We start from the raw sequence: 57,290 nt of genomic DNA on the forward strand, positions 1-57,290 counted from the left end.
AAGATGGACTCTTTCTTCTTGCTCGCCCCACGCAATTCGCCCAGGTAGGTGCGGCCTTCAAGCACCCGTTCATAGCCGATGTACACCGGCACGAACACGATCGGTGTGCGCGACGAACGCAGGAAACTGCGCAGGGTAATCGCCAGCATGCCGGTGCGTGGCTGCAGCATGCGCCCGGTGCGCGAGCGGCCGCCTTCGACGAAGTATTCGACCGGGAAGCCCTTGGTGAACAGGGTGTGCAGGTATTCGTTGAACACCGCCGTATACAGCGGGTTGCCCTTGAACGTACGGCGCATGAAGAACGCCCCGCCACGGCGCAGCAGGCTGCCGATGACCGGCATGTTAAGGTTGATGCCCGCGGCTACGTGCGGTGGCGTCAGGCCGTTGCGAAACAGCAGGTAGGACAGCAACAGATAGTCGATGTGGCTGCGGTGGCAGGGCACATAGATCACCTCGTGACCCGGAGCGATGCCCTGCACCTGCTCGATGTTGTTGACCTTGATGCCGTCGTAGATCTTGTTCCAGAACCAGCTCAGCACCACCTCAAGAAAGCGGATCGCGGTGTAGGTGTAGTCCGAGGCAATTTCATTGCCGTAGCGCAGCGCGCGTGCCTCGGCTTTCGCCAGCGGAATCTGCTCGCGTTCGGCCTCCTCGGCGATAGCCTGGCGCACCTGCTGGTCGTGGATCAGGCCTTTGACCAGGTTGCGCCGGTGGGAAATGTCCGGGCCGATGACCGCGCTCTTGAGGTTGCGAAAGTGCACGCGCATCAGGCGCTGGGCCATACGCACGGTACGCGCGTGGCCCTTGTTGTGCTCGACCAGTTCGCGCAGGTGGATCGGCGCCGAGAACTGCACGCGGGTCTTGCGCCCGAGCATGATGATGGTCAGCACGCGACGCAGGCGCCCGGTGACCGCCCAGCTGTCGGCAAACAGCAGCTTCCAGGGGCTCGATTCACTGGCCGGGGTCTGCCCCCAGAACACGCTGACCGGGATGATCTGTGCGTCTTCTTCGGCATGCTGGCTGACCGCTTCGACCAGCCGCTCCAGGGTCGGTGGCGCGCCGCTTTTATCATGGCGGCCAAGCCAGTCTGGCTCCGGCGTCAGGTAGAAAAACGCCGCAGGCTCGTGCAGCGGGCCAACCACCACGGGCAGCACTGGCCGTGGCAGCCCCGCTTTGGTGCATTCGCGGTCGAGCACCGCCAGGTCGGTCAGCGACGGCGAGGGCAGGGCATAGAACACCGGGCGGCTGCGGTCGAGCTTGAGGGTCAGCGATGACTGATTGATGGTCTCGGAGCGTACCCACAGGTAAAGCACGCGGCGCAGGGCGCCGAAGATCAGGCGGCGCAGGGGGGAACGGGTCATGTGATGTGTGGGCCCTGAGAAGAATTTCGGATCGATTTGCAGTCAGTGAGTCTGCCGTATCTGCGCAAGTTCAGCAAAAAACTGCATTCAACCGGCCTGTCATGAATTTTCTTTGTTCTCTGTCATATACTCGGTCCGCCCTTTGCAGGATATTTCGGCAAGCGGCGTCGGCACGGGGAAGCCCCAGTGCCTGCAAGGCGATCTTCACAATAAAAAAACTGGAGTAGTTCAGATGTCGTCTCGTGAGACTGGGAATGTAAAGTGGTTCAACGATGCCAAGGGTTATGGCTTCATTCAGCGCGAAGATGGGGCCGATGTATTCGTCCACTATCGGGCGATTCGTGGTGAAGGGCATCGCTCGCTGGTCGAAGGGCAGCAGGTTGAATACAACCTCACCCAAGGCCAGAAAGGTCTCCAGGCCGAGGATGTAGTGGGCCTGTAAGCGCTGGTTGGCAAGCCTCAAGCTGCAAGTTGACCGTGGAACTTGCAGCCTGATGCGATTGCTCGTGTTACATCCCTCTCGCAGTCTTACTGCGTGCGCCAGGTGATTTCCTCTTCACCGTCGGCGCTGATGCGGACCCAACGGTCGGCATCTTCTTCCCCGTGTTCTTCGCTCCAGCTGCCCGGTGCACAACGTACTTCGACGCTGAGTGCGGCAAAGGCTGCGCGTGCGCAGGCAATGTCGTCTTCCCACGGGGTCTGGTCGCTTTCCAGATAGAGGCTGTTCCATTTCCCTACAGCCTTCGGTAACCAGGTCACCGGGATGTTACCGGCCTGGCATTTCCAGGTCAGGCCTTTCTGGGTCCATTCGGTGCACGGCCCCAAGGCCTCGACCAACCACTGGGCGATCTGCTTGTGGTCGACGTCGGTGTCCTTCAGGTAGATCTCGATATCAGGTTGACGCATAAAGGGCTCCGGTGTGCTCAGGATTGGCGCAGGAAATAGTCATAACGCACGGAAACGGTCACCTCGAACGGCGCGGCCTGGTCGATCACCAGCGCGCGCTTTTCAGCACTTGCTCGCCAGCCGTGCGGGGTCATCGCCAGCAGGTCGGCGCGCGCCTTGGGTGCGGCCAGGCTGAGGCGAAACTCGAGGGTTTCGCTGTGAGCATGGACCATCCCTGCCGGCACCAGTGCCAGGTGCTTGTCGTCAGCATACGGACGCACTTCATCGTAAAGCACCTCGCGCAGCTCCATCAGGTGACCGCTGGTCGGGCCGACCCGCATCAGGCCGCCGCCGGGGCTGAGCAGGCGCAAGGCCTCCTGCCAGTCGAGCGGGCTGAACACGCTGGCGATGAACTGGCAGCTGGCATCTGCCAGCGGCACGCGGGCCATGCTGGCGACCATCCAGGTCACCTGCGGCGCGCGCTTGCAGGCGCGTTTGACCGCCTCGCGGGAAATATCCAGGGCGTAACCCTGGGCTGCCGGCAGGGCATTGGCGAGTTGCGCGGTGTAATAACCTTCGCCGCAGCCAATATCCAGCCAGGCGCCGGGCTGGCGCTCGGCGGCGAGTTGCGCCAGGCGCTCGGCGACCGGGGCATAGTGGCCACCGTCGAGAAAGTCGCGGCGGGCCTCGACCATGGCCTGATTGTCACCTGGATCACGGCTGTTCTTGTGCTGCACCGGCAACAGGTTCAGATACCCCTGGCGAGCACGGTCGAAGCGATGCCCGGCGCTGCACGCGACACCGTTGTCCAGCGGCGCCAGGGCCGCCTGGCAAAGAGGGCAGATGAGCATCAGGCGAGCAACCGCACCAGGGTCTGGTAGTAGATCTCGGTCAGCAGGTCTAGATCGCTGGCCAGGATGCGTTCGTCGACCTGGTGAATAGTGGCGTTGACCGGGCCGAGCTCGACGACCTGAGTACCCATGGTGGCGATGAAGCGGCCGTCGGAGGTGCCGCCGCTGGTGGATGGCTGGGTGTCGCGGTCGGTGACGGCCTTGATGCTGGCCGCGACCGCGTCGAGCAGTTCACCCGGCTCGGTGAGGAATGGCAGGCCCGACAGCGCCCAATCGATCGACCAGTCCAGCTGATGCTTGTCGAGAATCGCCGCAACCCGCGCCTGCAGGCCTTCGACGGTCGACTCGGTGGAGAAGCGGAAGTTGAACAGCGCAGTCAGGTCGCCAGGCACGACGTTGGTCGCGCCGGTGCCGGAATTGAGGTTGGAGATCTGGAAGCTGGTCGGCGGGAAGAACGCATTGCCTTCGTCCCAATGCTCTGCTGCCAGTTCGGCCAGTGCTGGCGTCGCCAGGTGGATCGGGTTGCGCGCCAGGTGCGGATAGGCAACGTGGCCCTGTTTGCCGCGTACGGTCAGCTTGGCGCCGAGCGAGCCGCGGCGGCCGTTCTTGACCACGTCTCCGAGCAGGTTGGTGCTCGACGGCTCGCCGACGATGCACCAGTCAAGGCGCTCGTTGCGTGCGACCAGGCGCTCGACGACGGCTTTGGTGCCGTGATGAGCCGGGCCTTCTTCGTCGCTGGTGATAAGGAAGGCGACCTTGCCGCGGTGATTGGGGTAGTCGTGCACAAAGCGCTCGCTGGCCACCACCATCGACGCCAGGCTGCCCTTCATGTCGGCTGCGCCGCGGCCGCAGAGCATGCCATCGGCATCGATCAGTGCCTGGAACGGCTCATGCTGCCATTGCTGCACCGGGCCGGTCGGGACCACGTCGGTGTGGCCGGCAAAACACAACACCGGGCCGTCCTGGCTGCCATGGGTGGCCCAGAAGTTGTCGACGTCTTCAATGCGCATCGGTTCAAGCTGGAAGCCGACAGCGCCCAGGCGGTTCATCATCTGGGTCTGGCAGTCGGCATCGACCGGGGTCACCGAAGGGCGACGGATCAGGTCGCAGGCCAGTTGAAGGGTAGGCGAGAGCTCGGCGGGGGCCGTCATGGGGAACTCCGGGGCAAGGCAAGGACGAAAAAACAGGCGCGTTATCTTATATCAAATGCGCCCGCCGGGCACCTTCAGGGTGCCGGCGGGGTGGCGTTTGGGTCAGGCGGTGGTTGCTTGCGTGGCAGCGCTGGCCGGTTTGGGCAGCGACGACAGGAAGGCCATGATCAGCGCAGCCAGGTACGGCAGCGACTGCACCAGCAGCATGGCCACCCAGAAGCGCATGTCCGAGCTCGGCAAGCCCTGCACCAGGTAGATGCCGCCGGCAGCGCCCCACAGCAAGAGCATGATGAACAGCTCTTCGCGCGCCTCGGAAATCGCCACCAGCAAACCGTGGCTGTCGGCGTTCTTCGGCGTGCGGAAGAACGGCATGCTGCTGGTGAAGAAGCCGTACAGCACGGCCTTGGCAATCGTATGCGAAAGCGCCAGCCCGGCCAGGGCGGCAGCGAAGGCGTCCTTGAGATTGACGCCGACCGCACGCCGGTAGAGGAACAGGATCTTGCCGACCTTGAAGAAGAACAGCGCCAACGGCGGGATGGCAAAGATCATCAGCGGCGGATCGACCCGGTGCGGGACGATGATCATCGCTGCCGACCACAGCAGCGCGCCGACGGTGAAGAATATGTTCATGCCATCGGCGACCCACGGCAACCAGCCGGCGAGGAAGTGATAGCGCTGGCCGCGGGTCAGTTCACTGCCCTTGCCCTGGAGCAGCTCGCGGGCGTGGTGCTTGATGATCTGGATCGCGCCGTAGGCCCAGCGGAAGCGCTGCTTCTTGAAGTCGATGAACGTGTCGGGCATCAGGCCCTTGCCGTAGCTGTTGTGCGCGTAGGCGGCAGACAAGCCTTTTTCGAACACGCGCAGGCCCAGCTCGGCGTCTTCACAGATGCACCAGTCGGCCCAGCCGAGTTCTTCCAGTACCGAGCGCCGGGTCATGGTCATGGTGCCGTGCTGGATGATCGCGTCACGGTCGTTGCGGGTGACCATGCCGATGTGGAAGAAGCCTTTGTATTCGCTGTAGCAGAGCTTCTTGAAGGCGCTTTCGTGCTGGTCGCGGTAGTCCTGCGGCGACTGCACCACGGCGATTTTCGGGTCGGCGAAGTGCGGCACCATGTGCTTGAGCCAGTTGCGGTCGACGCAGTAGTCCGAGTCGATCACGGCAATCACTTCGGCGTCCTTGGCCGTGTGCGGCAACAGGTAGTTGAGTGCGCCACCCTTGAAGCCGGCCAGCGGCGCGACGTGGAAGAACTTGAAGCGCTCGCCGAGCAGCTCGCAGTGGGCCTTGAGCGGCTCCCACACGGCCGGGTCCTTGGTGTTGTTGTCGATCACCAACACTTCGTAGTCGGGGTAGTCGAGCGCGGCGAGGGCATCGAGGGTCTGTTTGACCATCTCCGGCGGCTCGTTGTAGCAAGGCACGTGCACCGATACTTTCGGCCGGTAGGCGCTGTCGCCTTGCACCGGCAGGAATTCGCGGCGGCGCTTGGCCGTCCACACCGTTTCGGCCAGTTCATGGGCTTCGGTCATCAACACGATGAACACACCAATCGCCCCCAGCGCCAGCAGGAAACCGACGATCAGGCTGAACCAGGTGCTGTATTGCTGGCTGTAGTCGTAGGCGATCCACACCAGCACCGAGCCGCAGAGGAAGGTGATGAAGGTGAGGAAGGTACGCCCGCGCTGGCGTAGCGCCGAGCCATCGATCAGTAGAATGGTCAGGGCGAGCATCGCCAGCACCACCGAAGCAACCGCCAGGGCGCGCCACTGCGGGATAGCTACCACCGGCCCTTCGAAGTTGAATTTCTGCTGGCGCTCGGCGTTGAAAACGCCCCAGTAGGCACCCACCGAGCCTTCATCGCTGGCCTTCCACGGTTGGTCATAGGCTTCGATGACGAAGTAGTTGTAGCCGCGTCTGTTCAGCGTATTGACCAGCGTGCGCAGGTAGATTGCCTGGTCGGCCTGGGTGGCATCGGCGCCGCCGCGCATACGGCCGTTGCTCGGCCAGCCAACCTCCGACAGCAGCAGCGGCTTGCGCGGGAACTGCTGCTTGAGCTCACGGGCGCGATCGAGCACGAACTCGACCGAATCCTGCATCGGCACAAACTCCCAGTACGGCAGGATGTGCGCGGCGATCAGGTCGACGTGGGGTGCAAGTTCCGGGGTTTCTTTCCAGATATGCCATTGTTCACTGGTGGTGACCGGCACTTTGACAGCAGCACGTACGCGATCCAGGTACTGGATCAGCGCCTCGGGCGTTACTTCCTTGCGGAACAACGCTTCGTTGCCCACCACCACCCGCACTACGCTGCGGGAGCTGTTGGCCAGCTCGATGGCCTTGCTGATCTCGCGCTCGTTGCGCTCAAGGTCCGGGCTGATCCAGATACCCAGGGTGACGCGCAGGCCGAATTCCTCAGCCAGCCGCGGGACTTCGGCCTGGGTGCCCTCGACGGTATAGATACGGATACTGTCGGTCAGCTTGCTCAGCTGCTCGAGGTCCTGGCGCATCTCCGCCTCGCTTGGGTACTGGCCCTTTTGCGGGCTTTCACCCAGCCGGAACGGCGAGTAGGAGAAACCGGAAATCTGCTCCGGCCAGGCCGGCGCGGACACCGGGCGGTTGATCAGCGCCCAGAACCCGGTGAACAGCGCGGCGATGACCAGCACCACTACCAGGTTGAGGCCGAATTTGCGTGATGACATAAGCGATTGTAGGTTCCGAAGAGGGGAGTGGGCGGGTGCCAGTTGGGGCTGCGTCCTACGCTAGGACAAGAACGCAGCAGTGCCAGTCAGCGCAGAGGGTGTAGCTCTGGTCCCACTCGGTTGTCGTCCAAGTCTGACTCTCTGATCGGACATTAAAGCAGGATTGGCAGGTTTTTTACCAACTAACAGCGCCGTGCGGCCCGGCAACCCGCCAGCTGGCATATAATACGCGCCGGTTTTTTTGCGGATAGCGAGCATGAGCACAGAAGATCCACGCTTCGCCGGCGTTGCCCGTTTGTATGGCGACCAAGGCCTGCAACGTCTGCGCGACGCCCATGTAGCGGTAGTCGGCATCGGCGGGGTCGGCTCATGGGTGGCCGAGGCGTTGGCCCGTAGCGGTGTGGGCGAAATCAGCCTGTTTGACCTCGATGATGTCTGCGTGAGCAACACCAACCGCCAGGCACATGCGCTGGAAGGCCAGGTCGGGCGGGCCAAGGTCGAGGTCATGGCCGAGCGTCTGCGGGCGATCAACCCGGCCTGCACCGTCCATGCAGTGGCAGACTACGTCACCCGTGACAGCATGGCCGAGCACATCACCGAGCAGCTGGACTGCGTCATCGACTGCATCGACAGCGTAATGGCCAAGGCGGCGCTGATTGCCTGGTGCCGGCGGCGCAAGATCGCGGTGGTCACTACCGGTGGCGCCGGCGGCCAGATCGACCCCACGCAGATCCAGATCGGCGACCTGAACAAGACCTTCAACGACCCGCTGGCCTCGCGCGTGCGCTCGACCCTGCGCCGCGACTACAACTTCTCGCGCAACACTTCGCGCAATTACGGCGTGCCGTGTGTGTTCTCCAGCGAGCAGCTGCGTTATCCCAAGGGCGACGGCAGCGTTTGCCTGCAAAAGAGCTTTGTCGGTGAGGGCGTGCGCCTGGATTGCTCCGGCGGCTTTGGCGCGGTGATGATGGTCACCGCCACGTTCGGCATGGTGGCGGCGAGCAAAGCCATCGAAAAACTGGTAGCCGGTGCGCGCCGACCGTCGGAGCGGGTGATCGCGCCGACGGCTGATCTGTAACCAGCGCTCAGCGCTCAGCGCGTCAGGCTTCGCTGGCGAGCTGCGCCATACGCTGCAGTACCGCATGCAGACCATTACTGCGCGACGGCGACAACTGGCGCTCAAGCCCCAGCTCGCTGAACCAGCCGCGCAGGTCGAGCTGGGCCAGCTCGGCGCTGGCCAGCCCTTGGACTCGCACCAGCAGCAGCGCCAGCAAACCACGTAACAGTCGCGCATCGCTGGTGGCCTTGAAACGCCATTGGCCGTCTTCGACCACGCCCACCAGCCACACCAGGCTTTCACAGCCGTGGACACGATTGCTTTCGGTTTTCTCGGCGTCATCCAGTGGAGTCAGGCGCTCACCCCACTGCATCAGCAAACGTGCGCGCTGCTCCCAACCACGCGCCTCGGTGAAACACGCCAATGCCTCGCGGGCTTGTTCGGGCAGGCTCATCGCAGCAGCTCCAGGCCTTGATCCAGCGCGTCGAACAGGCGCGCCAGATCGTCACTGTCGTTGTACAACCCCAGCGACACGCGGATCGCACCCTCAAGGCCGAGGCCTTTGAGCAGGGGCATTGCACAGTGATGACCGGCGCGCACGGCGATGCCTTGCTCGGTCAGTACATGGGCAATGTCGGCGTTATGTACGCCGTCGACGACAAAGCTGACCAGCGCGGTCTGTGGTGCGCCCAATACGCGAATACCCTCGCGATCGGCCAGGCCGCGCAGCAGGTGCTGGTGCAGGCTGGCTTCATGGCGTTCGACCGCGTTGCCGTCGAGGCTGGCCAGATAATCCAGCGTGGCGCCCAGGCCAATCACGCCGGCAATCGGCGGCGTGCCGGCTTCATAGCCGAGCGGCGCAGGACGGAAACTGGCACTGTGGTAATCCGCCAACTGGACCATCTCGCCGCCAAACTGCCAATAGCGCAACTGCTGCAGCGCGCGATGGCGGCCGTAGAGCACGCCGACGCCTTCCGGGCCGTACAGCTTGTGGCTGGAGAACACGTAGAAGTCGCAGCCCAGTTGTTGCACGTCGTGGCGGCCATGGACCACGCCCTGGGCACCATCGACCACGGTCAATGCACCCTGAGCGCGGGCATGGGCGAGCAGTGCCGGCAGCGGTTGCCAGGTGCCGAGCACATTCGACAGCTGGCTGACCGCAAGCAAGCGCGTGCGCGGACCGATCAGCTGCAGCGCTTGATCAAGATCGATCTGGCCTTGTGCATTCACCGGCAATATCACCAGACGCAGATTGCGCCGCTGCGCCAGTTGCTGCCAGGGCAGCAGGTTGGCGTGGTGCTCCAGCGCACTGATGGCGATCTCGTCGCCGGCATTGAAGCCGTGCTCAAGACCATAGGCGAGCAGATTCAGCGCTGAAGTTGCGCCGTGGGTGAAGATGATCTGTTGCGCATCAGCTGCATTCAGCCAGGCAGCCACCTTGTCGCGGCTGGCTTCGAACGCTTGTGTGGCCAACGCACCCGGCAGATGTTGCGCGCGGTGCACATTGGCGGCGCCATGGCCGTAGTAATGGCTCAGGGCATCCAGCAGGGCCTGTGGCTTCTGGGTAGTGGCGGCGCTGTCCAGGTAGGTCTGGTGCTGGCGTTGCAACGCGGCGATCGCGGGGAAGTCGGCGCGCCAGGGGGAGGGCTGAAACATGTTTGCGGGACCTGCAATGAAAATCGGGCCTGGCTTTACGCCAGACCCGATCTTATCACTTCGAACCTGATGGTTCTCAGTTGTGCGCGTGCAGCGCCTCGTTCAGCTCGATTGCCGACTTGTGCGTTTTGCACTCGACGGCGCCGTTGAGCGAGTTGCGACGGAACAGAAGGTCGGTCTGGCCGGCCAGATCACGGGCCTTGACCACTTTGACCAGCTCGTTGTTCTCGTCGAGCAGGTTCACCTTGGTCCCGGCCGTGATGTACAGGCCAGCTTCAACGGTGTTGCGGTCGCCCAGCGGGATACCGATACCGGCGTTGGCGCCGATCAGGCAGCCTTCGCCGACCTTGATGACGATGTTGCCGCCACCGGACAAGGTGCCCATGGTCGAGCAACCGCCGCCCAGGTCCGACCCCTTGCCGACGAAGACGCCCGCCGAAACGCGGCCTTCGATCATGCCCGGGCCTTCGGTGCCGGCGTTAAAGTTGACGAAGCCTTCGTGCATGATGGTGGTGCTTTCGCCGACATAGGCGCCCAGACGCACGCGCGCCGCATCGGCGATACGCACGCCGGCCGGGACCACGTAGTCGGTCATTTTCGGGAACTTGTCGACCGAGAATACTTCCAGCAGCTCGCCCTTCAAGCGTGCTTCCAGTTGCAGTTCGGCCAGCTCAGCCAGGTCGACCGCGCCACGGTTGGTCCAGGCCACGTTCGGCAGCAGCGGGAAAATGCCGGCCAGGCTCAGGCCGTGCGGCTTGACCAGACGGTGCGAGAGCAGGTGCAGCTTGAGGTAGGCCTCAGGCGTCGAGGTCAGTGCACTGTCTTCGGCCAGCAGGGTGGCGACCAGCGGCTTGTGGCTTTCTGCCAGGCGGGTCAGCAGCGCGTACTGGGTAGCGTCGACCGACTTGACCGCATCGGCCAGCTGGCCGGCCTGGGCATTGCTGAACGCGATGGCCTGATTGCCACCTTCATAGCCCAGCACGGGGGCGATGGCAGCGATCAGTTCGGCGCTCGGGTTGAGCAGTGGTTGTGCGTAGAACACTTCCAGCCAGGTGCCCTGGCGGTTTTGAGTGCCGACACCGAAGGCCAGGCTGAACAGAGTAGTGGACATGCTATTACCTCTTGCGAATAGGGGGGCAGCGCTGTTGGGCTCAGCCCAGCTCAGCGGCGTACAGATCCGGCTTGAAGCCGACCAGGGTGCGTCCACCAAGGTCGAGCACCGGACGCTTGATCATCGACGGCTGAGCCAGCATCAACTCGACGGCTTTGGCCTGGTCAATGTCGGCTTTGCTGGCATCGTCGAGTTTGCGGAACGTGGTGCCGGCGCGGTTGAGCACAACCTGCCAGCCGTGCTCGTTGCACCAGCGGATCAGGCTGTCACGGTCGATGCCTTGGCTTTTATAGTCATGAAAGGCGTAGTCGATGGCGTGTTCTTCAAGCCAGCTACGGGCCTTTTTCATGGTGTCGCAGGCCTTGATGCCGTAGAGAGTGTAAGCCATTGAATTCAAAGGGTCCGGCGGGTTCACCCAAAACCTCCCCAATATCTCCCGTTGTTTAGTCGGCGGATTATGCGACATCGGGGGGGCTGGCGCCACGGCTGGCTGCCGAATGCCGGCGGTTAAGCGCGTTGAGTAGCATGCTGTTACACATTCTCAGGCAACCTGCGACTATCGTGCAGCGGCAGATGGCTTTAATTCCCCGCTAACATATTGTTTCAATTGCGGTCCTAGCGCTGTGAGCGTTTCTCCAATTTGACAGGATTTTTTACCGATGCAGTCAGCCTATACCGTCCTCATCCTGCTGACGCTGGTAAGCGTGTCCAAGCTGGTCGGGCGCATGATCCCGCTGCCGCTGCCATTGGTACAGATCGCGGCGGGGGCGTTGCTGGCTTGGCCTAGCCTGGGCTTGCATGTGGCATTGGAGCCGGAGCTGTTCCTGTTTCTGTTCCTGCCGCCGCTGCTGTTTGCCGATGGCTGGCGTATTCCCAAGCGGGAGCTGTGGCGCATGCGCGGTCCGGTCATCGCCCTGGCCGTGGGGCTGGTGCTGTTTACCGTGGTCGGCGCCGGTTACTTCATCCATTGGCTGCTGCCGAGCATTCCGCTGCCGGTGGCGTTTGCCCTCGCCGCCGTGCTGTCGCCGACCGATGCGGTGGCCGTCTCGGCCATTGCCCAGGACCGTCTGCCGACGCCGTTGATGCATATGCTTCAGGGCGAAGCCTTGCTCAATGATGCCTCGGGCCTGGTGACCTTCAAGTTCGCCCTGGCTGCGGCAATTACCGGGGTGTTTTCGCTCACCGACGCGAGCTTGTCGTTCGTGCTGGTGGCCTTGGGTGGCCTGGCCGTTGGCGTGGCGCTGAGCTGGCTGGTAGGCCGGCTGCGTGCGTGGATGATCACCCGCGGCTGGGATGACCCGGCCACCCACGTGGTGTTCATGCTGTTGCTGCCGTTCGCGGCCTATGTGCTGGCCGAGCGCCTCGGCGTATCCGGCATTCTTTCGGCAGTGGCAGCGGGCATGATGCAGAGCTGGCTGGACCTGCTGCCGCGCCAGACCAGCACCCGGCTGCTCAATCGCAGCGTCTGGTCGTTGCTTGAGTTTGCCTTCAACGGTCTGATCTTCTTGCTGTTGGGCTTGCAGTTGCCAGACATCATCAAGGCAGTGGTCAGCCACGAAAGCTCGCTGTGGCCGGCGCTGGCTTACCGCTGCCTGGAAGTGCTGGCGATCTTTGTCGCGTTGATCGTGCTCAGGTTCATCTGGGTGCAGAGCATCTGGCGGGCGATTGGCGTAGTGCGCCGCTGGCGCGGCAAGCCTGAGCTGGTACTGGTGCCGACGGCGCGCTCGTGCTGGCTGCTGACCCTGGGCGGGGTGCGCGGTGCGGTGACGTTGGCGGGTGTGATGTCAGTGCCGCTGCTGATCAGCGCCGGGGAGGCCTTCCCGCAACGCGACCTGCTGATCTTCATCGCCGCCGGGGTGATCCTGTTGTCGTTGATCAGCGCCTGCATCGCCCTGCCGCTGCTCCTGCGCGGCATCACCCAGAGCCCCGACGAGCGCTTGCAGCAGGAAGTCCAGGAAGCCTGGCGGCTTACCGCGGAGGCGGCCATCCATGCCCTTGAAGCTGAGGAAGTGGTCGATGCCAATGCCGCTCAGGATGCGGCTCAAGCCACCTTGGCGGTAGAACTCAAGGCGCGGCTGATGGCCGAGTACCGCGATGAACTGGCCAGCTACAACGACAGCGCCGAGGCCCGTGAGTTGGCGCGCCAGATGGACCTGCTCGAGCGACGCCTGCGCCTGCGTGCGCTGCGCGCCCAGCGCCTGGAGCTGTACAAGCTGCATCGCCAGCACCTGGTCGGTGATGAGGTAGTGCGCCAGGTGCTGGGCGATCTGGACATGAGCGAGGCGAACCTTGGCCAGGTTGGCTAGGGATCAGTCGTGGGGGTAGGCCAGGCGCATCAATTCGATGTCCTTGGCGCTGAGCTCGGTGTTGTGGCCAGTCTCGAAATCACCGAGGGTCTGCCACTGGGCGACCTCGTAATGCATGATCGATAGCGGATCGTAGCCTGTCTTGAGCAGGTCAACATCCGCGTGCACGTTGAGGTACTGCTCACGTACGTCGTCATCGCTCCAGTTCGGTACAGCGCGATGAGCGGCGAACAGCGCTTCGGTGTTCCAGGGAATATTGGCCTGGGGATGCAAATGCTCATGCTCAAAGCCCAGCGCATGGCCAAACTCGTGCAGCACGGTGGATTGAAAGCGCGCGTCACCAGGCTGCACCGTCAATGAGATGGTTTCGTCACGGTGTGCCAGGGCATCGGTGCCGATGTCCGATTCGTTGAGCAGGGCAGCTTCGCCGGTCAGTATCCTGATCGGGGCATTGGCGTCGTCATCCTCGCTGAGGTCGAACTCCAGGTTGGCCTCGGACAGTTCTATCCACTGGCAGGCCAGTTCGAAAATCGCCATCTTCAGGCTTCTGTCGGGTGCTCCGAGGAACGAAATCCACAGCGTGCGGCCTGGCTCCCACAGCCGAGTGTGATTGACGAAGCCGCGGGGCTGCGGCCTGTCGGCGCGTAGGCCGCTGTTGCGAGGGCTTTCAGCCAAGGCGAGTGCATGGGAGCGCTGGCGCGAGGTGCGGTTGCGGCAGCGGGGAGGCGAAGTAATGATCATCGAGAAGCTCCTGGTCTGGCAAAACGAAGTCAGGAGCTTCTCTGTTTGGCGGTACACAGGTGCACTATATACAGCTTAGGTTTTCAGAGGTGGCAGCATCGATCTGATACGGCAGGCAAGTTCGCCCGCCACGCTGATGTATCCGACTTCACCGCCTTCATACGCGTTTTGCCGAGTCACTCATGCGGGTAAGCCAAGCGCATGAATTCGATGTCTTTGTCGCTCAATGAAGAGTTGATGCCGACCGTCCAGTCGCCTGAGGTCACGTATTGCGAGACGGGATAATGCATGACTGAGCTGCGGTCATAACCTGTGTTGATCAAATCAGCCGAGGACCGCTTGCGGAATACCTGTTCCTGGAGTTCTTCCTCGCTGGCGCCACCGAGTTCACTCGCGTAGTAGCCAGCGGCACGGGCATTCCAAGGGATGTCTGCCTCTGGGTGCTGGTGTTCGTGGTCCAGGCCAAATACGTGGCCGAATTCGTGAAGCACGGAGAACTCGAAGAGTTCGTGCCCAGGCTCAAGGCAAAGCAGCAAATTGACACTTCCCGTATCCAGGATGTCGGTACCCAGGTGAGTGCCGTTACAGTAGGCTTCAGGCGCACACTGAATCCTGATCTCTGCACTGCTGTCGTTATCCTCTGCCCGCTGCATTTGCAGGTTGGCGCCTGTCTGGTCGATCCAGGAGCGGCCCAGTTCATAGATGGCGGCTTTGAGCTTTTCAGGGCCTTTGCTGAAGAACGACACGGTAAGCATCCGACCAGGCTTCCACAGCTTGCCGGTCGGCCCCATGGCGCGCGCTCGGATTCCTGCAAACCCTAGGTTGCGAGGGTTTTCAGTGAATGCGATTCGACGCGACTGCATGGGGGACAGGCTGCCCAGTCGAACAGGGAGAATGGATGTATTCATGGTGACTCCTGATATGAAGGAGTCACCACTTTTGCCCAGCTTTGGCCGGCACCAGCGTTAGCTATATATCGCAGGCCGAATTCAGCTGAAGAGTAGCCGCTGAACACTCACGCCCTGTTGAGGAACTCGCGAATTCGCTCGGCTGCTTCGATGCATTCTGCCAGTGGGGCGACCAAGGCCATGCGCACGCGGCCTGCACCTGGATTGACGCCATCGACTTCGCGCGACAGGTAGGAGCCCGGCACGACAGTGACATGTTCGGCCGCGAACAGGTCGCGGGTGAACTCGGCATCGCAGCCTGGCACCTTGGCCCACAGGTAGAAGCTGCCGTCCGGCCGCTGCACGTCCATCACGGGTTGGAGGATCTCCAGCACCGCATCGTACTTGGCCCGGTACTGGTCGCGGTTGGCGCGCACGTGGGCTTCGTCCTGCCAGGCCGCTACGCTGGCCAGCTGGGTTTGCACCGGCATGGCACAGCCGTGATAGGTGCGGTACAGCAAGAACGGTTTGATGATCTGCGCATCGCCGGCAACGAAGCCTGAGCGCAGGCCGGGCAGGTTGGAGCGCTTGGACAGGCTGTGGAACACCACGCAGCGCTTGAAGTCGCTGCGGCCTAGTTCGGCGCAGGCGGTGAGCAGGCCTGGCGGCGGGTTCTCTTCGTCGAAGTACAGCTCGCTGTAGCATTCATCGGAGGCAATCACGAAGTCATGCTCGTCGGCCAGGGCGATCAGCTTTTTCAGCGTGTCCAGCGGCACCAGCGCGCCTGTCGGGTTGCCTGGCGAGCACAGGAACAGGATCTGGCAGCGTTGCCAGGTCTCGGCCGACACTGCGTCGAAGTCAGGGTTGAAACCGTTGTCTTCGAGGCACGGCAGGTAGTGCGGGGTGGCACCGGCCAGCAGCGCTGCACCTTCGTAGATCTGGTAGAACGGGTTGGGGCTGATCACCAGGCCGTCGTCGGCGCGGTTGACCACCGCCTGAGTGAACGCAAACAGGGCTTCGCGGGTACCGTTGACCGGCAGGATGTGGCGGTCAGCGTCCAGCCAGCCGCTGGGCACATTGAAGCGGCGCTCGCACCACTGGCCAATCGCCTGGCGCAGGGTTGGCAAGCCCAGTGTGCTGGGGTACACCGCCAGCTTGTCGAGGTTGTCCGCCAGGGCCTTGGCAACGAAGGCCGGCGATTCGTGCTTGGGTTCGCCGATCGACAGGGCAATGGCACGCTTGTCAGCGGCGGGCTGCACGCTGCCGAGCAGGGCGCGCAGCTTCTCGAACGGGTAGGGCTGCAGCTGGGTCATGGCTTGGTTCATCGGCGCGAGGTCTCGTCAATCATCTAGATAGTCAGGCGGGCAGGGCTGTTGTCGCTGCCCTGGCTGGGCTGCAACTGCTTGACCAGCGCTTCCTGCAGGCGGCTGCACAGTTGCGGGTCGGACAGCGGCTGGTTGTTGGCATCGGTAATGAAGAACACGTCTTCGACCCGCTCGCCAAGGGTGGCGATCTTGGCGTTTTGCAGCGACAGGTCGAACTCGAGGAAGATCCGCCCGATCCGCGCCAGCAGGCCAGGCCGGTCAGGGGCGGTGATCTCGAGAATGGTCACTGCGCGCTGGGCATCATTGAGGATGGTCACCTGCGGCGCAAAGGTGAAGTGCTTGAGCTGACGCGGGACTCGCCGTTGGATGATGGTCGGGTAGTCCTCCGGGGTGCGCAAGGCTTCGGTCAAACCGTCGCGAATCTGCTTGACCCGCTGCGGATTGTCGCCGATCGAGCCGCCGTCGTTGTCCAGCACGATGTAGGTGTCGAGGGTGAACTGGCTGCTCGAAGTGATGATACGCGCATCGTGGATGTTCAGGTTCAGCTGCGACATTGCCGCCACCGTCACAGCGAAGAAGTCGTGCTGGTCGGGCGCATAGATGAAGATCTGCGTGCCACCTTCGAACTCGCGCTGGGTGGTTTCCTTGATCAATACCAGCGGGCCGCCGTCAGCCGGCTGCTGCAGGATTGCATCGCTGTGCCAGGCGACGTCGGCGGCGGTGTGCTTGAGGAAGTAGTCGTCACCCAGTTGCGACCAGAGCTGCTCGACGTCATCCGGGTCGGTGCCTTCGCGGATCAGGATGTCCAGCGCAGCGCTTTGGGTCTGGCGGATCTGCTCTTCGCGGTCGAGCGGGTTTTCCAGGCCGCGGCGCAGGGCACGCTTGGTCTCACTGTAAAGCTGGCGCAGCAGGCTGGCGCGCCAGGAATTCCACAGCGTCGGGTTGGTCGCGTTGATGTCGGCAACGGTAAGTACATAGAGGTAGTCGAGGCGCGTCTCATCGCCGACGAGCAGGGCAAAATCATTGATCACCTGCGGATCGGATAGATCCTTGCGCTGGGCTGTGGTCGACATCAACAGGTGGTTGCGCACCAGCCAGACGATCAGTCGGGTGTCCCAGGTCGGCAGTTGGTGACGCTCGCCGAATACCTGGGCATCGACCGCACCGAGCTCGGAGTGGTCGCCCTGGCGGCCCTTGCCGATGTCGTGATAAAGCCCGGCCAGGTAGATCAGCTCCGGTTTGGGCAGGCGGCCCATGAGTTTGCTGGCCAGCGGGAATTTCTCTGATACCGGGGTGTACTGCAATTTGCGCAAGTGCTTGATCAGGTTGAGCGTATGCGCATCGACCGTATAGATGTGGAACAGGTCATGCTGCATCTGCCCGACGATCAGGCCGAACTCGGGCAGGTAACGGCCAAGAATTCCGTAGCGGTTCATCCGGCGCAGGTTGCGGTGGATGCCGATTTCGCACTTGAACAGCTCGATGAACAGGCTGGTGTTGCGGATGTCGTTGCGAAAGTCATCGTCGATCAGGTGCCGATGGGCGCGCAGCAGGCGCACGGTATCGGCGCGCACGCCCTTGATCTCAGGGTGCTGGGCCATCAGCACGAACATCTCGAGCATGGCAAACGGGGTGCGCTTGAACACGTTCTGATGGGCGGCCTCGATGTAGCCATCATGCAGCCGGAAGCGGGCGTTGAGCGGCTGGGTGGTGCCGCTGTCCTCATCCGCCAGGATCACTTCTTCGAAATGCTGGATAATCAGGTCGCAGAGCTGGCTGATGCTCATCACCACCCGATAGTACTGCTGCATGAACTGCTCGATGGCGCGCTTGGGGTTTTCGTCGCTGAAGCCGAGCAGGGCGGCGATGCTGCGCTGGTGATCGAACAGCAGGCGGTCTTCGGCGCGGCCGGCGAGCATGTGCAGGGCATAGCGCACCCGCCAGACAAACGCCTGGGACGATGCCAGCAGTTCGTTTTCGCTTTCCAGCAGGAAGCCTTCGCCGGCCAGGGCGTGCAGGTTCAAGGTGCCGTACTGGCGGCGTGCGACCCACAGCACTGTCTGGATATCACGCAGGCCGCCGGGCGAGCCCTTGACGTTGGGTTCAAGGTTGTATTCGGTGTCGTTGTACTTGTGGTGGCGGGCCTTGAGCTCGGCGCGCTTGGCCAGGAAGAACTCCTTGCTCGGCCACAAGTGCGAGGTGCTGGTGGCCTCGAGCATGCGCTGGCGCAGGGCTTCTGGGCCGCAAATGGTGCGGCTTTCCATCAGGTTGGTGATCACCGTCAGGTCGGCGCGGGCCTGCTCGACGCACTCGTCGACACTGCGCACGCTCTGGCCAACTTCCAGGCCGATGTCCCAGAGCAGGGTCAGCAGTTGTTCGATGGCGTCGCGGTACTGCTCGTGCTGGGCGCCGTCGAGCAGAATCAGCAGGTCGATGTCCGAGTACGGGTGCAGTTCGCCGCGGCCATAGCCGCCCACGGCGATCAGGGCGATCGCTTCGGGTGGTTGCCAGTCGAACTGGCTCCAGGCCTGCTGCAGGATGTTGTCGACGAACCAGGCGCGATCTTCGATCAGCCGGCGGATGTCACGGCCTTCGCGAAAGCGCCGATCAAGCACCTCGCGGGCCAGGCGGATGGCCTTCTTGAAGGCCGCGATAGGGCTTGCCTTGAGCGCCAGTTCCGCCTGGAACTGGCCGCGGTCGAACAGCTCGGGATCCACCTGGGGCATCGAGTCGCTTTCCTGGAAGTGTTAGGCCGACGTGCGGGGGATGGTGTCGTCTTTGCGCAGGGTGAAGATCTCGTAACCGGTCGCGGTAACCACCAGGGTGTGCTCCCACTGCGCCGACAGCTTGCGGTCCTTGGTGATGGCCGTCCAGCCGTCGCCCAGCACCTTGGTGTCGGCCTTGCCCTGGTTGATCATCGGCTCGATGGTGAAGGTCATGCCTTCCTTGAGCTCCATGCCGGTGCCGGCACGGCCGTAGTGCAGGATCTGCGGTTCTTCATGGAAGACCTTGCCGATGCCGTGGCCGCAGAACTCGCGCACCACCGAAAAACCGTTCTTCTCGGCGTGCTTCTGGATCACTTCGCCGATGTCGCCCAGGCGGCAGCCCGGCTTGACCAGCTCAATCGCCTTGTACATGCATTCCTGGGTGACCTGGGACAGGCGCTCGGCCCACACCGGCACGGTGCCGACATGGAACATGCGGCTGGTATCGCCGTGGTAGCCATCCTTGATCACGGTCACGTCGATGTTCAGCGTGTCACCGTCCTTCAGCGGCTTGTCGTTGGGGATGCCATGGCAGACCACGTGGTTGATCGAGGTGCAGATCGACTTCGGGTAGCCTTTGTAGTTGAGCGGGGCCGGGATGGCCTGCTGAATGTTGACGATGTAGTCGTGGCACAGGCGGTCGAGCGCTTCGGTAGTAACGCCGGGCTTGACGTGTGGCTCGATCATCTCCAGCACTTCAGCGGCCAGGCGGCCGGCGATGCGCATCTTTTCGATGTCTTCTGCAGTCTTGATGGTGACGGTCATTAACAGGCTCTCTACGGCGCCGTGCAAGGCGCGAACAAACGGGAAAGGGTAGATTCTACCAGAGCGAGGCGCCCATCTGTCGGCAGAAAGGCCCGTTGGCGGCTCTCTATATGAGGCATTTTGGCGCGATTGCGGGCCTGCTGCAAAAAGCACTGACGGACGCGACAGGATTGCAGTTCCGTCAGCGCCGAGTCTGTGGTATAAAGTGCGCCGCTTTCGGGGACGACCTCGACTGCCTTAACCCACACACGTGTCGACACGATGACCTGGGTGCCCCGACCGCTTCGGCGACGTGGGTTGGTCATTGGGATACGTGGAGGCCCAACCCGACTTATCAAGGAACAATCATGTCCCAAGTCAATATGCGCGATATGCTGAAGGCCGGTGTGCACTTCGGTCACCAGACCCGTTACTGGAACCCGAAAATGGGTAAATACATTTTCGGCGCGCGTAACAAGATTCACATCATCAACCTGGAAAAAACCCTGCCGATGTTCAACGACGCTCTGTCGTTCGTCGAGCGCCTGGCTCAGGGCAAAAACAAGATCCTGTTCGTCGGCACCAAGCGTTCCGCCGGCAAACTGGTCGCCGAGCACGCTGCTCGCAGTGGTTCGCCTTACGTCGACCACCGCTGGTTGGGCGGCATGCTGACCAACTACAAGACCATCCGCGCTTCGATCAAGCGTCTGCGTGATCTTGAAGTCCAGGCTGAAGACGGTACCTTCGCCAAGCTGACCAAGAAAGAAGCTCTGATGCGTTCGCGCGATCTGGAGAAACTGGACCGCAGCCTGGGTGGTATCAAGGACATGGGCGGTCTGCCTGACGCACTGTTCGTCATCGACGTTGATCACGAGCGCATCGCGATCACCGAAGCCAACAAGCTGGGCATCCCGGTTATCGGCGTTGTCGATACCAACAGCAGCCCGGAAGGTGTTGATTACATCATCCCAGGCAACGATGACGCCATCCGCGCAATCGAGCTGTACATGGCTTCGATGGCTGACGCCATCATCCGCGGCCGCAACCATGTTGCTGGCGGCACCGAAGTCTATGTTGAAGAAGCGGCGGCACCAGCTGCTGAGTAATTGACGCCCGGCGTCTACTTGGCACGCGAAAAGGGGGCTTGGCCCCCTTTTTGCCACCTGAAATCCTCCTGTCAGCAATACCGCCGCATGATGACCTCCTGCTGGCAACAAGACAGTGGATTAGCAGAATTGAACGCCCGTGACGAGCGGGTGGAATGGTTGAAAAACTTTCCAAGAGGATTTTGAAATGGCAGCAATTACTGCAGCGCTGGTCAAAGAACTGCGCGAGCGTACCGGCGAAGGCATGATGGATTGCAAGAAAGCCCTGGAAAAGGCTGACGGCGATATCGAAAAAGCCATTGACGACATGCGTGCCTCCGGCGCCATCAAGGCCGCCAAAAAGGCTGGCAACGTTGCCGCTGAAGGCGCTATCGCCATCAAGGCCGACGACAAGTCCGCCGTCCTGCTGGAAGTGAACTCGCAGACCGACTTCCTGGCTCTGCAAGACGACTTCAAAAACTTCGTTGCTGAAAGCGTGGAACAGGCTTTCAACGACAAGCTGACCGACGCCGCTCCGCTGATCGCTGCCCGCGAATCGGCGCGTGAAGCACTGGTCGCCAAAGTAGGTGAGAACGTCAACATCCGTCGCCTGGTGCGCGTTGAGGGTGACGTTGTTGGTGCCTACCTGCACGGCAACAAGATTGGTGTTGCGGTTGTTCTGAAGGGCGGCGATGTTCAGCTGGCCAAAGAAATCGCCATGCACGTTGCTGCGTCGAACCCTGAGTTCCTCGATTCGTCGGAAATCTCCGCCGAGGCCATCGAGCGCGAGAAGGCTGTCTTCCTGCAGCTGAACGCTGACAAGATCGCCGGCAAGCCGGAAAACATCGTTGAGAACATGATCAACGGTCGTATCACCAAGTTCAAAGCAGAAGCCTCGCTGAAAGAGCAAGCTTTCGTCATGAACCCGGAGATCAAAGTCGGCGAACTGGCCAAGAAAGCCGGTGCTGAAATCGTTTCCTTCACCTACTTCAAAGTAGGCGAAGGCATCGAGAAGCCGGTCGACAACTTCGCTGAAGAAGTTGCCGCCCAGCTGGCTGCTGCCAAGCAGTAAGACAGCCTCGTCTGTCGCCCCAAAGAGGCTGCCCGCTCACGCGCGCAGCCTCTTTGTCAAACCGGCACCAGGTTTATCCGGCCTGGTACCGCTGGCGCTGAAGCAGCGCCACGCTACAGTTAGCTGGCTGTAACCCAGCCCGCGCAGAATTTTCTTAAAAACGCCGCAGGAGAGACTCGCAATGGCTCAGCAGGTGAGTGGTCGCCAACCTCGCTATAAACGCATTTTGCTCAAACTTAGCGGCGAGGCCCTGATGGGCTCGGAAGAGTTCGGGATCGACCCGAAAGTGCTGGACCGCATGGCCCTCGAAGTGGGCCAGTTGGTCGGCATCGGTGTCCAGGTGGGTCTGGTCATCGGCGGCGGCAACCTGTTCCGCGGTGCAGCGCTCAGCGCCGCCGGCATGGATCGGGTTACCGGCGACCACATGGGCATGCTCGCCACAGTGATGAATGGCCTGGCCATGCGTGACGCCCTTGAGCGTTCGAACATCCCGGCACTGGTCATGTCGGCCATCTCCATGGTCGGCGTCACCGACCATTACGATCGTCGCAAAGCTATTCGCCACCTCAACTCCGGGGATGTGGTAATTTTCTCCGCCGGTACCGGCAACCCGTTCTTCACCACCGACTCCGCAGCCTGCCTGCGCGGCATCGAAATCGATGCAGATGTGGTGCTGAAGGCGACCAAGGTCGACGGTGTGTACACTGCCGATCCATTCAAGGACCCGCACGCCGAGAAGTTCGATCGCCTCACCTATGATGAGGTTCTGGATCGCAAGCTGGGTGTGATGGACCTGACCGCAATCTGTCTGTGCCGCGACCACAAGATGCCATTGCGGGTATTCAACATGAACAAGCCTGGCGCCCTGCTGAATATCGTGGTGGGTGGCGCTGAAGGTACTTTGATCGAGGAAGGCCAAGCATGATCAACGAAATCAAGAAAGATGCTCAGGAACGTATGACCAAGTCGCTGGAATCGCTCCAGCACGCGTTCAGCCGCATCCGCACCGGTGTTGCTCACCCAAGCATTCTCGAAGGCGTGATGGTGCCGTACTACGGCGCGGATACGCCGATCAAGCAGGTGGCCAGCATCACCGTCAAGGATTCGCGCACCCTGCAGGTCGTAGCTTTCGAGCGCAACATGCTCAGCGCGGTCGACAAGGCTATCGGTAGCGCAGGCCTCAACCTGAACCCGACCAACCTGGGCGAGCTGCTGCTGATCACCATGCCAGCGCTCACTGAAGAAACCCGCAAGGGCTTCACCAAGCAGGCCCGTGAAGCTGCCGAAGATGGCCGCGTCGCCGTGCGCAACATCCGTCGTGATGCGCTCAGCCAGCTCAAGGATCTGGTCAAGGAAAAGGAAATCAGCGAAGACGAAGAGCGTCGTGCGGCTGATGACATCCAGAAACTGACCGACAAGTTCGTCGCCGATATCGAGACTGCCGTGAAGGCGAAGGAAAAGGACCTGATGGCCGTCTGAGGCCAGGGTTCTCTTCATGGAAAAGACCAAGCAAGCGGCGCCGTCTGGGGTGCCGCGCCACGTCGCGATCATCATGGACGGCAACAATCGCTGGGCGAAGAAGCGTCTGCTGCCCGGTGTCGCCGGGCATAAAGCGGGCGTGGATGCTGTGCGCGCGGTGATTGAGGTGTGTGCCGAGGCGGGCGTCGAAGTCCTGACCCTGTTCGCCTTCTCCAGTGAAAACTGGCAGCGCCCGGCCGATGAGGTCGGCGCGTTGATGGAGTTGTTTTTCACGGCCTTGCGCCGCGAGGCCCGGCGCCTCAATGACAACAACATCAGCCTGCGCATCATCGGTGATCGCAGCCGCTTTCATCCGGAGTTGCAGGCTGCCATGCGCGAGGCGGAGGCGGCTACCGCTGGCAGCAACCGCTTCATCCTGCAGGTCGCCGCCAATTATGGTGGCCAGTGGGATATTGCCCAGGCAGCGCAACGGCTGGCCCGTGAGGTTCAAGCCGGCCATTTGCGCCCGGACGACATTACCCCGGGGTTGTTGCAGACCTGTCTTTCGACCGGCGACCTGCCGCTACCTGACTTGTGTATTCGTACCGGCGGCGAGCATCGCATCAGCAACTTCCTGTTGTGGCAGCTGGCCTACGCCGAGCTGTATTTCTCCGACCTGTTCTGGCCGGACTTCAAACACGAGGCCATGCGTACCGCGCTGGCCGATTTCGCTTCGCGCCAACGCCGCTTCGGGAAAACCAGCGAGCAGGTCGAGGCTGGAGCTCGTGCTTAATGCTTAAACAACGCATCATTACTGCGCTGATCCTGCTGCCGATTGCACTGGCTGGGTTCTTTCTTCTGCAGGGCGGCGACTTCGCCCTGTTCATCGGCTGTGTGGTCACCTTGGGCGCCTGGGAATGGGCGCGTCTGGCCGGCTTGATGGCTCAACCAATGCGCATCGCTTACGCCGCTGTTGTGGCTGCGGCGTTGATGCTGCTGTACCTGTTGCCCGAACTGGCGCCTTGGGTGCTCGGCGCAGCGGTGATCTGGTGGGGGTTGGCGACCTGGCTGGTGCTGACCTACCCGCGCAGCAGCGAGCTGTGGTCGAGTGCTGCCTGCCGCCTGCTGATCGGCCTGCTGGTGCTGCTGCCGGCCTGGCAAGGCCTGGTGTTGCTCAAGCACTGGCCGCTGGGCAACTTCCTGATCCTCTCGGTGATGGTGCTGGTGTGGTCTGCCGACATCGGTGCGTACTTCTCCGGCCGCGCGTTTGGCAAGCGCAAGCTGGCCCCTCACGTCAGCCCCGGCAAGAGCTGGGAAGGCGTGTATGGCGGCCTTGCGGTTAGCCTGCTGATCGCTTTGGGCGTGGGCCTGGTGCGTGACTGGAGCATCGGCCAGTTGCTGCTGGGCCTGCTCGGCGCGGTGGTGGTGGTGATGGCTTCGGTGGTCGGTGACCTTACTGAAAGCATGTTCAAGCGCCGCGAGGGCATCAAGGACAGCAGTAACCTGTTGCCGGGGCATGGCGGTGTGCTTGACCGCATCGACAGCCTGACCGCTGCCATCCCGATGTTCGCCGTGCTGCTGTGGGCCGCTGAATGGGGTGTGATGTGAGCCGTAGGCAACGGATCACGGTGCTTGGCGCGACCGGTTCTATTGGCCTGAGCACGCTTGACGTGATTGGCCGTCACCCTGAGCGCTTTGAGGTATTTGCCCTCAGCGGTTATTCCCAGGTCGAGCAGCTGCTCGACCTGTGCTTGCGTCATACGCCTGCATTTGCCGTGGTACCAAGCGCCGACGCTGCACTGCGCCTGCGCGCGGGGCTGGCGGAGGCGGGCAGTGCTACCGAGGTGCTCGAAGGCGAGGCCGGCTTGTGTGAGGTCGCTGCGGCCAGTGAAGTTGACGCGGTCATGGCGGCAATCGTCGGTGCTGCTGGTTTGCGCCCGACCCTGGCGGCGGTCGAGGCCGGCAAGAAGGTCCTGCTCGCCAACAAGGAAGCGCTGGTGATGTCCGGCGCGCTGTTCATGGACGCAGTACGGCGCAGTGGCGCGGTGTTGCTGCCGATCGACAGCGAACACAACGCTATTTTCCAGTGCTTGCCAGGTGACTACGCGCGTGGTCTGGGCGCGGTAGGCGTGCGCCGCATCTTGCTGACGGCCTCCGGTGGGCCGTTCCGCGAAACGCCATCGGCTGAGCTTGACGCCGTGACGCCCGAGCAGGCCTGTGCCCATCCCAACTGGTCGATGGGGCGCAAGATTTCGGTCGACTCGGCGAGCATGATGAACAAGGGCCTGGAGCTGATCGAGGCGTGCTGGCTGTTTGACGCCGCGCCAGCTCAGGTGGAAGTCGTGGTGCATCCGCAAAGCGTGATCCATTCCCTGGTCGATTACGTTGACGGCTCGGTGCTCGCGCAGTTGGGCAATCCGGATATGCGCACACCGATTGCCAACGCGCTGGCCTGGCCAGAGCGGATCGATTCCGGCGTTGCCCCGCTTGACCTGTTTGTCATCGCCCGGCTGGATTTCCAGGCGCCCGATCCGCAGCGCTTCCCCTGCCTGCGCCTGGCGCGTCAGGCGGCAGAGGCCGGCCACAGTGCACCTGCGGTGCTCAATGCGGCCAACGAAGTGGCTGTCGAGGCATTTCTGCAGCGGCGTATCCGCTTTCCGGAGATCGCGGGTATGATCGAGCAGGTGCTCGAACAGGAGCCAGTTGTGCCACTGACGTCGCTGGATGCGGTGTTTGCTGCCGACCAGCGCGCGCGGGAGCTGTCCCGGGAATGGCTGCGGCGGAACGGCCGCTGATGCGCGCTCGCTCCAGGGTTGTCCTGAACGTCTTTCGGAGATGGATATGACTGCGCTCTACATGATCATCGGTACCCTGGTTGCGTTGGGTGTGCTGGTCACCTTTCACGAATTTGGTCATTTTTGGGTCGCCCGCCGGTGCGGGGTCAAGGTGCTGCGCTTCTCGGTAGGCTTCGGCACGCCGCTGCTGCGCTGGCACGACCGCCATGGCACCGAATTCGTGGTTGCCGCGATTCCCCTGGGCGGTTACGTGAAGATGCTCGACGAGCGCGAGGGCGAAGTGCCGCCGGCGCTGATCGAGCAGTCGTTCAATCGCAAGCCGGTCGGCCAGCGCATCGCCATAGTCGCCGCCGGGCCGATTGCCAACTTCCTCCTGGCAATCGTGTTCTTCTGGCTGCTGGCCATGCTCGGTACCCAGCAGGTGCGCCCGGTCATCGGCGCGGTCGAGGCGGGCAGCCTGGCTGCCAGTGCCGGCCTCAGCGCTGGCCAGGAAATCGTCTCGGTAGATGGCAAAGCGACCAACGGCTGGTCTGCGGTCAACCTGCAGCTGGTGCGCCGCCTCGGCGAGAGCGGCACCCTGCGGGTGGGCGTGCTGAATGAAGGCAGCAGTGCCGAGACGCAACACGAGATCAACTTGAACCAGTGGCTGCGCGGCGCGGATGAACCCGACCCGATCCAGTCGCTTGGCCTGCGCCCGTGGCGCCCGGTGATTACCCCGGTACTGGCCGAAATCGACCCGAACGGGCCGGCGGCCGCAGCGGGGCTGAAAACCGGTGACAAACTGCTGAGCCTGGATGGCGTTGCCCTGAACGACTGGCAGCAGGTGGTCGACAGCGTGCGCGCCCGCCCAGAGGCCAAGGTGCAGCTGCGGGTCGAGCGCGATGCTGCGGTGCTGGATGTTCCGGTTACCCTGGCGCGCAAAGGCGAAGGCCAGGCGTCCGCTGGTTATCTCGGGGCAGGGGTCAAAGGTGGCGAATGGCCGGCGACGATGCTGCGCGAAGTCAGCTACGGGCCTGTGGCCGCGATGGGCGAAGGCCTGACGCGGACCTGGAACATGAGCATCCTGACCCTTGAGTCGCTGAAGAAAATGCTGTTCGGCGAGCTCTCGGTAAAAAACTTGAGCGGACCGATAACCATTGCTAAAGTGGCGGGCGCTTCAGCCCAGTCGGGCGTTGGGGATTTCCTGAATTTCCTGGCCTACCTGAGCATAAGCCTGGGGGTTCTGAACCTGCTGCCCATTCCAGTACTGGATGGGGGGCATCTGTTGTTCTACCTGATCGAGTTGGCACGCGGCCGTCCGCTGTCGGATCGGGTGCAAGGTTGGGGGGTCCAGATCGGTATAAGTTTGGTCATAGGGGTGATGTTGCTCGCCCTGATCAACGATCTGGGTCGACTATAAAGCTTCGCTCAATTGCAAACCTGCCGCCTTTTCGCGGCGGGTTGTTTATTGCCAGTTGGAATAAAAGGACTTCATGAAACGTCTGCTGCTAACTGCGGTCCTCTCCGCACTGATGATCGCTGAAGTTCACGCTGAGTCCTTCACCATCTCCGATATCCGCGTCAACGGCCTGCAGCGGGTTTCCGCCGGCAGCGTGTTCGGCGCACTGCCTCTGAACGTGGGCGATCAGGCTGACGACCGTCGCCTGGTGGATTCCACCCGCTCGCTGTTCAAGACTGGCTTCTTCCAGGATATCCAGCTGAGCCGCGACGGCAACGTCTTGATCATCAATGTGGTCGAGCGTCCGTCGGTAGCCAGTATCGAGATCGAAGGCAACAAGGCGATCAGCACTGAAGACCTGATGAAAGGTCTGAAGCAGTCTGGTCTGGCCGAAGGCGAGATCTTCCAGCGCGCCACCCTCGAAGGTGTGCGTAACGAACTGCAACGTCAGTATGTGGCCCAGGGCCGCTACTCGGCCGAGGTCGAAGCTGAAGTCGTGCCGCAGCCGCGTAACCGGGTTGGCCTGAAGATCAACATCAACGAAGGCACGGTTGCCGCGATCCAGCACATCAACGTGGTGGGCAACACCGTGTTCGATGATGACGAGCTCGGCCAGCTGTTCGAGCTGAAAACCACCAACTGGTTGTCGTTCTTCAAGAACGACGACAAGTATGCCCGCGAAAAACTCTCCGGTGACCTCGAGCGTCTGCGCTCGTATTACCTGGACCGCGGCTACATCAACATGGACATCGCTTCTACCCAGGTGTCGATCACCCCGGACAAGAAGCACGTCTACATCACCGTCAACATCAACGAAGGTGAAAAGTACACCGTTCGTGACGTGAAGCTGTCCGGTGACCTCAAAGTGCCGGAAGACCAGGTCCAGTCGCTGCTGCTGGTGCAGCCAGGCCAGGTATTCTCGCGCAAGGTGATGACCACCACGTCCGACCTGATCACCCGTCGTCTGGGTAACGAAGGCTACACCTTCGCCAACGTCAACGGCGTGCCGCAGGCGCACGATGAAGACCACACCGTCGACATCATGTTCGTGGTCGACCCGGGCAAGCGTGCCTACGTCAACCGCATCAACTACCGCGGCAACACCAAGACCGAAGACGAAGTGCTGCGCCGTGAAATGCGCCAGATGGAAGGCGGCTGGGCTTCGACCTACCTGATCGACCAGTCCAAGACTCGCCTCGAGCGCCTGGGCTTCTTCAAGGAAGTCAACGTCGAGACCCCGCCTGTGCCGGGTACCGATGACCAGGTCGACGTCAACTACAGCGTTGAAGAGCAAGCGTCCGGTTCGATCACCGCCAGCGTCGGTTTTGCCCAGAGCGCCGGCCTGATCCTCGGTGGTTCGATCAGCCAGACCAACTTCCTCGGTACCGGTAACAAGGTTTCGATCGGCCTGACCCGCAGCGAATACCAGACCCGCTACAACTTTGGCTTCGTTGACCCCTACTGGACTGCCGATGGCGTCAGCCTGGGTTACAACGCCTTCTACCGCAGCACCGACTACGATGACCTCGACGTCGACGTGGCCAGCTACGCAGTAGACAGCCTGGGTGCCGGTGTCAGCGTCGGTTATCCGATCAGCGAGACCTCGCGTCTGACCTACGGCCTGAGCGTGCAGCAGGACAAACTCAAGACCGGCCGCTACACCGTTGACGAGATCTTCGACTTCATCGACAAAGAAGGCGAAAACTTCCTCAACTTCAAGGCATCCGTCGGCTGGTCCGAATCGACCCTGAACAAAGGTGTACTGGCTACCCGTGGTCACTCCCAGAGCCTGACCCTGGAAAGCACCGTGCCGGGCAGCGATCTGTCGTTCTACAAACTGGATTACCGCGGCCAGCTGTTCAAGCCGCTGTCCAACGATTACACCCTGCGTCTGCACACTGAGCTGGGTTATGGCGACGGTTATGGCGGTACCTCCGGGCTGCCGTTCTACGAGAACTACTACGCCGGTGGTTTCAACTCGGTACGTGGCTTCAAGGACAACACCCTCGGCCCGCGCAGCACGCCGAGCGACGGTACCCGTGATGGCACTGCGCGTGACCCGGATCAAGATCCTCTGGCCTTCGGTGGCAACGTGCTGATCCAGGGTGGTGTCGAGTTGCTGTTCCCACTGCCGTTCGTCAAGGACCAGCGCTCGCTGCGCACCTCCGTGTTCTGGGATGTGGGTAACGTGTTCGATACCAACTGCGGTTCCAAGCCTGATTGCACCAAGGTCGGCTTCTCGGACATGGCCAGTTCGGTTGGCCTGGGCGTAACCTGGATCACTGCGCTGGGCCCGTTGAGCTTCAGTTTGGCAATGCCGATCAAGAAGCCGGCAGAAGCCGAAACCCAGGTGTTCCAATTCTCTCTGGGGCAGACCTTCTAAGGTCGGCCCCGTGCTAAACGACAACGGATTCTCCAGGAGTGCATCGTGCGTAAGTTGACCCAACTGGCCTTCGTGGCTGCGGCGCTGGTCGCCACCCCCGCTTTCGCCGAAATGAAAGTGGCTGTGCTGAACTATCAGATGGCACTGCTCGAGTCGGACGCCGCCAAGCGTTACGCCGTCGATGCCGAGAAGAAGTTCGGCCCGCAACTGACCAAGCTCAAGGGCCTGGAAAGCAGCGCCAAGGGCATCCAGGACCGTCTGCTCAAAGGCGGCGACAAGATGCAGCAGCAAGAGCGCGAGCGTCTTGAGCTCGAGTTCAAGCAAAAAGCCCGTGACTTCCAGTTCCAGTCCAAGGAGCTCAACGAAGCCAAGGCTGTTGCCGACCGTGACATGCTCAAGCAGCTCAAGCCAAAGCTGGACGGTGCTGTTGAAGAAGTGATCAAGAAAGGCGGCTTTGACCTGGTGCTCGAGCGCGGCGCAGTGATCGATGTCAAACCGCAGTATGACATCACTCGCCAAGTCATCGAGCGCATGAACCAAGCCCGTTGATATGACCGTGACCATGACGCTCGGCCAATTGGCCGAGGCGCTCGGCGCTACCCTCAAGGGGCCCGAGGCGCTGCAGATTACCGGGCTGGCCACCTTGCAGGAGGCCGGTCCCGGGCAATTGAGCTTTCTCGCCAACCCGCAGTACCGCAAGTACCTGGACAATGCCCAGGCTTCTGCGGTTCTGCTCAAGGCTGCAGACGCCGAAGGCTTCGCCGGCAATGCCTTGATCGTCGCCGACCCGTACCTTGCTTACGCGCGTATCTCTCACCTGTTCGATCCAAAGCCCAAGGCTGTAGCGGGGATTCACCCCAGCGCCGTGGTTGCTGATGACGCTCAGGTCGATGCCAGTGCCAGCGTAGGGCCGTTCGCGGTGATCGAGAGCGGTGCGCGCATCGCTGCCAATGTCACCGTGGGGGCTCACTGCTTCATTGGTGCGCGCTGCGTGATCGGCGAGGGTGGCTGGCTGGCACCGCGGGTCACGCTGTATCACGATGTGACCATTGGTGCGCGGGTGACGATTCAGTCCGGTGCGGTGATCGGCGGCGAGGGCTTCGGCTTTGCCAACGAGAAGGGCATCTGGCGCAAGATTGCCCAGATCGGCGGTGTGCGTATTGGTGATGATGTCGAGATCGGCGTCAATACTGCGGTCGACCGCGGTGCATTGGCGGACACGCAAATCGGTAACGGGGTCAAGCTCGACAACCAGATCCAGATCGCGCACAACGTGCAGATTGGCGATCACACGGCCATGGCCGCGTGTGTCGGCATCTCTGGCAGCACTCGCATTGGCAAGCATTGCACTATTGCTGGTGGTGTCGGCATGGTTGGCCATATCGATGTCTGCGACAACGTGTTCGTCTCCGGCATGACCATGGTGACCCGTTCGATCACCGAGCCGGGTGCCTATTCTTCCGGCACGGCCATGCAGCCGCTGGGCGATTGGCGCAAGAGTGCGGCGCGGATTCGCCAGCTCGACGATATGGCCAAACGCCTGCAGCAGATGGAAAAACGCTTCGAGACCGTGACCTCAGGTGGCCAGCCGACATCAGAAGGCTGATACCATTTCCTGAGCCAAGAGTGATCCGTTGCTAGCTGGCTCCTCTATTGGATTGCTAAAGGAGCGTGTGGTCAGCACCTGCGCTCCCTATTCTTACTACAGGCTTCCCCCCGAAATGATGGACATCAACGAGATTCGCGAATACCTGCCTCACCGTTACCCGTTCCTGCTGGTGGACCGGGTCACGGAGCTGGACTTCGAGGCCCAGAGCATTCGTGCCTACAAGAATGTCAGCATCAACGAGCCGTTCTTCAATGGCCACTTCCCGGCTCACCCGATCATGCCAGGCGTGCTGATCATTGAAGCCATGGCCCAGGCAGCCGGGATTCTCGGGTTCAAGATGCTCGACGCCAAGCCGGCAGACGGCACCCTGTACTACTTCGTTGGCTCCGACAAGCTACGCTTCCGTCAGCCAGTGTTGCCAGGCGACCAGCTGGTTCTTGAAGCCAAGTTCCTCAGCCGCAAGAGCATGATCTGGAAGTTCGAGTGCCGTGCCCTGGTTGACGGCAAGCCAGTATGCTCGGCGCAGATTACCTGTGCGGAACGCTCCCTATGAATTCAATTGATCCGCGGGCTATCGTCGATCCCTCTGCCAAGCTGGCGGAAGGTGTCGAGGTGGGCCCCTGGTCGATCATTGGCCCCGATGTCGAAATCGGGGAGGGCACGGTTATCGGCCCGCACGTTGTACTCAAAGGGCCGACCCGAATCGGCAAGCACAACCGCATCTACCAGTTTTCCTCGATTGGCGAAGACACCCCTGACCTCAAGTACAAGGGTGAAGCGACGCGTCTGGTGATCGGCGACCACAATGTGATCCGCGAAGGCGTGACCATTCACCGCGGGACCGTTCAGGACCGTGCTGAAACCACTCTCGGTGACCATAACCTGATCATGGCCTATGCCCACATTGGCCACGACAGCGTGATCGGCAACAATTGCATTCTGGTCAACAACACTGCCCTGGCGGGTCATGTGCACGTTGGCGACTGGGCAATTCTGTCGGGTTACACGCTGGTCCATCAGTACTGCCATATCGGAGCTCACGCGTTCTCCGGCATGGGCACTGCGATCGGCAAGGACGTACCCGCGTTCGTTACTGTATTCGGTAGCCCAGCCGAAGCGCGCAGCATGAACTTCGAAGGCATGCGTCGACGTGGCTTCAGCGATGAAGTTATCCACGCGCTGCGCAAAGCCTACAAGCTGGTCTATCGCCAGGGCTTGACTGCTGACGAGGCTGTTGCCGAGTTGCAGGAGCTGGCCGCGTTGCACCCTGAAGTCGAGCTGTTCCGCACCTCCATCCAGAGCTCCGCTCGCGGCATTACCCGCTGATATGGGCGAGCTTTGTGTAGCGTTGGTCGCAGGTGAGGCCAGCGGCGATATCCTTGGCTCCGGTTTGATGCGCGCACTCAAGGCGCGCCATCCCGGTGTGCGCTTTATCGGTGTCGGCGGCCCGTTAATGGAAGCCGAGGGCATGCAGTCCTACTTCCCCATGGAACGCCTGGCAGTGATGGGCCTGGTTGAGGTGCTCGGGCGTCTGCGTGAGCTGCTCAAGCGGCGCAAACTGCTGATCGAGACGTTGATTGGCGAAAAGCCCGACGTGTTCATCGGCATCGACGCGCCCGACTTCACCCTCAATATCGAATTGAAACTGCGCCAGCACGGCATCAAGACCGTGCACTACGTCAGCCCGTCGGTCTGGGCCTGGCGGCAGAAGCGGGTATTGAAGATCCGCGAAGGCTGCGACCTGATGCTGACGCTGCTACCGTTCGAAGCGCGCTTCTATGAAGAGCAGGGCGTACCGGTGCGCTTTGTCGGCCATCCGCTGGCCGATACGATTCCGCTGGAGGCTGACCGTCAAGCCGCGCGTGCCGAGCTGGGTCTGCCCGCCGGGCCGCTGGTGGCATTGATGCCGGGTAGCCGCGGCGGCGAAGTCGGCCGGCTGGGTGCGCTGTTCCTGGAGGCCGCCGAGCGTTTGCAGCAGTTGATCCCGGGTGTGCGCTTTGTCTTGCCCTGCGCCAACCAGACCCGCCGTGAGCAGATCGAGCAGATGCTGGCAGGTCGCGATCTGCCGCTGACCCTGCTCGATGGCCAGTCGCATCAGGCACTGGCCGCCTGTGATGCAGTGCTGATTGCGTCGGGGACGGCTACGCTGGAAGCGATGCTGTACAAGCGGCCAATGGTTGTCGCCTATCGCCTGGCGCCGCTGACCTACTGGATTCTCAAGCGCATGGTCAAAAGCCCCTATGTGTCGCTGCCCAATCTGTTGGCCCAGCGCATGTTGGTGCCGGAACTGCTGCAGGACGCCGCCACCAGCGAGGCCCTGGCGCAGACCCTGGCACCGCTGCTTGCCGATGGCCGTCACCAGACCGACAGCTTTGATCAGATTCACCGCACCCTGCGCCGCGACGCCTCGAACCAGGCAGCGGATGCGGTGCTGGCTTTGTTGGAGCAACGCTAGATGCAACTGGGACTGGATTTCAACCTGGTCGAAGAGCTGGTCGCAGGTGTCGACGAAGTTGGCCGCGGGCCACTCTGTGGCGCGGTGGTCACGGCGGCGGTCATCCTTGATCCACGGCGGCCGATCCTCGGCTTGAACGACTCCAAGAAGCTCACCGAAGCCAAGCGCGAAGCGTTGTTCGACGAAATCTGCGAAAAAGCCCTGAGCTTTTGCATCGCGCGGGCTGAGGTTGATGAAATCGACCGGCTGAACATTCTCCATGCCACCATGCTGGCCATGCAGCGCGCCGTCGAGGGTTTGAGCATCACGCCCAAGCTGGCCTTGATCGATGGCAATCGCTGCCCGGTGCTGACCGTGCCATCCGCCCCAGTGGTGCAGGGCGACGCCAAGGTGCCTGCAATCGCTGCCGCGTCGATCCTGGCCAAGGTCACCCGTGACCGCGAGATGAGCGCCTTCGAGCTGATTTACCCCGGCTACGGCATGGGTGGTCACAAAGGCTATCCGACCCCAGTCCACCTGGAGGCGCTGGCCCGGCTTGGTCCTACCCCGATCCACCGACGCTCCTTCGCGCCGGTGCGGGTGGCCTGGGAAGCCCGCGCGGGTGTGCCTACCTCACTGATCTGATCGCCTGCGCGGGTCGCGCCGCGACCCTGCAGGCCGTCACGTGGCAGCGCAGCCGATCACATTTACGGTACAATCCCGCGCTTGTCCGCTGCTCTGCTATAGGCCCCCTACATGTCGGTTTCTTTCGTTCACCTTCGTGTGCACTCCGAATTCTCCCTGGTTGATGGCCTGGTGCGGATCAAGCCGCTGGCCAAGGCCTTGGCCGGACTGAACATGCCGGCAGTGGCGATCACCGACCAGAGCAACATGTGCTCGTTGGTGAAGTTCTACAAGAACGCGATGGGCAACGGCATCAAGCCGATTTGCGGCGCCGATTTGTGGCTGGCCGGGGCTGACCCGGAAGCGCCATTGTCGCGTATCTGCTTCCTGGCGATGAACCCCAAGGGGTATCGCAACCTCACCGAATTGATCTCCCGCGGCTGGGTCGACGGCCAGCGTAATGGTCTGGTCATCGTCCAGCGCGACTGGGTTGCCCAGGCCAGCGAAGGCCTGATCGCGTTGTCTGCCGCGCGCGAAGGGGATATCGGCATGGCCCTGCTCAGCGGTCGCAGCGCAGAGGCCGAAGCCTTGCTGCGCGACTGGCTGGGCATGTTCCCCGGGCGCTTCTACGTTGAGCTGCAGCGCACCAATCGCCCTGGCGATGAAGACTACCTGCACGCCGCTGTAGCCCTGGCTGACCGGGTTGGCGCGCCGCTGGTCGCGACCAACGATGTGCGCTTCATCAAGCAGACCGACTTTGACGCCCACGAAACCCGCGTCTGCATCGGTGAGGGCTGGACCCTCGACGACCCGCGCCGGCCGCGCCTGTACAGCGATCAGCAATACCTGAAAAGTCAGGAAGAGATGGTCGAGCTGTTCAGCGACCTGCCCGACGCCGTCGCCAACACGGTGGAAATCGCCAAGCGCTGCAACATCGAGGTGCAACTGGGCAAGCACTTCCTGCCCGACTTCCCGACGCCCAACGGCATGGGCATCGATGACTACCTGCGCCACGTGTCCCACGAGGGCCTGGAAGAGCGCCTGACGGTGATCCTGCCCAAGGACACCACCGAGGACTACGAGGCCAAGCGTCAGGTCTATCTTGATCGGCTCAAGTTCGAGCTGGATATCATCATCCAGATGGGCTTCCCCGGTTACTTCCTGATCGTTATGGACTTCATCAAGTGGGCCAAGAACAACGGCGTACCGGTCGGCCCGGGCCGGGGTTCGGGTGCCGGTTCCCTGGTCGCCTACGTGTTGAAGATCACCGACCTGGATCCGCTGGCCTACGACCTGCTGTTCGAGCGCTTCCTCAACCCTGAGCGGGTATCGATGCCCGACTTCGACGTCGACTTCTGCATGGATGGTCGCGACCGGGTCATCGAGTACGTCGCCGACGCCTACGGGCGTAACGCGGTAAGCCAGATCATCACCTTTGGCACCATGGCTGCGAAAGCGGTGGTGCGCGATGTGGCGCGGGTGCAGGGCAAGTCCTACGGGTTGGCTGATCGTCTGTCGAAGATGATCCCGTTCGAAGTCGGCATGACCCTGGAAAAGGCCTACGAGCAGGAGGAGGTGCTGCGTGACTTCCTCAAGAGCGACGAGGATGGCCGCGAGATCTGGGACATGGCCCTCAAGCTCGAGGGCGTCTGCCGCGGTACCGGCAAGCACGCAGGTGGTGTGGTTATCGCACCGACCAAGCTCACCGACTTTTCGCCGATCGCCTGTGACGAAGAGGGCGGCGGCCTGGTAACCCAGTTCGACAAGGACGACGTCGAGGCGGCGGGGCTGGTCAAGTTCGACTTCCTCGGCCTGCGCACTCTGACCATCATCAAGTGGGCGATGGAGACGATCAACCGCGAGCAGGCCAAGGAAGGCTTGCCCGATCTGAACATCGACTTCATCCCGCTGGACGACAAGAAAACCTACGAGCTGCTGCAGAAGGCCGAGACCACTGCGGTATTCCAGCTCGAGTCGCGCGGCATGAAAGAGCTGATCAAAAAGCTCAAGCCCGACTGCCTGGAAGACCTTATCGCCTTGGTGGCGTTGTTCCGCCCAGGCCCACTGCAGTCGGGCATGGTCGATGACTTCATCAACCGTAAACACGGTCGCGCCGAGCTGGCCTACCCGCACCCGGACTACCAGTACGACGGTCTGCAGCCCGTCCTGGCACCGACCTACGGCATCATCCTGTATCAGGAACAGGTGATGCAGATCGCCCAGGTCATGGCCGGCTATACCCTCGGCGGCGCTGACATGCTGCGCCGGGCCATGGGCAAGAAAAAGCCCGAAGAGATGGCCAAGCAGCGCGGCGGCTTTATCGAGGGTTGTGCCAACAACGGCATCAGTGCGGATCTGGCCGGTAACATCTTCGACCTGGTAGAAAAATTCGCCGGCTACGGCTTCAACAAGTCGCACTCGGCCGCCTACGGCCTGGTTTCGTATCAAACCGCCTGGCTCAAGACGCACTACCCGGCGCCGTTCATGGCGGCCGTACTTTCTGCGGATATGCACAACACCGACAAGGTGGTGGTGCTGATCGAAGAAGTGCGCACCATGAAACTGCGCCTGGACGCCCCGGATGTGAACGCCTCCGAGTTCAAGTTCACCGTCGACGACGACGGCCGCATCATTTATGGCCTGGGTGCGATCAAAGGTGTGGGTGAAGGGCCGGTGGAGGCCATTGTCGAGGCGCGCAGTGCCGGTGGGCCGTTCAAGGACCTGTTCGACTTCTGTGAGCGCATCGACCTCAAGCGTGTAAACAAACGCACCCTTGATGGCCTGATCCGCAGCGGTGCGCTGGATCGCCTCGGGCCGCACTTCCACGACGAGATCAAGGCCTACCAGGCCAACATCGACCGCAACCGGGCAGCGCTGATGTCGGCGCTCGAAGAGGCGGTGAAGTCGGCCGAGCAGACCGCGCGGACCGCCGATAGCGGGCACATCGACCTGTTTGGCGGGCTGTTCGTCGAAGCGGATGTCGACGTTTACGCCAACCACCGCAACGCGCGCGAACTGACGCTCAAAGAGCGCTTGAAGGGTGAAAAGGACACGCTGGGGCTGTACCTGACCGGCCACCCGATCGACGAATACGAAGGCGAAATCCGCCGCTTCGCCCGCCAGCGGATCATCGACCTGAAACCGTCGCGCGAAGTGCAGACGGTGGCCGGGATGATCATTGCCCTGCGCGTGATGAAGAACAAGAAGGGTGACAAGATGGGCTTCGTCACCCTCGATGACCGCTCCGGGCGCATCGAAGCCTCGCTGTTCGCAGACTCGTTCATGGCCGCCCAGGCACTGTTGCAGAACGATGCCATGGTCGTGGTCGAAGGCGAGGTCAGCAACGATGATTTCTCTGGCGGCCTGCGCCTGCGCGTCAAGCAGGTGATGACCATGGAGGATGCGCGCACGCGGCTGGCCGAGAGCCTGCGCCTGAAGGTCGCCCATGATGCACTCAAAGGTGACCGCCTGCGCTGGCTGGGTGAACTCATCACCCGCCACCGTGGTGGTTGCCCGATCACCCTTGAATACACCGGTAACGACGCCAAGGCCATGCTGCAGTTTGGTAATGACTGGGCGATCGACCCGGCGGACGGGCTGATTCAAGCCCTGCGTGACCAGTTCGGGCGTGAGAACGTCTTCCTGCAATACCGCTAATGCGATGAATTTTTAATCTCGACCTGAATGCGCCTGATCCTTTAAGGTAGGGCGCCAAACGGATCAACCGGCCGGCCGCCTGGCCGTAGACCCAAGACGGATGCCTATGAACCCGAATTTCCTCGATTTCGAACAGCCGATTGCCGACCTGCAAGCCAAGATTGAAGAGCTGCGTCTGGTTGGCAATGACAACTCGCTGAACATCAGCGATGAGATTGCCCGTCTGCAAGACAAGAGCAGCACCCTCACCGAAAGCATCTTCAGCAATCTGACCAGCTGGCAGATCGCACGCCTGGCCCGTCACCCGCGCCGTCCGTACACACTGGACTACCTGCAGCACATCTTCACCGAATTCGAAGAGCTGCACGGCGACCGCCACTTCTCCGACGACGCCGCCATTGTTGGCGGTACTGCGCGCCTGGATGGCAAGCCGGTGATGGTCATCGGTCATCAGAAGGGCCGTGAGGTGCGCGAGAAGGTGCGTCGCAACTTCGGCATGCCGCGTCCGGAGGGCTACCGCAAGGCCTGCCGTCTGATGGAAATGGCCGAGCGTTTCAAGATGCCGATCCTGACCTTCATCGATACCCCGGGTGCCTACCCAGGCATCGACGCCGAAGAGCGCAACCAGAGCGAGGCGATTGCCTGGAACCTGCGCGTGATGGCGCGGCTGAAAACCCCGATCATCGCCACCGTGATTGGCGAAGGTGGTTCGGGCGGTGCGCTGGCCATTGGTGTCTGTGACCAGTTGAACATGCTGCAGTACTCGACCTATGCGGTGATCTCGCCGGAAGGTTGCGCTTCGATCCTGTGGAAGACTGCCGACAAGGCTGCCGATGCAGCCGAAGCGATGGGCATCACTGCCGAGCGCCTGAAGAGCCTGAACATTGTCGACAAGGTGATCGAGGAGCCGCTGGGCGGCGCCCATCGTGATCCGGTCAAGGTCTCGGAAACCATTCGTGGCGAGCTGATTCAGCAGTTGGACATGCTCAATGGGCTGGACCATGACACGCTACTCAAGCGTCGTTATGACCGCCTGATGAGCTACGGTCTCTGATTCTGAGTTGATGCTGATGGGGTCGCTGCGCGACCCTATCGCGACACAAGGCCGCTCCTACACCAGACCGCGCTACACCGGAAAGGGTGGCGCACGTGCTTTTGTAGGAGCGGCCTTGTGTCGCGAAAGGGTCGCGCAGCGGCCCCACGATCTCCAGTGAGGCAAAGATGATCGACCTCACCCGCACACTCCACCCCTGGCAGAATGCCCCCGCCTGGCACGTCGCCCTCTCCGGCGGCCTCGACTCCAGCGTCCTCCTGCACCTGCTCGCCGACTACGCAAGCAATCACCACGCGCCCCCCCTGCGTGCCGTCCACGTCCACCACGGCCTGCAAGCCGCCGCCGACAGTTGGCCAGCCCACTGCCAATCCCTGTGCGACAAACTCGGCATCGAGCTGCAGATCATCCACGTCAAAATCGCGCCCGGCGCCAGCCTCGAGCAGGCTGCGCGCAATGCCCGCTATCGGGCCTTGGCCGATATTCTGCGCCCCGGTGAAATCCTGTTCACCGGCCAGCACCGCGACGATCAAGCTGAAACCCTGCTGTTCAGGCTATTGCGTGGCGCCGGCTTGCGTGGCCTGGCGGCAATGCCGGCAGCCAGGCCGCTTGGCCAGGGGCGGCTGGTCAGGCCATTACTGGGCCTGTCGCGGCAACAATTGCACAGCTATGCCGAGCAGTCCCAACTGCCCTGGATAGAAGATCCGAGCAATGCCGACACCCACTACGCCCGTAATTTCCTGCGCGGCGAGGTTTTGCCGCTGCTGCACCAACGCTGGCCGCAAGCCAGCCAGACCCTGGCGCGCAGTGCCGATCATCTGGGCGAGGCGCTGAGCCTGCTCAACGAACTCGCCGCTGACGATCTGGCGCTGGCAGGGCAGGGCGCTGCAAACGAGTGGCCCGGGCTGGACTCACTCGCTCTGGACTCACTCAAGGCGCTGTCGCCCGCCCGCCAGCGCAACGCATTGCAGTACTGGTTAAGCACTCGCACGCGGTTGCCGGATAGTCGCCACTGGGCTGGCTGGGAAACCTTGCGCGACGCCACTGATGACGCGCAACCCATCTGGCGCCTGGCCGACGGCCAGTTGCAACGAAGCCACGGCCGCATCTGGTGGCTCAGCGGCGATTGGCTGGCCGCCCCGTCAGGCGAGCATGCCTGGCCGGATCATGGCCGGCCGCTAGAGTTACCGGGCAACGGCCGCGTACGCCTGTGCGGTACGTTGCCGCAGGCAGCGCTGCGTATTGCCTATCGTCAGGGCGGTGAACGGCTGTCGCTGCCGGACCGCGGCCACCGCGATCTCAAGCGCTTGCTCAACGAACATCAGGTGCCACACTTCATTCGGCCAAGGCTGCCGCTGCTGTGGCAGGGCGAGCACCTGCTGGCGGTGGCCAACCTGCCGCAACTGGCCCAAGGCGACTGTACCCTGGACTGGCAAATGCCGAGCAACGCGCAAGGTTTGAGCTGAGGATTAGATTCCGGTAGACTACCCTCCCTTCTTGATACAACTTCTGTGGCTTCATCGAAAACACAGCAGTTGCCGATTACCAAGCAGTTTTTTGCTGGGCTGATTTCCTAAAATGACGAGCGAGCTCCATGCCGGGTATGCACCTGGTCTGTACAGACGCGGCAGTTTTTCGAGATGCACTGTGATTGACGCAGGTGATCGGGGGCTTCGGCCTTCCTTCGCTTTCTCCGGCGGCGCTAGCCGCTTTAACGCAGACTTCTAGGGTTTTTCATGACGCGCTACATATTCGTCACGGGCGGTGTTGTTTCTTCATTGGGGAAAGGCATTGCCTCGGCTTCCCTGGCGGCCATCCTGGAAGCGCGGGGGCTTAAGGTCACCATGCTCAAACTGGATCCGTACATCAACGTCGATCCAGGCACCATGAGCCCGTTCCAGCATGGTGAGGTGTTCGTCACCCACGACGGCGCCGAGACCGACCTTGACCTGGGCCACTACGAGCGGTTCATCCGCACCACGATGACCCAGAACAACAACTTCACCACTGGCCGTGTCTACGAGCACGTGCTGCGCAAAGAGCGCCGTGGTGATTACCTGGGCGCGACCATTCAGGTCATCCCGCACATCACCGACGAAATCAAGCGTCGCATCATCAAGGGTGCCGGCGACGCCGACGTGGCCCTGGTCGAAATCGGCGGCACGGTCGGCGATATCGAGTCGCAACCGTTCCTCGAGGCGATCCGCCAGTTGCGCTTCGAAGTCGGCGCCAAGCGCGCGATGCTGATGCACCTGACCTTGGTTCCGTACATCGCCACCGCTGGCGAGACCAAGACCAAGCCTACTCAGCACTCGGTCAAGGAACTGCGCTCGATCGGCCTGCAGCCTGACGTGCTGGTGTGCCGTTCCGATCACCCGATCGACAACTCGTCGCGCCGCAAGATCGCCCAGTTCACCAACGTTGAAGAACGTGCGGTGATCGCGTTGGAAGACGCCGACACCATCTACAAGATCCCGGGCATCCTGCATGCACAGGGTCTGGACGACTTCGTCACTGAGCGCTTTGGCCTGCAGTGCGACAGCGCTGACCTGTCCGAGTGGGACAAGGTGGTCGATGCCAAGCTCAACCCTGAGCATGAAGTCACCATTGCCATGGTCGGCAAGTACATGGAGCTGCTGGATGCGTACAAGTCGCTGATCGAAGCGATGAGCCACGCCGGGATCCAGAACCGCACCAAGGTCAACCTGCGTTACATCGACTCCGAAGACATCGAGAACCAGGGCACCAGCCTGCTCGAAGGTGCTGATGCCATTCTGGTCCCAGGCGGCTTCGGTCTGCGCGGTGTCGAAGGCAAGATCAAGGCGGTCCAGTTCGCTCGCGAGAACAAGGTGCCGTACCTGGGTATCTGCCTGGGCATGCAGGTTGCCGTGATCGAGTTCGCCCGTAACGTAATGGGCTGGGCTGACGCCAACTCCACCGAGTTCGACCGCAACAGCGAGCACCCGGTGGTGGGTCTGATCACCGAGTGGGCCGACAACACCGGTTCCGTCGAAACCCGTACCGAAGCCTCCGATCTGGGCGGCACCATGCGTCTGGGCGCCCAGGAGTGCCAGCTGATCGGCAACTCCAAGGTCCACGATTGCTATGGCAAGGACGTGATCGTCGAGCGTCACCGCCACCGCTACGAGGTCAACAACAACCTGCTGCCGCAGATGATTGAAGCTGGCCTGCAGATTTCCGGGCGTTCCGGTGACGGCGCGTTGGTCGAAGTAGTCGAGTCGAAGGACCATCCGTGGTTTGTCGCTTGCCAGTTCCACCCTGAGTTTACTTCCACCCCGCGTGACGGTCATCCGCTGTTCAGCGGCTTCGTCAAGGCTGCACTGGTCCAGAAGAACAAGGCCTGATCCATGACCCAGAAAATCATTCGCGTCGGTAACATCGAAATCGCCAACGACAAGCCGTTCGTTCTGTTCGGTGGCATGAACGTGCTGGAATCGCGTGATCTGGCCATGAAGGTCTGCGAAGAGTACGTACGGGTCACCGAAAAGCTCGGTATCCCCTACGTGTTCAAGGCCAGTTTCGACAAGGCCAACCGCTCTTCGGTCAGCTCCTACCGCGGTCCGGGCATGGAAGCAGGGCTGAAGATCTTCGAAGAGATCAAACAGACCTTCAACGTGCCGGTCATCACCGACGTGCACGAGCCGTATCAGGCTGCACCGGTTGCCGAAGTCTGCGACATCATCCAGTTGCCGGCCTTCCTCTCGCGTCAGACTGATCTGGTCGTGGCGATGGCCAAGACCGGCGCCGTGATCAACATCAAGAAAGCCCAGTTCCTTGCACCTCAGGAAATGAAACACATCCTGGCCAAGTGCGTCGAGGCGGGTAACGATCAGTTGATCCTGTGCGAGCGTGGCTCGAGCTTCGGCTACAACAATCTGGTTGTGGACATGCTCGGCTTTGGCCTGATGAAGCAGTTCGAGTACCCGGTGTTCTTCGACGTGACCCATGCGCTGCAGATGCCGGGCGGTCGTTCCGACTCTGCCGGCGGCCGCCGCGGCCAGGTCACCGACCTGGCCAAGGCTGGCATGAGCCAGGGTCTGGCCGGGTTGTTCCTGGAAGCACACCCGGACCCGGACAACGCCAAATGCGATGGTCCATGCGCGCTGCGCCTGGACAAACTAGAGCCATTCCTGGCCCAGCTCAAGCAATTGGACGACCTGGTGAAAAGTTTTCCGACGGTAGAAACCGCGTAACACTCATTTCTCGGGTAAAGTACCGCCCGTTCTACCCCTGACCCTCGGGTCAGGGGCTCCCCTTCGCCAGGTCTGCCCTCTGCATATTCGCCTGGTGAAAGGCTCGAATTCCCTAAGCTGCGTTGTTTTCGTCAATTCTGGAGTGCTTACAACAATGGCAAAGATCGTCGACATCAAAGGTCGTGAAGTTCTCGATTCGCGTGGCAACCCCACCGTGGAAGCCGATGTACTGCTCGACAACGGCATCATCGGCAGCGCGTGCGCGCCGTCCGGTGCTTCCACCGGCTCGCGCGAAGCGCTGGAGCTGCGTGATGGCGACAAGAGCCGTTACATGGGCAAGGGCGTGCTCAAAGCCGTTGCCAACATCAACGGCCCGATCCGCGACCTGCTGCTGGGCAAGGACCCGGTTGACCAGAAGGCTCTCGACCGCGCCATGATCGAACTGGACGGTACCGAGAACAAGGCCAAGCTGGGCGCCAACGCCATCCTCGCCGTGTCGCTGGCAGCTGCCAAAGCCGCCGCACAGGACCAGGACCTGCCGCTGTACGCGCACATTGCCAACCTCAACGGCACTCCAGGCCAGTACTCGATGCCGGTTCCGATGATGAACATCATCAACGGCGGCGAGCACGCCGACAACAACGTCGACATTCAAGAGTTCATGGTTCAGCCGGTTGGCGCCAAGACCTTCTCCGACGGCCTGCGCATGGGCACCGAAATCTTCCATCACCTCAAAGCAGTGCTCAAGGCCCGTGGCCTGAACACCGCCGTTGGTGACGAAGGTGGTTTCGCGCCAAACCTGGCCTCCAACGAAGACGCTCTGGCAGCCATTGCCGAAGCCGTTGCCAACGCTGGCTACAAGCTGGGCACCGATGTCACCCTGGCCCTCGACTGCGCTGCCAGCGAATTCTATGAAGACGGCAAGTACAACTTGTCGGGTGAAGGCAAGTCGTTCGACTCCGAAGGCTTTGCCGAGTACCTCAAAGGCCTGACCGAGCGCTTCCCGATCATCTCCATCGAAGACGGTCTGGACGAGTCCGACTGGGCTGGTTGGAAGATCCTCACCGACAAGATCGGCGAGAAGATCCAGCTGGTTGGCGACGACCTGTTCGTCACCAACACCAAGATTCTCAAGGAAGGTATCGACAAGAGCATCGGTAACTCGATCCTGATCAAGTTCAACCAGATCGGCTCGCTGACCGAAACCCTCGAAGCCATCCAGATGGCCAAGGCTGCCGGCTACACCGCAGTGATTTCGCACCGCTCCGGTGAAACTGAAGATTCGACCATCGCTGACCTGGCTGTCGGCACTGCCGCTGGCCAGATCAAGACCGGCTCGCTGTGCCGTTCCGACCGCGTTTCCAAGTACAACCAGCTGCTGCGCATCGAAGAGCAACTGGGCGCCAAGGCGGTGTACCGTGGTCGCGATGAGTTTCGCGGCTAAGCAAGAGATGGTAAAAAGGCAGCTGCCGTGGCTGTCTGAGCGTTCTTACTGAGCTTTCAGACACCTCTTACGGGTTTCTGTCGACGAAGCCTGGCCTCGGCCAGGCTTCGTGCTATCGGAAGCCCCGCAGCGGCGGCCTTTCAATCCTGGATACTTTGATGCGCAGTCCTTATTGGTTGTTTCTCATCTTGCTCCTGTTGCTGGGTGGCCTGCAGTACCGCCTCTGGGTGGGCAGTGGCAGCCTGGCGCAAGTGACCGAGCTCAAGCAGCAGATCGACGAACAGCACGCCGAAAACGAACGGCTGCTGGAGCGTAATCGCGTGCTCGACGCAGAAGTCATGGAGTTGAAGAAAGGTATGGAGACCGTCGAGGAACGGGCCCGCCACGAATTGGGCATGGTCAAAGAGGGCGAGACCCTCTTCCAGTTGCCACAGAAATGACCTCACAACTGCCGGCCTTCTGGGCCGTGATCCCCGCTGCCGGGGTCGGTGCGCGAATGGCTGCCGACCGTCCCAAGCAGTATTTGCAGCTCGGCGGGCAGACGATTATCGAGCACAGCCTCGACTGTTTTCTTGGCCATCCCTCGCTTAAAGGGGTGGTGGTCAGCATTGCTGCTGACGATCCGTACTGGCCAGGCCTGGCCTGTGCCAACGATGCGCGTATCCAGCGTGCTGCCGGCGGGCGCGAGCGGGCTGACTCGGTGCTCAATGCCTTGTTGTTGCTGCACGCTCAAGGCGCGGCAGATGGCGACTGGGTGCTGGTACACGACGCCGCCCGGCCGAACCTGGCCCGCAGTGACCTCGACCGGTTGCTGGCGGAACTGGCTGACGATGCGGTGGGCGGCTTGCTTGCAGTGCCGGCCCGCGACACCCTCAAGCGTGCCGACAGCAATGGCCGGGTCAGCGCCACGGTCGACCGCAGCACCATCTGGCAAGCCTTCACCCCGCAGATGTTCCGCCTCGGTGCCCTGCACCGGGCACTGGCCGAATGCCTTGTGTCTGATGTGACGGTGACCGACGAGGCGTCGGCGATGGAGTGGTCTGGCCTGGCCCCGCGCCTGGTGGAAGGGCGCAGCGACAACATCAAGGTTACCCGCCCCGAAGATCTGGAGTGGTTACGCCAGCGTTGGTCGACACGCGGCTGACACCTCAGGCACTGCCTGCATATTCCGGCAACTGTCCAAGTTCCGCCTTCAAGTAATCCACCAGCCTTCTGACCTTGGGCGAGAGGTGCCGTTGCTGCGGATACAGCGCCCACACTGCGGTGTTGGGCGGCTGGTGCGCTTCGAGCAGCGAGACCAATGCGCCGCTACGCAGGTGCTCCTGCACGTAGTAGTCCGGCAATTGACACAAACCAACCCCTTGCAGCGCAGCGTCCAGCACGGCCTGGCCACTGTTGCAGCGCCAGTTACCCTGCACCCGCTGGCTGAGTTCACGGCCCTCCTGCTTCAAGGTCCAGACATCGCTGCTGCCAATCAGGCAGTTGTGCCGGGCAAGCTCCGACAGACTGTGCGGCCGGCCGTAACGCTCCAGATAAGCCGGTGAGGCGCACAGGTACATCTGTCGCGGTGCCAGGCGGGTGGCGACCAGGCGTGAGTCCTGCAGGCGGCCCAGGCGGATCGCCAGGTCCATGCCCTCGTGGAGCAGATCCAGGGTGCGATTGCTCAACTCGACCTCGACCCGCAGTTGCGGATACTGGGTCATGAAGCGCGTCACCAGTGGCACTATGAAACGCTCGCCGTAGGCCACGGCGCAGGTCATGCGCAACAGCCCCTTGGGCTCGCTGGCAAGATCGCCCATCGCCCGCAAGGCTTCCTCGTGGCCATCCTGCAAACGCTGGCAGTGCTGCAGGAAAGTCTGCCCAGCCTCACTCAGGGTTACCCGGCGGGTGCTGCGGTAGAGCAGGCGCGTCTGCAAGCGTTCTTCGAGGCGAGCGATCTGGCGGCTGACATGCGAGGACGAAACGCCGAGGCGTTCCGCCGCTGCGGTGAACTGGCCAAGCTCGGCCACGGCCACGAATTCATCGATGCCTTCCCAGCGATTGATCATTGATTATCCCTGCACAGCAATAATGTTTTGTCTTGCTCAGGATTATTAATCAAAGGGTGCTGAATTACACTGGATGGATTGTCCACCACTCGCTGGAGATCCTGATGATCAAGTCCCGTGCCGCCGTAGCCTTCGAAGCCAACAAACCGCTGGAAATCGTAGAAGTAGATGTGGCCATGCCCAAGGCCGGCGAAGTGCTGGTGCGCATCGTTGCCAGCGGTGTCTGCCATACCGACGCCTACACCCTGTCGGGCGCTGACCCGGAAGGTATCTTCCCGTCAATTCTCGGCCATGAAGGTGGCGGTATTGTCGAGGCAGTAGGCGAGGGCGTGACCTCGGTTGCCGTGGGCGATCATGTGATCCCGCTGTACACCCCAGAGTGCGGCCAGTGCAAGTTCTGCCGTTCGGGCAAGACCAACCTGTGCCAGGCGATCCGGGCAACACAGGGCAAAGGTCTGATGCCTGATGGCACTACGCGCTTCTCCTACAAGGGCCAGCAACTGTTCCACTACATGGGTACCTCGACGTTCTCCGAGTACACCGTGTTGCCGGAAATCTCCGTGGCCAAGATCCAGAAAGAAGCGCCATTGGAAAAAGTCTGCCTGCTCGGCTGTGGCGTGACCACCGGTATCGGCGCCGTGCTAAACACCGCCAAAGTCAAGGAAGGCGATACCGTTGCCATCTTCGGCTTGGGTGGTATCGGCCTGTCGGCGGTCATCGGTGCAGCCAAGGCCAAGGCGGGTCGTATCATTGCGATTGATATCAACCCGAGCAAATTCGAAATTGCCCGCCAGTTGGGTGCCACCGACTGCATCAATCCAAAAGACTACGACCGTCCAATCCAGGAAGTCATCGTCGACCTCACCGACGGCGGCGTGGATTTCTCGTTCGAATGCATCGGCAACGTACAACTGATGCGTGCGGCGCTGGAATGCTGCCACAAGGGTTGGGGCGAGTCGGTGATCATCGGCGTAGCCGGTGCCGGCCAGGAAATCGCCACCCGTCCGTTCCAGTTGGTGACTGGTCGCGTCTGGCGCGGGTCGGCGTTCGGTGGCGTGCGTGGCCGCAGCGAACTGCCAAGCTACGTCGAGATGTCGCAGCAGGGCGAGATCCCGCTGGATACCTTCATCACCCACACCATGGGCTTGGAAGACATCAACAAAGCCTTCGACCTGATGCACGAAGGTAAAAGCATCCGCAGTGTGATCCACTTCTGAGGTCAGCCATGAGCCTGGAAAACATCTCCTGCCAGAAAAGCTTCGGCGGCTGGCACAAGCGTTACCGGCATCAGTCCAAGGTGCTCGGCTGCGACATGGTGTTTGCCGTGTACCTGCCGCCGCAGGCCGAACAGGGTGCCAAGCTGCCGGTGCTGTACTGGCTGAGCGGCCTGACCTGCAACGACGAGAACTTCATGCAAAAGGCCGGCGCCCAGCGCCTGGCTGCCGAGCTGGGGCTGATCATCGTCGCACCCGACACCAGCCCGCGTGGCGAGCAGGTGCCGGGGGATCCCGATGGCGCCTGGGATTTCGGCCTCGGTGCAGGCTTCTACCTGAATGCCACTCAGCAGCCCTGGGCGCAGCATTACCGCATGCATGATTACGTGGTCGAGGAGCTGCCCGCGCTGGTCGAGGCGCACTTCCCGGCGTCGGATCAGCGCAGCATCAGCGGCCATTCCATGGGCGGCCACGGTGCGCTGGTGTGCGCCCTGCGCAACCCTGGCCGCTATCAGTCGGTGTCGGCGTTTTCGCCGATCTGCAACCCGATGGACTGCCCGTGGGGCGAGAAGGCGTTCTCCCGTTACCTGGGCGAAGACCGCGCACGCTGGCGTGAGTGGGATGCCAGCGTGCTGTTGGCCGAAACCCCGGCCGGGCAATGTCCGGCGCTGCTGATCGAGCAGGGTGATCGGGATGATTTCCTCGCCACCCAGCTCAAACCCGAGGCGCTCGAACAGGCCGCCCGCAAGGCTGGCCATACGCTGACCTTGCGCCTCCAGCCTGGTTACGATCACAGCTACTACTTCATCGCCAGCTTCATCGATGACCACCTGCGCCACCACGCCGCTGCGCTGGGCCGCCTGTAACTGTGGTCAGGGCCGCACTGCGGCCCAACAACTGCGCCCAAGCCTGTGCAAAGCAGGTAGAATCCCGCCCTGACTTTATCAGGGCGTTTTTCTATGCGTATTGGCCATGGCTACGATGTGCACCGGTTTACCGACGGTGATTTCATTACCTTGGGTGGGGTGCAGATTCCTCACAAATACGGCCTGCTGGCCCATTCCGATGGCGACGTGGTGCTGCATGCACTGAGCGACGCCTTGCTCGGCGCCGCTGCGCTGGGTGACATCGGCAAGCATTTCCCGGATACCGACCCGCAGTTCAAGGGCGCCGACAGCCGTGTGCTGTTGCGTCACGTGCTGGCCGTGGTCCAGGCCAAAGGCTGGAAGGTCGGCAACGTCGACGCCACCATTGTTGCCCAGGCGCCGAAAATGGCCCCGCATATCGAAACCATGCGCCAGTTGATCGCTGCCGACCTGCAGGTCGAGCTCGACCAGGTCAACGTCAAGGCCACCACCACCGAGAAGCTCGGTTTCACTGGCCGTGAGGAAGGGATTGCCGTGCATGCGGTAGCCCTGTTGCTGGCGCTATGACCGAATTGGAACTGCTTGGGCCACGCGCTTCGGGTGAAGCACTGGGCAGCGCTGTGCTCAAGGCAGTCGCGGAAGACTTCCAAGTCGATGAAGTGCTCGACATTCCGCTGACCGGGCAGGGTGAGCACCTGTGGCTGTGGGTCGAGAAACGCGACCTCAACACCGAAGAAGCCGCCCGCCGCTTGGCCCGCGCTGCCGGTGTGCCGCTGCGCGCGATCAGCTACGCAGGCCTCAAGGACCGTCAGGCGTTGACCCGGCAGTGGTTCAGCCTGCATCTGCCGGGCAAGGCCGACCCTGACCTGAGCCGCGCCGAAGACGATACCCTGCGCATCCTCAAGCGCGACCGGCACCTGCGCAAACTGCAGCGCGGCGCGCATTCGGCCAACGGTTTCACGCTGCGCCTGACAGCGTTGACGGCTGACCATGCCGCGCTGGATGCGCGCTTGCAGCAGCTCAAGGCGCAGGGCGTGCCCAACTACTTTGGAAGCCAGCGCTTCGGCCATGGCGGTGGCAATGTCCACGATGCACAGAGCTGGGCCGAGCGAGCGGCGCTGCCCGAGCAGCGCAATGTGCGTTCGCGGCTGCTCTCGGCCGGACGCAGCTACCTGTTCAACCAGGTGCTGGCAGCGCGGGTTGCCGACGGCAGCTGGCAGCGGGCGCAGGTGGGCGACCTGCTGGCGTTCACCGACAGCCGCAGCTTCTTCCCGGCGGGCGAGGCCGAGTGCGCCGATCCGCGTCTGGCCATTCTCGATCTGCACCCGACCGGTCCGCTGTGGGGGGAGGGGCCTACGCCAACCACCGGTGCCACCGCCGAACTGGAAACCGCTGTTGGCGAACGACATGCTGCATTGGGACATTGGCTGGCGCGGGCGGGCATGAGTCACGAACGGCGCATCCTGCGGCTCCCTATTGGCGGCCTGACGTGGCATTATCCCGAGCCTGATATCCTGCAACTGGAATTCGTCCTGCCGGCCGGATGCTTCGCCACCGTGGTGGTGCGCGAGCTAGTCGATCTGGTGCCGGTAGGGCAGACGGACAGCCCATGCGTATTCTGATTTCCAACGACGACGGTGTGACCGCCCCGGGCCTCGCCGCGCTGCATGCAGCGCTGGCGGACTATGCCGAGTGCGTGGTGATCGCCCCGGACCAAGACAAGAGCGGCGCCGGCAGTTCGCTGACGCTGGACCGGCCACTGCATCCGCAGGTTCTGGCCAATGGCTTTATCAGCCTCAATGGCACGCCCACCGACTGTGTCCACCTGGGGCTCAACGGCCTGTTGCCGCAAACGCCGGAAATGGTCGTCTCGGGGATCAACCTGGGCGCCAACCTGGGCGATGACGTGCTGTATTCCGGCACCGTCGCCGCTGCGCTGGAAGGGCGTTTTCTCGGTGGCACCTCGCTGGCGTTCTCGCTGGTGTCGCGCCAGCCCGACAACTTGCCCGCTGCCGCCCATATTGCCCGGCGCCTGGTCGAGGCGCAGTCGCGCCTGCAGTTGCCGCCGCGCACCGTGCTCAACATCAACATCCCCAACCTGCCGCTGGAGCATATCCGCGGTATTCAGGTCACTCGTCTGGGCCACCGTGCACGTGCGGCGGCGCCGACCAAGGTGGTCAACCCGCGCGGCAAGGAAGGTTACTGGATCGCCGTGGCAGGGGACGCCGAGGATGGCGGCCCGGGTACCGACTTCCATGCCGTGATGCAGGGCTATGTGTCGATCACCCCGCTGCAGCTCGACCGTACCTTCAACGATGCCTTCGACCAGCTCAGCGGCTGGCTGGAGGGCGTGCTCTGATGCGCGAACAGGACGATCTGCAACGCCGCGGGATTGGCATGACCTCGCAACGTACCCGTGAACGGCTGATCCAGCGTCTGACCGAAGAGGGGGTATCCAACCCCAAGGTGCTCGACGTGATCCGCCGTACGCCGCGTCATCTGTTCGTCGATGAGGCGCTGGCGCACCGCGCCTACGAAGACACGGCGCTGCCGATCGGGCACAACCAGACCATCTCCCAGCCGTTCATGGTTGCGCACATGAGCGAGCTGCTGCTTGAGGCCGGCCCCTTGGACAAGGTGCTGGAAATCGGCACCGGCTCGGGTTACCAGACGGCTGTACTGGCGCAGTTGGTCGAGCGGGTGTTCTCGGTAGAGCGGATCAAGGTCCTGCAGGACCGAGCCAAGGAGCGCCTGCTCGAACTCAACCTGCGCAATGTAGTGTTCCGCTGGGGCGACGGCTGCGACGGTTGGCAGGCCCTGGCGCCCTACAACGGCATCATCGTCACGGCCGTGGCACCTGAGGTGCCGCAAGCGCTGCTCGATCAACTGGCGCCTGGCGGGCGCCTGGTGATCCCGGTTGGCCCGGCCGGCGAGCAACAGCAGCTGTTGATGATCGTCCGTGAAGAGCACGGCTTCTCTCGGCGAGTCATGGGTACGGTGCGTTTTGTACCGCTGCTCAACGGCCCGCTGGCCTGAGCCACAGGGAATATTTGCAGCTGCAACGAATTCCTCTGGCGCGCGCCTGTCTATGAGGCGGGCGAGTCCTGAAATAATCGGGCGCGTCCTAAAAGACTTTTGATGTTTTTCCTGCGCGCCCACACTTCAGTGGGCTCGGTTATAATTGCAACATTATTGCATTTTGTTTAGTCGGTTTTCGGCACCATGAGGGGAGCGCGGGTGGGTCACACAATCAGTCTGCAGCGCAAGGATCGGTCGTTTTTCAAGCTCCTGGTGGTGGCATTGGCCATGGGCACGCTGCTGACGGGCTGTTCCAGTACCGGCTCGAGCAGCGCCCGGGTGGTCGACCGCAACAACGCAGCGCCCAAGCGGCCGACCGTGACCACGGGTCAATACATCGTCAAGCCGGGCGACACAATGTTCTCGATTGCCTTCCGTTACGGCTGGGACTACAAGGAGCTGGCAGCGCGCAACAACATTCCGGCGCCTTACACCATTCGCCCTGGTCAGCCGATCCGCTTCAACAGTGGTTCGACCGGTAGTACCACCGTGGTTTCCAGCCCTTCTTCCTCGAGCAAGACCACAGTTACCCGGCGTCCGGTGGGTACACCTGTACCGTCCGTCAGTGGCGGCAAGGTGATAACAAGTGCCCCGTCGAGCACCACCACGACCGTCACCACAGTGCCCGCCGCAGAGCGCACGGCCGGCGGCTGGACATGGCCCGCCAACGGCGTATTAATTGGAAAATTTGCTTCAAACGGTAGTTTGAATAAAGGCATTGATATCGCCGGTGATTTGGGACAGCCTGTTTTTGCTGCGTCTGGTGGTGCAGTGGTATACGCCGGGAGTGGATTAAGGGGCTACGGCGAACTGATCATCATCAAACACAGCGATACCTACGTCAGTGCCTACGGTCACAACCGCAGGCTTTTGGTACGGGAAGGGCAGCAGGTCAAGGCAGGGCAGGCTATTGCTGAAATGGGGTCCACGGGCACTGACCGGGTGAAACTGCATTTTGAAATCCGCCGTCAGGGCAAACCCGTCGATCCGCTCCAGTTCTTGCCACGTCGTTGAATGTTGCACCCGGCCTGTTCCTTGGATGTAGAGGGGACAGGCTCCAGCGCTGCCACGGAATCAGGTGCCGCTAGAGTCTGAGTTCGAACTCAGCAAAGGACTATAACAATGGCTCTCAGCAAAGAAGTGCCGGAGTTTGACATCGACGATGACCTGCTCCTGATGGAGACCGGCATCGTTTTGGAAACGGATGTGGTGTCAGACGAACCTGCTGTATCTGCGGTTCGGACCAAGGCCAAATCGGCCTCATCGCTCAAACAGCACAAGTACATCGACTACACTCGGGCACTCGATGCGACTCAGCTGTACCTCAATGAGATCGGCTTCTCGCCGTTGCTCTCTCCTGAAGAAGAAGTGCACTTCGCACGGCTTTCGCAAAAGGGCGACCCTGCAGGTCGCAAGCGCATGATTGAAAGCAACCTGCGTCTGGTTGTGAAAATCGCCCGTCGCTACGTCAATCGCGGCCTGTCGCTGCTCGATTTGATCGAAGAAGGCAACCTTGGCCTGATTCGCGCGGTAGAGAAATTCGACCCAGAACGCGGCTTCCGCTTCTCAACCTATGCCACCTGGTGGATTCGTCAGACCATCGAACGCGCCATCATGAACCAGACGCGCACCATTCGCCTGCCGATCCATGTGGTTAAGGAACTCAACGTCTACCTGCGCGCGGCGCGTGAGCTGACGCAAAAGCTCGATCACGAGCCGTCCCCCGAAGAAATCGCCAACCTGCTCGAGAAGCCGGTTGCAGAGGTCAAGCGCATGCTTGGGCTCAACGAGCGGGTGTCTTCGGTCGACGTTTCCCTGGGGCCTGACTCTGACAAGACCCTGCTCGACACCCTAACCGATGATCGCCCGACCGACCCTTGCGAACTGCTGCAGGACGATGACCTGTCGCAGAGCATCGATCAGTGGCTGGGGGAGCTGACCGACAAGCAGCGTGAGGTGGTGGTACGCCGCTTTGGCCTGCGTGGTCACGAAAGCAGCACCCTTGAAGATGTCGGTCTGGAGATTGGCCTGACGCGTGAGCGGGTTCGGCAGATTCAGGTCGAGGGGCTCAAGCGGCTGCGCGAGATTCTCGAGAAGAACGGTCTGTCCAGCGAGTCACTGTTCCAGTAACGCTGACTGCCTCGAACAACGCCCCGATTTTTCGGGGCGTTTTTTTTTCGTCTGGAGAATGTTCAAGTTGCCACCCTTGTTGCAGCTAGCGTACGAGATTGCTTACGGCCTGCGTAGGAGATTGGCGTATGGGTAAGTAAATCATTGTCGTTTTCAGTCGTTATAAATTCGTAACTCGCTGATAAATAACGAATTATCTGGCATGTGGAAATGTGTCCGCTGTAACAATCAGAGAAATCTCGACGTTGTCTGTTCCGCTGAAATCGCTAGTATCTGAACTGTGCCAACGGACAGGCACAGGCTTTCAGGAAGAAAGCCAAGGACATCGCAGGACGCGATTCATCAGGATGATGTACAGGGACAAGCAGGGACTACGGAAAAAAATGTGGGCGGGTCATACCGCCCCTTTTTTTGTCTGCGATTTTAGCTCGCGATGGTCGCCGGGCACAAAAAAAGCGACCCGAGGGCCGCTTTGTTCGAACCAGATGCGCCAAGCGTATCAGCGTTCCAGATCAGCAATCTTGCCAGGCTTGCCATCCCACTCTTCAGCGTCGGCCATGGCATCTTTGCGCTCGGTGATGTTCGGCCAGATCTCCGCCAGCTCGGCGTTCAACTCGATGAAGTTCTCCATGCCGGCAGGCACTTCGTCTTCCGAGAAAATCGCCTGTGCCGGGCACTCTGGCTCGCACAGCGCGCAGTCGATGCACTCGTCCGGATGAATGACCAGGAAGTTCGGGCCTTCATAGAAGCAGTCCACCGGACACACTTCCACACAGTCGGTGTATTTGCACTTGATGCAGTTGTCGGTGACGACGAAGGTCATTCTAATTTTCTCCTCAGGCAACGGCTGCATGCCCTTCCTTGCAGGGCAGCACGGTTCACAGGTATGTGGCTGCAGGCCAGGCTAATAACCTGCAGCACCAGCAAACCGCGCGGGATTCTACCAGCTTGCGCAGGCAGCCGTTATAACAGGTTCTTCAGTTGATATAGCATTTCGATAGCTTGGCGCGGGGTCATGTCATCCAGGTCGAGCTTGCCCAACTTGTCGATGGCAGGATGCGGCAGGCTGGCAAACAGGTCGCTCTGGTGCGGGACATGCGGGTCATGCGCAGCTTTGCCTGGGCTGGCTGCAGCTTCGCCAGGCAGGCTGGCAGTTTCCAGTCGGCTCAGGTGCTCGCGTGCACGTTGAATCACCGGGCCGGGTACGCCGGCCAGTTGCGCGACCGCCAGGCCGTAACTCTGGCTGGCAGGGCCTGGCAGAACGTGGTGCAGGAAGACAATCCGTTCGTTGTGTTCGGTGGCGTTCAGATGCACGTTGGCCACCAGCGGCTGGCTCTCGGGCAGTACCGTCAATTCGAAATAATGCGTGGCGAACAGGGTATAGGCGCGCAGTTGCGCCAGACGCTCGGCGGCGGCCCAGGCCAGTGAAAGGCCGTCGAAGGTGCTGGTGCCACGGCCGACTTCATCCATCAGCACCAGGCTGCGGTCGGTCGCGTTATGCAGGATGTTAGCAGTCTCGCTCATCTCGACCATGAAGGTCGAACGGCCGCCGGCCAGGTCATCACTGGAGCCGATACGGGTGAAGATGCGGTCGACCAGCGACAGCTCGCAGCGCGCCGCCGGGACGAAACTGCCAATGTGCGCCATCAACACGATCAGTGCGGTCTGACGCATGTAGGTCGATTTACCGCCCATGTTCGGGCCGGTGATGATCAGCATGCGCGTGCTGTCATCCAGGCCTAGGTCGTTGGCCACGAACGGTGTGGTCAGCACCTGCTCGACCACTGGGTGGCGGCCTTGCTCGATACGCAGGCAGGGCTCGTCGACAAAGCTTGGGCAGTTCAGGTCGAGGGTCAGAGCGCGCTCGGCGAGGTTGCTCAGCACGTCCAGCTCGGCCAGTGCTGCGGCACTGTCCTGCAGCGGCGCGAGGTGGCCGATCAAGTTTTCCAACAGCGCATCGTAGAGCATCTTCTCGCGCGCCAGGGCTCGGCTCTTGGCTGACAGCGCCTTGTCTTCGAAGGCTTTCAGCTCCGGCGTGATGAAGCGCTCGGCGCCCTTGAGGGTCTGCCGGCGGATGTAGTCGGCAGGGGCTTGCTCGGCCTGCTTGCTGGGCAGTTCGATGAAGTAGCCATGCACACGGTTGTAGCCCACCTTGAGGTTGGGCAGGCCGGTGCGGGCTTTTTCCCGAACTTCGAGGTCGATCAGGAACTGGCCGGCGTTTTCGCTCATGGCCAGCAACTCGTCGAGCTCGCTGTCGTAGCCGGTCTTGAGGACACCACCGTCGCGGATTACCGCCGGCGGGTTGTCGATGATGGCTCGCTCGAGCAGGCTGGCCAGCTCCGGGTAAGTGCCGGTGATGGCCGCCAGGCGGGCCAGGTGCGGCGCCTCCAGGTCAGCCATGGCATTTTGCAGCTCGGGCAGGGCGGCGAGGGCGTCGCGCAGCCGCGCCAGGTCGCGCGGTCGCGCGTTACGCAGGCCGATCCGGGCAAGGATCCGTTCCAGGTCGCCAATCTCTTTGAGTTGCGGCTGCAGCTTTTCATAGCGATAGCCGTCGAGTAGGCAACGGATCGATTCCTGACGTGCTTGCAGCACCTTCTGGTCGCGCAGCGGACGGTTCAGCCAACGGCTCAGCAGGCGGCTGGCCATGGCCGTCTGGCAACGGTCGATGACCGATTGCAGGGTGTTGTCGCGGCCACCGGCCAGGTTGATGTCCAGCTCCAGATTGCGTCGGCTGGCACCATCGAGGATGACCGTGTCGTCCATGCGCTCGTGGCGCAGGCTGCGCAAGTGCGGCAGGGTGGTGCGCTGGGTTTCCTTGGCGTAGGTCAGCAGGCAGCCTGCGGCGCCGATGGCCAGGGTCAGCTTGTCGCAGCCAAAGCCCTTGAGGTCCTTGGTCGCGAACTGCTGGCACAGGCTCTTGCGCGCCGAATCGCGGTCGAAGTCCCACGGCGCACGGCGCCGGCAACCACGGCGCTTCTCGGCCGGCAGGTCGCGTGGCCAGTCATCCGGGATCAGCAGCTCGACCGGGTTGATCCGCTCAAGCTCGGCCAGCAGGTTTTCCCAGCCTTTGATTTCCTGCACGCTGAAGTTGCCGCTGGTGATGTCCAGCACAGCCAGGCCGAACAGCCGCTCATCACCGAGCACGGCGGCAATCAG

The 57,290-nt window shown here is 61.9% G+C and carries 51 protein-coding genes (2 of these 51 running past the window's edge); 34 read left to right on the forward strand and 17 right to left on the reverse strand.

The features are described 5' to 3' along the window. Positions 1–1,361: the 5' portion of a glycerol-3-phosphate 1-O-acyltransferase PlsB gene (plsB, locus tag ACQZ2L_RS04195; RefSeq protein WP_430324788.1), read on the reverse strand. 1,129 nt of this gene lie to the left of the window's left edge; the window shows 1,361 of its 2,490 coding nt (coding positions 1–1,361); its start codon is at positions 1,359–1,361; the stop codon falls past the left edge of the window. Between the two features lie 232 nt (positions 1,362–1,593). On the opposite strand from plsB, the gene ACQZ2L_RS04200 reads away from it, so the two are divergent. Further along, positions 1,594–1,803 carry a cold-shock protein gene (locus ACQZ2L_RS04200; RefSeq protein WP_101317205.1) on the forward strand — a complete coding sequence of 70 codons (210 nt, stop codon included), beginning with the start codon at positions 1,594–1,596 and terminating at the stop codon, positions 1,801–1,803. Positions 1,804–1,889: 86 nt separating this feature from the next. On the opposite strand, the gene ACQZ2L_RS04205 is transcribed toward ACQZ2L_RS04200, so the two are convergent. From ACQZ2L_RS04205 to ACQZ2L_RS04220, 4 genes are all read right to left on the reverse strand, one after another. Next, entirely contained in the window at positions 1,890–2,267 is a 378-nt protein-coding gene (locus ACQZ2L_RS04205; RefSeq protein ID WP_430324789.1) for a hypothetical protein, read from the reverse strand. A gap of 17 nt (positions 2,268–2,284) precedes the next feature. Continuing rightward, the gene (locus ACQZ2L_RS04210; RefSeq protein ID WP_430324790.1) at positions 2,285–3,097 is read right to left on the reverse strand and encodes a putative RNA methyltransferase; all 813 of its coding nucleotides are present in this window, start codon (positions 3,095–3,097) and stop codon (positions 2,285–2,287) included. Next, positions 3,097–4,248 (reverse strand): succinyl-diaminopimelate desuccinylase, encoded by a 1,152-nt coding sequence (gene dapE, locus ACQZ2L_RS04215; protein WP_430324791.1) that lies wholly within the window; start codon positions 4,246–4,248, stop codon positions 3,097–3,099. Before dapE ends, ACQZ2L_RS04210 begins: the two co-directional genes overlap by 1 nt. 102 nt (positions 4,249–4,350) lie before the next feature. Further along, the gene (locus ACQZ2L_RS04220) at positions 4,351–6,942 is read right to left on the reverse strand and encodes a glycosyltransferase (protein WP_430324792.1); all 2,592 of its coding nucleotides are present in this window, start codon (positions 6,940–6,942) and stop codon (positions 4,351–4,353) included. Positions 6,943–7,198: 256 nt separating this feature from the next. Between ACQZ2L_RS04220 and tcdA the strand changes: the two genes are divergently transcribed. Continuing rightward, on the forward strand, positions 7,199–8,020 hold the full coding sequence (tcdA, locus tag ACQZ2L_RS04225; RefSeq protein ID WP_430324793.1) for a tRNA cyclic N6-threonylcarbamoyladenosine(37) synthase TcdA: 822 nt from the start codon (positions 7,199–7,201) through the stop codon (positions 8,018–8,020). A gap of 22 nt (positions 8,021–8,042) precedes the next feature. Here the strand turns inward: tcdA and ACQZ2L_RS04230 are convergent, their stop codons facing one another. The 4 genes from ACQZ2L_RS04230 to ACQZ2L_RS04245 form a co-directional block, all read right to left on the reverse strand. Continuing rightward, positions 8,043–8,453 (reverse strand): SufE family protein, encoded by a 411-nt coding sequence (locus tag ACQZ2L_RS04230; protein WP_430324794.1) that lies wholly within the window; start codon positions 8,451–8,453, stop codon positions 8,043–8,045. Beyond that, entirely contained in the window at positions 8,450–9,655 is a 1,206-nt protein-coding gene (locus ACQZ2L_RS04235; protein WP_430324795.1) for a cysteine desulfurase, read from the reverse strand. Before ACQZ2L_RS04235 ends, ACQZ2L_RS04230 begins: the two co-directional genes overlap by 4 nt. A 76-nt stretch (positions 9,656–9,731) precedes the next feature. Then, a complete protein-coding gene (dapD, locus tag ACQZ2L_RS04240) occupies positions 9,732–10,766 on the reverse strand; it encodes a 2,3,4,5-tetrahydropyridine-2,6-dicarboxylate N-succinyltransferase (RefSeq protein WP_101317221.1) in 1,035 nt (344 codons plus the stop codon). A gap of 40 nt (positions 10,767–10,806) precedes the next feature. Continuing rightward, complete coding sequence (locus tag ACQZ2L_RS04245) at positions 10,807–11,154, reverse strand: ArsC family reductase (RefSeq protein ID WP_430324798.1); 348 nt, start codon at positions 11,152–11,154, stop codon at positions 10,807–10,809. Positions 11,155–11,425: 271 nt separating this feature from the next. Here ACQZ2L_RS04245 and ACQZ2L_RS04250 point away from each other — a divergent pair, with 271 nt between their 5' ends. Continuing rightward, entirely contained in the window at positions 11,426–13,072 is a 1,647-nt protein-coding gene (locus ACQZ2L_RS04250) for a Na+/H+ antiporter (protein ID WP_430324800.1), read from the forward strand. A 3-nt stretch (positions 13,073–13,075) separates the two neighbouring features. On the opposite strand, the gene ACQZ2L_RS04255 is transcribed toward ACQZ2L_RS04250, so the two are convergent. The 5 genes from ACQZ2L_RS04255 to map all read right to left on the reverse strand — a co-directional run bounded on the left by ACQZ2L_RS04255 (position 13,076) and on the right by map (position 19,555). Continuing rightward, on the reverse strand, positions 13,076–13,813 hold the full coding sequence (locus ACQZ2L_RS04255; protein ID WP_430324801.1) for a M12 family metallopeptidase: 738 nt from the start codon (positions 13,811–13,813) through the stop codon (positions 13,076–13,078). Between the two features lie 176 nt (positions 13,814–13,989). Continuing rightward, positions 13,990–14,721, reverse strand: coding sequence for a hypothetical protein (locus ACQZ2L_RS04260; RefSeq protein WP_430324802.1), 732 nt, complete (start codon positions 14,719–14,721; stop codon positions 13,990–13,992). Positions 14,722–14,828: 107 nt separating this feature from the next. Continuing rightward, positions 14,829–16,025: a succinyldiaminopimelate transaminase gene (gene dapC, locus ACQZ2L_RS04265; RefSeq protein ID WP_430324803.1), complete on the reverse strand. Its 1,197-nt coding sequence runs from the start codon at positions 16,023–16,025 to the stop codon at positions 14,829–14,831. 23 nt (positions 16,026–16,048) lie between these two features. Next, positions 16,049–18,751, reverse strand: a complete 2,703-nt coding sequence (locus tag ACQZ2L_RS04270; protein WP_430324804.1) for a [protein-PII] uridylyltransferase — start codon at positions 18,749–18,751, stop codon at positions 16,049–16,051. A gap of 21 nt (positions 18,752–18,772) precedes the next feature. Continuing rightward, positions 18,773–19,555, reverse strand: a complete 783-nt coding sequence (gene map / locus ACQZ2L_RS04275; RefSeq protein ID WP_101317234.1) for a type I methionyl aminopeptidase — start codon at positions 19,553–19,555, stop codon at positions 18,773–18,775. 347 nt (positions 19,556–19,902) lie between these two features. Here map and rpsB point away from each other — a divergent pair, with 347 nt between their 5' ends. The 23 genes from rpsB to ispD all read left to right on the forward strand — a co-directional run bounded on the left by rpsB (position 19,903) and on the right by ispD (position 45,942). Beyond that, a complete protein-coding gene (gene rpsB, locus ACQZ2L_RS04280; RefSeq protein ID WP_101317236.1) occupies positions 19,903–20,640 on the forward strand; it encodes a 30S ribosomal protein S2 in 738 nt (245 codons plus the stop codon). A 187-nt stretch (positions 20,641–20,827) separates the two neighbouring features. Continuing rightward, the gene (gene tsf / locus ACQZ2L_RS04285; protein ID WP_101317239.1) at positions 20,828–21,691 is read left to right on the forward strand and encodes a translation elongation factor Ts; all 864 of its coding nucleotides are present in this window, start codon (positions 20,828–20,830) and stop codon (positions 21,689–21,691) included. A gap of 181 nt (positions 21,692–21,872) precedes the next feature. Then, complete coding sequence (gene pyrH / locus ACQZ2L_RS04290) at positions 21,873–22,616, forward strand: UMP kinase (protein WP_101317241.1); 744 nt, start codon at positions 21,873–21,875, stop codon at positions 22,614–22,616. After that, positions 22,613–23,170, forward strand: coding sequence for a ribosome recycling factor (gene frr, locus ACQZ2L_RS04295; protein ID WP_101317243.1), 558 nt, complete (start codon positions 22,613–22,615; stop codon positions 23,168–23,170). Before pyrH ends, frr begins: the two co-directional genes overlap by 4 nt. A gap of 16 nt (positions 23,171–23,186) precedes the next feature. Next, a complete protein-coding gene (uppS, locus tag ACQZ2L_RS04300; protein WP_430324806.1) occupies positions 23,187–23,942 on the forward strand; it encodes a polyprenyl diphosphate synthase in 756 nt (251 codons plus the stop codon). Beyond that, the gene (locus ACQZ2L_RS04305; RefSeq protein ID WP_101317247.1) at positions 23,942–24,757 is read left to right on the forward strand and encodes a phosphatidate cytidylyltransferase; all 816 of its coding nucleotides are present in this window, start codon (positions 23,942–23,944) and stop codon (positions 24,755–24,757) included. Before uppS ends, ACQZ2L_RS04305 begins: the two co-directional genes overlap by 1 nt. Further along, entirely contained in the window at positions 24,754–25,944 is a 1,191-nt protein-coding gene (gene ispC, locus ACQZ2L_RS04310; protein WP_430324808.1) for a 1-deoxy-D-xylulose-5-phosphate reductoisomerase, read from the forward strand. Before ACQZ2L_RS04305 ends, ispC begins: the two co-directional genes overlap by 4 nt. A 46-nt stretch (positions 25,945–25,990) precedes the next feature. Continuing rightward, on the forward strand, positions 25,991–27,343 hold the full coding sequence (rseP, locus tag ACQZ2L_RS04315) for an RIP metalloprotease RseP (protein ID WP_430324809.1): 1,353 nt from the start codon (positions 25,991–25,993) through the stop codon (positions 27,341–27,343). A 73-nt stretch (positions 27,344–27,416) separates the two neighbouring features. Next, entirely contained in the window at positions 27,417–29,765 is a 2,349-nt protein-coding gene (gene bamA / locus ACQZ2L_RS04320) for an outer membrane protein assembly factor BamA (RefSeq protein ID WP_430324810.1), read from the forward strand. Positions 29,766–29,810: 45 nt separating this feature from the next. Further along, positions 29,811–30,314 carry an OmpH family outer membrane protein gene (locus tag ACQZ2L_RS04325; protein ID WP_101317254.1) on the forward strand — a complete coding sequence of 168 codons (504 nt, stop codon included), beginning with the start codon at positions 29,811–29,813 and terminating at the stop codon, positions 30,312–30,314. A gap of 1 nt (position 30,315) precedes the next feature. After that, the gene (lpxD, locus tag ACQZ2L_RS04330) at positions 30,316–31,371 is read left to right on the forward strand and encodes a UDP-3-O-(3-hydroxymyristoyl)glucosamine N-acyltransferase (protein WP_430324811.1); all 1,056 of its coding nucleotides are present in this window, start codon (positions 30,316–30,318) and stop codon (positions 31,369–31,371) included. A gap of 115 nt (positions 31,372–31,486) precedes the next feature. Beyond that, a complete protein-coding gene (fabZ, locus tag ACQZ2L_RS04335; protein ID WP_101317259.1) occupies positions 31,487–31,927 on the forward strand; it encodes a 3-hydroxyacyl-ACP dehydratase FabZ in 441 nt (146 codons plus the stop codon). Continuing rightward, positions 31,924–32,700 (forward strand): acyl-ACP--UDP-N-acetylglucosamine O-acyltransferase, encoded by a 777-nt coding sequence (lpxA, locus tag ACQZ2L_RS04340; RefSeq protein WP_430324812.1) that lies wholly within the window; start codon positions 31,924–31,926, stop codon positions 32,698–32,700. Before fabZ ends, lpxA begins: the two co-directional genes overlap by 4 nt. 1 nt (position 32,701) lies before the next feature. Next, positions 32,702–33,829: a lipid-A-disaccharide synthase gene (gene lpxB, locus ACQZ2L_RS04345; protein WP_430324813.1), complete on the forward strand. Its 1,128-nt coding sequence runs from the start codon at positions 32,702–32,704 to the stop codon at positions 33,827–33,829. After that, entirely contained in the window at positions 33,830–34,453 is a 624-nt protein-coding gene (gene rnhB, locus ACQZ2L_RS04350; protein ID WP_430324814.1) for a ribonuclease HII, read from the forward strand. Between the two features lie 111 nt (positions 34,454–34,564). Then, entirely contained in the window at positions 34,565–38,089 is a 3,525-nt protein-coding gene (gene dnaE / locus ACQZ2L_RS04355) for a DNA polymerase III subunit alpha (protein WP_430324815.1), read from the forward strand. Between the two features lie 106 nt (positions 38,090–38,195). Then, positions 38,196–39,143, forward strand: coding sequence for an acetyl-CoA carboxylase carboxyltransferase subunit alpha (locus tag ACQZ2L_RS04360; protein ID WP_430324816.1), 948 nt, complete (start codon positions 38,196–38,198; stop codon positions 39,141–39,143). 167 nt (positions 39,144–39,310) lie between these two features. Beyond that, complete coding sequence (gene tilS / locus ACQZ2L_RS04365) at positions 39,311–40,606, forward strand: tRNA lysidine(34) synthetase TilS (RefSeq protein WP_430324817.1); 1,296 nt, start codon at positions 39,311–39,313, stop codon at positions 40,604–40,606. A 270-nt stretch (positions 40,607–40,876) separates the two neighbouring features. Further along, complete coding sequence (locus ACQZ2L_RS04370) at positions 40,877–42,505, forward strand: CTP synthase (RefSeq protein WP_101317274.1); 1,629 nt, start codon at positions 40,877–40,879, stop codon at positions 42,503–42,505. A gap of 3 nt (positions 42,506–42,508) precedes the next feature. After that, entirely contained in the window at positions 42,509–43,354 is an 846-nt protein-coding gene (gene kdsA, locus ACQZ2L_RS04375) for a 3-deoxy-8-phosphooctulonate synthase (RefSeq protein ID WP_101317276.1), read from the forward strand. A gap of 154 nt (positions 43,355–43,508) precedes the next feature. Next, a complete protein-coding gene (gene eno, locus ACQZ2L_RS04380; RefSeq protein ID WP_101317278.1) occupies positions 43,509–44,798 on the forward strand; it encodes a phosphopyruvate hydratase in 1,290 nt (429 codons plus the stop codon). A 158-nt stretch (positions 44,799–44,956) separates the two neighbouring features. Continuing rightward, positions 44,957–45,238, forward strand: coding sequence for a cell division protein FtsB (gene ftsB, locus ACQZ2L_RS04385; protein WP_101317280.1), 282 nt, complete (start codon positions 44,957–44,959; stop codon positions 45,236–45,238). Further along, positions 45,235–45,942, forward strand: coding sequence for a 2-C-methyl-D-erythritol 4-phosphate cytidylyltransferase (gene ispD, locus ACQZ2L_RS04390; RefSeq protein WP_430324818.1), 708 nt, complete (start codon positions 45,235–45,237; stop codon positions 45,940–45,942). Before ftsB ends, ispD begins: the two co-directional genes overlap by 4 nt. A 4-nt stretch (positions 45,943–45,946) precedes the next feature. Here the strand turns inward: ispD and ACQZ2L_RS04395 are convergent, their stop codons facing one another. Beyond that, positions 45,947–46,843, reverse strand: coding sequence for a LysR substrate-binding domain-containing protein (locus ACQZ2L_RS04395; protein ID WP_430325154.1), 897 nt, complete (start codon positions 46,841–46,843; stop codon positions 45,947–45,949). A 107-nt stretch (positions 46,844–46,950) separates the two neighbouring features. On the opposite strand from ACQZ2L_RS04395, the gene ACQZ2L_RS04400 reads away from it, so the two are divergent. The 8 genes from ACQZ2L_RS04400 to rpoS all read left to right on the forward strand — a co-directional run bounded on the left by ACQZ2L_RS04400 (position 46,951) and on the right by rpoS (position 54,134). Further along, positions 46,951–48,063 carry an S-(hydroxymethyl)glutathione dehydrogenase/class III alcohol dehydrogenase gene (locus tag ACQZ2L_RS04400; RefSeq protein ID WP_430324819.1) on the forward strand — a complete coding sequence of 371 codons (1,113 nt, stop codon included), beginning with the start codon at positions 46,951–46,953 and terminating at the stop codon, positions 48,061–48,063. 8 nt (positions 48,064–48,071) lie between these two features. Continuing rightward, positions 48,072–48,926, forward strand: a complete 855-nt coding sequence (gene fghA, locus ACQZ2L_RS04405) for an S-formylglutathione hydrolase (RefSeq protein WP_430324820.1) — start codon at positions 48,072–48,074, stop codon at positions 48,924–48,926. Between the two features lie 93 nt (positions 48,927–49,019). Then, positions 49,020–49,493, forward strand: coding sequence for a 2-C-methyl-D-erythritol 2,4-cyclodiphosphate synthase (gene ispF / locus ACQZ2L_RS04410; protein WP_101317291.1), 474 nt, complete (start codon positions 49,020–49,022; stop codon positions 49,491–49,493). Then, positions 49,490–50,548 (forward strand): tRNA pseudouridine(13) synthase TruD, encoded by a 1,059-nt coding sequence (gene truD / locus ACQZ2L_RS04415; RefSeq protein WP_430324821.1) that lies wholly within the window; start codon positions 49,490–49,492, stop codon positions 50,546–50,548. Before ispF ends, truD begins: the two co-directional genes overlap by 4 nt. Next, the gene (gene surE / locus ACQZ2L_RS04420) at positions 50,536–51,285 is read left to right on the forward strand and encodes a 5'/3'-nucleotidase SurE (RefSeq protein ID WP_430324822.1); all 750 of its coding nucleotides are present in this window, start codon (positions 50,536–50,538) and stop codon (positions 51,283–51,285) included. The genes truD and surE overlap by 13 nt, the downstream gene beginning before the upstream one ends. A gap of 38 nt (positions 51,286–51,323) precedes the next feature. Then, positions 51,324–51,962, forward strand: coding sequence for a protein-L-isoaspartate(D-aspartate) O-methyltransferase (locus ACQZ2L_RS04425; protein WP_178080818.1), 639 nt, complete (start codon positions 51,324–51,326; stop codon positions 51,960–51,962). A 201-nt stretch (positions 51,963–52,163) separates the two neighbouring features. Next, entirely contained in the window at positions 52,164–53,018 is an 855-nt protein-coding gene (locus tag ACQZ2L_RS04430) for a peptidoglycan DD-metalloendopeptidase family protein (protein WP_103436343.1), read from the forward strand. Between the two features lie 108 nt (positions 53,019–53,126). Then, complete coding sequence (rpoS, locus tag ACQZ2L_RS04435; RefSeq protein ID WP_101317301.1) at positions 53,127–54,134, forward strand: RNA polymerase sigma factor RpoS; 1,008 nt, start codon at positions 53,127–53,129, stop codon at positions 54,132–54,134. A 499-nt stretch (positions 54,135–54,633) separates the two neighbouring features. Here rpoS and fdxA read toward each other — a convergent pair whose 3' ends face one another. Next, a complete protein-coding gene (fdxA, locus tag ACQZ2L_RS04440; protein WP_101317303.1) occupies positions 54,634–54,957 on the reverse strand; it encodes a ferredoxin FdxA in 324 nt (107 codons plus the stop codon). Between the two features lie 140 nt (positions 54,958–55,097). Beyond that, on the reverse strand, positions 55,098–57,290 hold the 3' portion of the coding sequence (gene mutS / locus ACQZ2L_RS04445) for a DNA mismatch repair protein MutS (protein WP_430324823.1). Its footprint extends 384 nt past the window's final position; the window shows 2,193 of its 2,577 coding nt (coding positions 385–2,577); the start codon falls outside the window, past its right edge — the gene reads right to left on this strand; the stop codon is at positions 55,098–55,100.

Origin of the sequence: Pseudomonas shirazensis, assembly GCF_050496565.1 — a bacterium.
GTDB classification, from domain to species: domain Bacteria; phylum Pseudomonadota; class Gammaproteobacteria; order Pseudomonadales; family Pseudomonadaceae; genus Aquipseudomonas; species Aquipseudomonas shirazensis_A.

Bases quoted from the DNA above. Each gene is read 5' to 3' on its own strand.
- ACQZ2L_RS04200 (WP_101317205.1), top strand. From the start codon at position 1,594: ATGTCGTCTCGTGAGACTGGGAATGTAAAGTGGTTCAACGATGCCAAG.
- ACQZ2L_RS04205 (WP_430324789.1), bottom strand. From the start codon at position 2,267: ATGCGTCAACCTGATATCGAGATCTACCTGAAGGACACCGACGTCGAC.
- ACQZ2L_RS04210 (WP_430324790.1), bottom strand. From the start codon at position 3,097: ATGCTCATCTGCCCTCTTTGCCAGGCGGCCCTGGCGCCGCTGGACAAC.
- dapE (WP_430324791.1), bottom strand. From the start codon at position 4,248: ATGACGGCCCCCGCCGAGCTCTCGCCTACCCTTCAACTGGCCTGCGAC.
- ACQZ2L_RS04220 (WP_430324792.1), bottom strand. From the start codon at position 6,942: ATGTCATCACGCAAATTCGGCCTCAACCTGGTAGTGGTGCTGGTCATC.
- tcdA (WP_430324793.1), top strand. From the start codon at position 7,199: ATGAGCACAGAAGATCCACGCTTCGCCGGCGTTGCCCGTTTGTATGGC.
- ACQZ2L_RS04230 (WP_430324794.1), bottom strand. From the start codon at position 8,453: ATGAGCCTGCCCGAACAAGCCCGCGAGGCATTGGCGTGTTTCACCGAG.
- ACQZ2L_RS04235 (WP_430324795.1), bottom strand. From the start codon at position 9,655: ATGTTTCAGCCCTCCCCCTGGCGCGCCGACTTCCCCGCGATCGCCGCG.
- dapD (WP_101317221.1), bottom strand. From the start codon at position 10,766: ATGTCCACTACTCTGTTCAGCCTGGCCTTCGGTGTCGGCACTCAAAAC.
- ACQZ2L_RS04245 (WP_430324798.1), bottom strand. From the start codon at position 11,154: ATGGCTTACACTCTCTACGGCATCAAGGCCTGCGACACCATGAAAAAG.
- ACQZ2L_RS04250 (WP_430324800.1), top strand. From the start codon at position 11,426: ATGCAGTCAGCCTATACCGTCCTCATCCTGCTGACGCTGGTAAGCGTG.
- ACQZ2L_RS04255 (WP_430324801.1), bottom strand. From the start codon at position 13,813: ATGATCATTACTTCGCCTCCCCGCTGCCGCAACCGCACCTCGCGCCAG.
- ACQZ2L_RS04260 (WP_430324802.1), bottom strand. From the start codon at position 14,721: ATGAATACATCCATTCTCCCTGTTCGACTGGGCAGCCTGTCCCCCATG.
- dapC (WP_430324803.1), bottom strand. From the start codon at position 16,025: ATGAACCAAGCCATGACCCAGCTGCAGCCCTACCCGTTCGAGAAGCTG.
- ACQZ2L_RS04270 (WP_430324804.1), bottom strand. From the start codon at position 18,751: ATGCCCCAGGTGGATCCCGAGCTGTTCGACCGCGGCCAGTTCCAGGCG.
- map (WP_101317234.1), bottom strand. From the start codon at position 19,555: ATGACCGTCACCATCAAGACTGCAGAAGACATCGAAAAGATGCGCATC.
- rpsB (WP_101317236.1), top strand. From the start codon at position 19,903: ATGTCCCAAGTCAATATGCGCGATATGCTGAAGGCCGGTGTGCACTTC.
- tsf (WP_101317239.1), top strand. From the start codon at position 20,828: ATGGCAGCAATTACTGCAGCGCTGGTCAAAGAACTGCGCGAGCGTACC.
- pyrH (WP_101317241.1), top strand. From the start codon at position 21,873: ATGGCTCAGCAGGTGAGTGGTCGCCAACCTCGCTATAAACGCATTTTG.
- frr (WP_101317243.1), top strand. From the start codon at position 22,613: ATGATCAACGAAATCAAGAAAGATGCTCAGGAACGTATGACCAAGTCG.
- uppS (WP_430324806.1), top strand. From the start codon at position 23,187: ATGGAAAAGACCAAGCAAGCGGCGCCGTCTGGGGTGCCGCGCCACGTC.
- ACQZ2L_RS04305 (WP_101317247.1), top strand. From the start codon at position 23,942: ATGCTTAAACAACGCATCATTACTGCGCTGATCCTGCTGCCGATTGCA.
- rseP (WP_430324809.1), top strand. From the start codon at position 25,991: ATGACTGCGCTCTACATGATCATCGGTACCCTGGTTGCGTTGGGTGTG.
- bamA (WP_430324810.1), top strand. From the start codon at position 27,417: ATGAAACGTCTGCTGCTAACTGCGGTCCTCTCCGCACTGATGATCGCT.
- lpxD (WP_430324811.1), top strand. From the start codon at position 30,316: ATGACCGTGACCATGACGCTCGGCCAATTGGCCGAGGCGCTCGGCGCT.
- fabZ (WP_101317259.1), top strand. From the start codon at position 31,487: ATGATGGACATCAACGAGATTCGCGAATACCTGCCTCACCGTTACCCG.
- lpxA (WP_430324812.1), top strand. From the start codon at position 31,924: ATGAATTCAATTGATCCGCGGGCTATCGTCGATCCCTCTGCCAAGCTG.
- lpxB (WP_430324813.1), top strand. From the start codon at position 32,702: ATGGGCGAGCTTTGTGTAGCGTTGGTCGCAGGTGAGGCCAGCGGCGAT.
- rnhB (WP_430324814.1), top strand. From the start codon at position 33,830: ATGCAACTGGGACTGGATTTCAACCTGGTCGAAGAGCTGGTCGCAGGT.
- dnaE (WP_430324815.1), top strand. From the start codon at position 34,565: ATGTCGGTTTCTTTCGTTCACCTTCGTGTGCACTCCGAATTCTCCCTG.
- ACQZ2L_RS04360 (WP_430324816.1), top strand. From the start codon at position 38,196: ATGAACCCGAATTTCCTCGATTTCGAACAGCCGATTGCCGACCTGCAA.
- tilS (WP_430324817.1), top strand. From the start codon at position 39,311: ATGATCGACCTCACCCGCACACTCCACCCCTGGCAGAATGCCCCCGCC.
- ACQZ2L_RS04370 (WP_101317274.1), top strand. From the start codon at position 40,877: ATGACGCGCTACATATTCGTCACGGGCGGTGTTGTTTCTTCATTGGGG.
- kdsA (WP_101317276.1), top strand. From the start codon at position 42,509: ATGACCCAGAAAATCATTCGCGTCGGTAACATCGAAATCGCCAACGAC.
- eno (WP_101317278.1), top strand. From the start codon at position 43,509: ATGGCAAAGATCGTCGACATCAAAGGTCGTGAAGTTCTCGATTCGCGT.
- ftsB (WP_101317280.1), top strand. From the start codon at position 44,957: ATGCGCAGTCCTTATTGGTTGTTTCTCATCTTGCTCCTGTTGCTGGGT.
- ispD (WP_430324818.1), top strand. From the start codon at position 45,235: ATGACCTCACAACTGCCGGCCTTCTGGGCCGTGATCCCCGCTGCCGGG.
- ACQZ2L_RS04400 (WP_430324819.1), top strand. From the start codon at position 46,951: ATGATCAAGTCCCGTGCCGCCGTAGCCTTCGAAGCCAACAAACCGCTG.
- fghA (WP_430324820.1), top strand. From the start codon at position 48,072: ATGAGCCTGGAAAACATCTCCTGCCAGAAAAGCTTCGGCGGCTGGCAC.
- ispF (WP_101317291.1), top strand. From the start codon at position 49,020: ATGCGTATTGGCCATGGCTACGATGTGCACCGGTTTACCGACGGTGAT.
- truD (WP_430324821.1), top strand. From the start codon at position 49,490: ATGACCGAATTGGAACTGCTTGGGCCACGCGCTTCGGGTGAAGCACTG.
- surE (WP_430324822.1), top strand. From the start codon at position 50,536: ATGCGTATTCTGATTTCCAACGACGACGGTGTGACCGCCCCGGGCCTC.
- ACQZ2L_RS04425 (WP_178080818.1), top strand. From the start codon at position 51,324: ATGACCTCGCAACGTACCCGTGAACGGCTGATCCAGCGTCTGACCGAA.
- rpoS (WP_101317301.1), top strand. From the start codon at position 53,127: ATGGCTCTCAGCAAAGAAGTGCCGGAGTTTGACATCGACGATGACCTG.
- fdxA (WP_101317303.1), bottom strand. From the start codon at position 54,957: ATGACCTTCGTCGTCACCGACAACTGCATCAAGTGCAAATACACCGAC.